Consider the following 45,590-nt stretch of genomic DNA (forward strand, 5'->3'; position numbering starts at 1 on the left):
CGGGAGATTCCTCAGGTGCTGGAATGGCCTAAGTTTATTTAATATAATTCGAGATCCTACAAAGATCGGCCTTTAAGAGAGTTAAAAAAGGAAGAAGAAATACTCCATAAAATTCCCTTTTCTTTTTGATCTATTGTCAAATCCTGGTATCTGATCTTTAGATATGTCCTGTTTGAAATATCTTATCTTCCCCTTGGTAGCATTTTTCCTAATCGCTCCAAATGATTACGAAGAAAGAGCATTTCAAAATTATCTACTCTACAAAAGGAATCATTCAGGAAGTTTTAGACTCCCTTCTCAAAAATCCAAACCAAGATTTTCTTCCAATACATTCTCTCAATTGGATCAAAACGAGGATTTTCATCAAAAAGATAAGAGTAAGAAAAATACCTCAAATTCTTTCGGATTAGATCGCCCGTTTTTTTCGTTTCTTTTCGTATTTATATTATTCTTCCTTCTTATTTCCGGGAAAAATTTTCTACAATTCGCAAGACCTCCCCCTGCTAAAACTCTTCCTCCACTCATAAACATCTGATTTCCCATTTTACATCGGGCGATCTCACACACACGCGGTAATCCGATCTAGTTCGGAAGCCATGTTTTTAATTTTAAGGATTAAAATTTGAAAGGGAAATTCCCTTCTATTAATAGAATATTCTTATATTCTAAATTATTTCTACTTCCATCCGGTTTAATGTACGCTCAGCAGGATATTTTCAATATTCCGGACCTAAAGATCACCGGAAAGGATAGGCAGTTCCTACAGGAACAACTCATATTTTATTCGAATAAAACGCAATTCGACACTACGTTTATGTACGGTTTGGGGGATAACGAAGAGATCGGGGTTTATGCGGGGAATTATTTCTTAAACAATCCGAACTCGGAAGTAAGAGCATATTCTATCCAAGATTCTTTACGCTCCAACCCGGAGGTAAATCCGAATTTACTTTTCATTTATCATAAAAAATTCGAACCTACCGAATCCATTTCTCTTAGTGTAGGGACTAAGTCCGGTTTAAGCACAGGGAATTCTCTGGCAGAATCAAATTTTGCCAGCTTTAATTTCGGAATGAGCTCCTATGAATTAAAAAGTTTGGGAGCTAAATTTTATCTGGGTGCATACGCGGGGAATTCTGCGTTCTTCGGTAGATACAGGCAGAAACTAGCTCCAAGTCCGGAACCGGGAATCCATCTCACAGGATTGATGTTCGGTCTAAGTGTGGAAATTATTCCGGATCGGATCGATTTTTTATGTGATAGTATCACTGGAGTAAATTCTCTCGGTGTTTCTGTCTGTGGTTTTTCCTATAATTTTAATCGGGATTATTCCATTTCTTTCGGCTACCAGATCCCGAATCCGGGAGGAAGTAATTTTAATCCCCACGCATTTCTCATCGAGATAAACGGATATTTTTAAAACGGACTAGATCCGAACTCACGCTCGTTCCGAATTTAGTAGTGTTTATTCCGAGACATTTTTTCGAAGACAGCTTCACTGTCCGAGTCTGCCCATTTGGCCTCTATATTTTCTTGATTTAGTTGATTCAATTTTTCTAAAGAATAAAAATACGCAAATTAATCCATACGGTTTGTTTGTTTTATTGAGAGTCGACAAAAAGAGTAACGGAAGTTAGACGACGGTGAAATACATGAAGCAGATCATCAAAAACGAGAAACAATTCGATTTTATTCTCAAAGTCGCCTTCGTAGTCACAGCCATCGCGCTCATCAGCATTCTGCTTTTAGGTTGTAATAACGCAAAGGCAGTCAATATAGATGCGAGCTCTTCCGCTTTAGGCGCACTTGCCTTCGATGGGAATATCGGGGTATTTGCGGGAAAGACAGGACCTTCTTCCATTCAAGTAAATATAACCGGGTATTCCAATCTTTCCGGAAAGGAAATGCAACTTACACTAACGAACACGGATACCTCCGAAACCCAACAATTGGCGATTTCGGAGAACGGGACTTTTGCATTCGAAGATGAACTGGATGCAGGAGCAAATTACACCGTGGATCTAGGCACTTATACAGGAGGACAGACCTGCACGTTAACCGGCTCTTCGGGAAAATCAGGCCAAACCGCTGCTTCAAAAATAGATTGTGAAAGGCATTTGGCGGTATTCGGGACCTGGTTTTCCAGCGGAACTCTTGTGATGAATTTATTTCATGTGAATCAGAAAACCCAAGCACTTGTAGGATCTCCTATATTTTTTAGTTCATTTGCAGGGCTGCCTTCAATCGATCTAATTTGGACCGGAAGCAAATATCTGGCCTTATGGACCGACACAGGAAAAACCATCCGTGGAAAATTTTTCAATATAGAATTCACCGCAATAGGTTCCGATTTTCCTGTGGCATCTGTAGTTTCTACGGCAAACTTTGCGTTAGTTAGTGCTTTGGCAGGTGTTTATAATCCGGATTCGGATGAATTTGCAGTCGTATTCTCTGAATTCGGTGATAGCGCTAGTTTTAATAATGCAGTTCGATACATTCGATTAAATTCGAACGGTGGAGTGATCGGCTCATTGACTCCGATAAAAGAAGTTTCCGTGGGAGTAGGAACCAAATTCGGGTATTTGGATATCGTTTGGGACGGCTCCAAATATATAACTGCATTCGAAGATCATGATAACGATACTGACGACGATCCGAATAATTATGTTAGTATCCATCGATTTACAGCCGGAGCTTCTTCAGTAGTAAACCGATTATTTTTAAATAAAGGAACTGGCTCAACGGGCACTACTTTTCCAGCGGGATCTGCTGGGACTTCTCATCCTAACTTCGTTCGTACTTCTTCGGATATTTTTCTTTTTTATAACCAAGCAAACTTGGATAGTTCTTCAGGATTTAGTCTTTCTTCTAGTTTGATGGAATGGAGAAATTTTTCAGGCCCCACAGTTCAACTAAAAAGAGAAACCGTTCCGGGATGTAATTCAAACATACTCGGAGGAACCCATACGTATGTTCCTTATGCAGGACATATAGGAAATCGAATATTATTAGGATATGATATACGATGCACTTCTAGCGGGTCTTTATTCTTTGATACGTATCATACTCCGATCAATTCTTCCACAGGAGCTGCGGGAACTACCGTAAACTATTCAGGAGCCACGATCGGATCGAATATTACTATGGGAAGTTCGGTCACTTGCAGAAGTTCCAGATGTTATACAAGCGCCGGAGCGTTAGGAGATGGAATTTACATTTTAGATCCGGGTTTTGACGGAAGCACACATACCTTCTTTAGTATCAAAAATTCCACTCCGGGAAACTCGGTAGATTTTCCAGTGCAAACTTACATTCAATAATTCGACACGCTGGATTTTTATACGCAATTTTTCTCCTAAATTGATCTTATATAAACATCAGGGTAAATCTCAATTTTATGAATGGGAACTATGAAGGATCTTCCTCTTGGAATTTTAGAATAACGAAATATTCTTTTTTCTTAAAATGGTTCTTCTTAGTTCCCATTTCTCTTTTACTTCTTTCCTGTTACAAGCCTCCTCAGGCTTCTACTCTTTTGGATTTTTTCGGATTAAAAACGGATATAGACGCTTTAAATACTCCGATCAAAGTTTTTGTCCAGGTCTCAGGTTTAAAATCCGGGACCTTAACTATTGGGAACCAACTCAGCGAGTCCCTAATCTTTAATTCTAACGGCACTCAACGGTTTCCCAGTTTAGTCAAACCGGGAAGCGATTATTCAGTTTCCGTAATGGGCCTAACTGGGGCTTCCCTACAACAAACTTGTAATATCAATAATCCGGAAGGTCCGGTCGTATTTCCATTCACTACGATCTATATTAGTTGCGGGACAGTTTTTTACGATCTTTCCGTTCAAGTAGTCGGATTAGATCCTTCGATCTCGGCAATCTCTCCTTTAACCGTTCAAAATGCAGGAGATAAACTAAATTTCAAATCGGATTCAACCAAAACATTCACGCATAAGGTAGGAGATTCAGCATCTTATTCTATTAGCTTGGTCTCCGTTCCAACAGGACATTCTTGTTTCTTCGTTCCGAACAATTCAGGATCGGGGAATATATCAGGAGGATCATTAACCGTACTATTAAATTGTACGTCGGTTTTGGAAATACAGCCCAAGTCTAAGTTACTTACCCCGGGAGGAAAAATTTCGATCAGGATCTCTTCTCATGCAGTAGACCCGGGATCCTGTTCTTTCAGTTCTATTACTCTGCCCGGAAAAGTGAATGCCGCACTTTTAACAAATCCTCCTACGATCAGCTATCCAGGTTCTCCGAATGATAATATCATCCAGATCACTGCAAATTCTCCCGATTTCTGGGGGCCTGCGGGAAATACATTTATTCGGTTGTTAGGATGTACCGCAAAAGGACTCGAGATCCAAAATGGAAATCCGATCCAATATGATTTTACTTCTACTGAGAATATCCGACTTGTAGATTCTTCCAGCGGGACAGATGTCCCTGGTTGTGGTCTTGGAACTGGAGCAAATGCATTCTGCGAAAGTATAGAAAGAGGGATTACGGAATGTAATTTATCCGGAACTATATGTTCCGTATTTGTTTCGGAAGGAAGTTATATCCCTAAAACTCCGATACTTCTCTCCGGAAATACTTCCTTATTTGGCGGATTTGCCGTTGGCTTTCCGGATCTAGATTCGGATCCGATAAATCATCCTACAAGAATACAAGATTCGTTTATCACGAGTTGTGGATCCAACTTTTTTGACTTCTGCAACGCGATCCTGATCTCCACTACAAGTTTAGATTCCACAAATAAAAACCTGACTGTGAGCGGATTTCAGATCCAATCTAACTTAGACGCTGATTATTCCGCAGGGATACAGATTACGGATTCCAGAACGAATCTGGGAAAAATATTCATTTCTCATAATATAGTAGCCGGAAACGAATCAAACGATACGGGAAGCGGAATTAGGGCCGGCCTCTTGATCAACCAGTCGGATAATATTGTAGTAACTGAAAATTGGCTACGCGGAGGTTCCGGTAGAAAATATTCGATCGGAACTATGATAGAAGGATCGGGTTCCGCTGCCCAACCGATCGTTCTTGCAAGAAATCTTTTGGACGGTTTAGTCAGCACGGATCCGAACGGATTTAGCGCAGGAGTCTGGATCGAGACAGGGAATTTCGACGCAGTTATTCTCACAGAAAACAAAATAAACGCGTATCAATATTTAAATCCTGGGTTTATTCCGGAAAACTCTTATGGGATCGCGTTCTCGGATGCAGTTGACTCTACTCTTATCATCAATAATGATATCTTTGTAGGAAATTCCCAAACAAGTTCCTTAGGAAAAGCAACAGGGATCTTTTTACAATCAGGAGTCGGGATCCATAGGATCTTAAATAACCAGATATTTTCGAATTCACAAATCGGGAATAGCGCAGGAATAAATTTTCTAACTCCACCTGATTCAAGCTCAATCATCAGAGGAAATAATTTCTATGTAAGTGTTCCTGTAGTAATCGGAATAGATCAGTATATATTCTGTTCAGGAGTTTTGAATCAGGACGATTGTGCCCATCCTATCGCAGGACAATTCGTAGGAGATTATACAAATAGTTACGGAGACAACCCTAAATTTGCAGGTACGAATCAGATCGATCAGATTTGGAATTATAATACTACGACAGGAACACCAAATTCCGCAAACTCACCTTGCACAGCATTATACGGTGGAATTGATCTGAATTCTATCGCACTCCCTATCACAGTGGCCCCATTTATAATCACTGATTTTTTACAAAATCCGAGAACGACGAATTCGACTCCATTTACTCCTTCTGGAGCAGGATCCATTTCCATCGGAGCCCTAGAAGCGGATGGGAATTGTCTTTGATCTGTCAGAAAATTTTCTAATAAAAACTAGAATGCGTTATTCTATCTTTGTAAAAACAAAATATTTCAAAAAAGTATAACGTTCGCTATATCAACTAACAATAGTTAGTTCCTTATTTTGTATCGCTTATTCCTCTCCTGACCGTTTCCGAGTCTTTAATGATTTCTTATGAGAATAACCTTTTCGAAGGTTGTTCTGAACGGAAAAGGGAAATATGTATACTCCAATTAACATTCTCCGTTCCGATCTTTTGCCCCTTAAGAGAATTCATCCAAGCCTCCCTTCGGCTCCCGATCTTTGGATTTTCTTACGGAATTGCCAGGTTCCTACGGGGGATTTTTTGACTTATACATATACAAACACCAATCGGCAAATATACGCTTACGCGTTTATGTCAGGCGGTTTTCTTTTTTAAAATATATAAACACTGTGTTAGGCGCCTCCTCAGGAGTTGCCTCGTAATTGGATTCGTTCAGACGAACTCTGAACTCGCTTTCAAATCCAGGGACATGAATGAAAGCAAATAGCGAAAACCAAAAGAAATTAAAGTAGGAAGAAAGATGAAACCATCTAATAACTTACAGATCATAATACTGAGCATTTTGATCTCGACTTCGGTTATAAACTGCAGTAGCGATAAAGGTTCAGACAATAGTGCTATAGTCGCGTTACTCGCGGCGAACCAGATCTCAAACCTCCCCCAACCCAATACGGATACAGTAAGTATGATCATAGGCACAGACTATTTCACTCTTACTGACAAACTGGATTGTAAGGAAGGAGTCGGAGGGATCGGATTTTTGACCGCTGACGCCGATCAGATGCCTACATTATTCATTCATAATGTAGACTTTTCCCTGAATTCAGGAGTCAGTGTAACTGGAGGAGCAGGCCCTTTTCATGTGGATATAGATACGGATCCTACGACCTATGCCCCTACCAATACTTGTCCTGCAAGTATTTTGGAAAATACCGTAACGATCTACGATCTACAGGTAGTGAATTGTGGAGTTTCCCCTTTTGGAGGCGGCGCTACGAATACGGTATCCTTTAGAGTTCGCTGCGTAAAAGACTAAAATGAAAGATCTAACGCTGGGATTTCCCGGCGTTAGAAATGAGTCGATTTTTCTATAATCAAATACAAGATATTTTAAGGCTTGCGGCTTTCTATTCTCCCCTTTCCATGGAATAGATGTCAGACATATCCATTTACGAACTAACAGTAACCCAATTCATCAAAAACCTAGAACATCTAAAAAAGTTTTTAGATAAGGCAGTACGTTTTAGCGAGTCCAAAAAGATCGATATAGAAGTCCTTTTAAATTCAAGACTTGCTCCGGATCAATATAACTTTATCCGCCAAGTGCAAAACGCTTGTGATACCGCGAAACTAAACGCTGCAAGACTGACAGGTAAACAACTTCCAAGTCACGAGGATAACGAAAAAACCCTGGCAGAAGTAATCACAAGAATAGACTCTGTTGTAGATATATTAAAAGGACTTTCTCCGGAAGACTACAAGGATGCTGCAGAAAAAAAGATCGCTTTGCCTCGTTGGGAAGGAAAACATCTGACCGGAAAAGAATACACTCTACATCATATCGTTCCGAATTTCTTTTTTCATATCGTAACAGCTTACGACATACTCAGACACAATGGAGTTGAATTAGGAAAAAGGGATTATCTGGGAGAATTTCCTTTTAGACAATAAGCCTATATATATCAGCTCTCGATAGAATCTATTTTTTTCAAAATCCCGGACTTTTCCGTCTGGGTTTTTGCTAAAGAATACGCCTTCTCTAAATGTAATTTGGACCTGCCCGGCTCCTTCTCTCTATAAAGTTCCGCTAAAAGTAGAAAATAGAAATGATTATTCTCTAATTTTAATTTCTCCGCTTCCAAAATTGCAATATCCGCTCCATTCGCCTTGTATAAAGCAAATGTACGGTTCAAGGCAACACTAGGAGAATAATTGATCATTAAAAGTTTATTATATAGATATAGTATATCCTCCCATTTCTCCTTACTATCTTCTTTAATACAATGCCAGTAAGCGATCTTCGCTTCCAAATGATAGGAACTGATCTCTGAACCTTCCGCAGAAAGACGTAAAAAATGCATTCCCTGTCCGATCAATTCCTTATTCCATAACTCTTCATTCTGGTCCTCATATAAGACCGCAAAACTCCCTTCGGTTTGCCTGGAATCGAATCGAGAAGAATGAAAACACATCAAGGCAAGAAGCGCATTCGTTTTCGGAAGATTTGTAAACCCATATTCCGATAAAAGGACTGCAAGACGCATCGCCTCCAAACAAAGATCCTTTCTTAAGATTTGATTTTCAGTTTTGGAATAGTATCCTTCATTAAATAATAAATAGATAATATGCAAAACGGTGTCCAATCTCCCCTCGATCTCATTTTCTAGAGGCATTTCCATTTTTATGTTTTCGGCCCGAAGTTTTTCCTTCGCTCTAAATAAACGTTTATTGATCGTTTCTTTATTGGATAAAAAAGCATCTGCGATCTCATCTATCCCAAAACCGCAAAGTATCCTAAGAGCAAGACCGATCTGAGCCTCACTCGCGATCACAGGATCGCATACCGCAAACAACATCCTAAGTTGGCTATCTTTGATATTATCCGAAGAAAAATCGAGTTCTACGATTTCCTTTCTTTCCTGCTCTGCGCTCAACTTAGGAATGATCTTAGTTTCTAAAATTTTATTCCTTCTAAAATGATGCAAAGTTTTACGTTTTGCTACCACGTACAACCAAGCACTCGGATTTTCTGGAACTCCATTCTTCTTCCAGTTTTCGGTGGCTAGTAAAAAAGTATCGCTTACTATATCTTCCGCGATCTCCATATTCCTGAGGCCGTAACCTTTACTGATCACGGCAACCATTTTGGAAAATTCCTGCTGGAAAAGTTTTTTGAAAGATTCCTGTGTTTGATCCATATAAAAAGCCCGCCTTACCTACAGTAAAACGGGCCGTCGATTTAAGAGATCACTTGTCGGATCTCCACACTTCCCCCTGCATCTATCGCAGGACAACCATGGGCCAAGGTAGTCGCGTCTTCCAAAGTATCGGATCTAACTATGATAAAACTTCCGAGCCTCTCTCTGATCTCTACAAACGGGCCGTCAGTGATCACTCCACCCTGCTTTAAAACTTTTCCGTCCAAAGCGAGACGAGGACCATTACTCGCAAGTTTTCCCTGAGCGGCGATGCCTCCCACCCAGTCCTGCCATTTTTTACCGATCGCCTGCATTTCTTCCGCAGGAGTGTTACTGTAATCATAACTAGGCTGGCGAAATAATAATAAGAATTCTTTCATGTTTATTTCCTTTTATTTAAATCGAATATTCAAAATTCTTGAATATCCATATTATCCTTTGGATTTTGCGGCGTACTGTCCGGGCTGATAAAAGCCTGGAGCTACCGGAAATGCAATATTCACACGATTATAACTGTTGATCGTAATAATCGCAAAGACCAGATCAATCAATTCTTGCTCGTCGAATTGTTTTCTCGCTTCCTCGTAAATATCATCGGACACATGATCTTTTGTGATCTGGGTCAATACCTCTGCGAGAGAAAGCGCCGCCTTCTCTCTTTCTGAATAAAAAGGTGCCTCTCTCCAAGCGTTTAAAAGATACAATCTTTGCTCGGATCCACCTTCATGACGAAAATCTTTGGAATGCATATCCAAACAATTCGCACAACCGTTGATCTGAGAGACCCTAAAATACAAAAGATGTAAAAGAGATTTTTCGATCGTAGTTTTTTCCAAGTAGATCGCGAGACTATACAAAGCTCTCATTCCAGCCTGGCCTTTTTCATGCACATTAATTCTATTTTCCATGATAATCCTCCTATAAAATCTATAAACTCAGATCCAACCGGTCTTCCACTGTCTGCGCGAAAGAAGTAAAAGACCAAGAATAATGGTCGGAGTGATTACATGACCGAAACCGCTCCCGGCAAATAGATGAGATAAAGAAGCACCGATCAAATTAAAACTGTAACCAGCATACGCCCATTCTTTTAAAGTTTCGAAACGATTCTGGAAGATCGCAAATCCTCCCAAAACTTTTGCCGCACCCAAGATCATACAAAGATAAACCGGATAACCAAGTTGAGTGATCCCATCTACATTCGGCCCCGCACCCGCAAGAAGCAAGATCCCAGCAAGCATCATGGTACTCACAAGCAAAGTTGTGACCGTCCAATAGATCCATTTGGAAACACGGATCCATTTCTCTTTCTTCTCTAATTCCGAACTTGTAAGCACGGAAGATTGTAGGTTCTTCGACATTTGATTCTCCATTGAGTCCCTCGACTCGTAAAAGAATGAGCATCGAGTTTTGAAAAATTGGACATGGTCGGAAGATTTTTTTTGGGCGCCCCCGCCTAAAGGCGGTCGGGCTCTCCGCTTCGGTCGCTTTGCGACGCCCGCATCGATCCCTGGCGCAGTGTTGGAGTTCTTACGAAATCCTCTGTGCACTCTGTGTGAACTAAATTACTCAAATGTTTCGCACAGAGAACACTGAGTTCACAGAGTCAGAAAGAATCAAAAAAGCTCTGAGCTAAAAATAGACCAAAGTCTAGTCACCTTTTCTTGCAAATTTCTACTTTTCCTAAACTTAGGTATTTACCTAAGTTTATTTCTATGATATAGTTAGGCAAATGCCTAAGCAAAGTCCAAGTTTAGACAACCTGTTTCACGCCCTAGGAGATCCTACAAGACGTTCGATTATGGAACGATTGAGTTTAGGACCGGCAACCGTAGGAGAATTGGCTGGGCCGTTCAAGATGGCATTGCCCTCTCTTATGCAACATCTAGGAGTCTTGGAGGATTGTTTTCTAGTTCATTCCGAAAAATCGGGGAGAGTTAGAACATATACGATCACACAAGAAACATTGGAACAGGGAGAGAAATGGTTCGCGAAACAAAAAAACGTATGGGAAACAAGACTAAATCAACTGGACGATTATTTGCTCGGCTTAAAGGAGAAACAAGATGAGCTCAATTAAATATTATACTCCGGACCCTAAAACGGATCTAGTATTAGAAAGGATCGTAGACGTACCAAGAGAGTTGGTTTGGCAAGCATGGACCACTCCCGCACATATTCTAAAATGGTTCACACCTGCTCCATGGAAAACGATCGATTGCGAAATAGATCTTCGTCCAGGAGGGATTTTCAGAACTACAATGTTATCTCCTGAAGGGCAAGAATTCCCGAACTCAGGATCCTTTTTAGAGATCGTTGAAAACGAAAGATTAGTATTCACAGATATTTTAGAACCAGGATTTAAACCAGCTGCAAGCGGAGGATTTTTTACCGCGATCCTCACTTTGGAAAAGCATGGAAATGGGACCAAGTATCATGTTCTTGCACGTCATAAAGACGAAGAGAACAAGAAAAAACATGAAGAGATGGGATTCATAGACGGTTGGAACGCTGCATTGAACCAACTCGTAGAACTCATGAAAGCAGTTCGATAAGTAAATCGTAAAAAGAAAGATCGACTAAGATCGGAGAATATAATTTTCGATTTTAGTTTATCCTTCTTATATATTCAATAGTTTTAATTTTTAAAAGTCAGCTCCTGAAATTTAGGAATTGCTGTCGAGATCGCCCTTTCAGTCTCAAACAAAACATTTTCTCTCCAGATCTCTGAAGAAGGAAAAAACAATTCTCTAAATTCTTTTGCGGAAACCGCTCGAACCTCTTCCGAAAAATATCCGTAATGAAAGCCTTGATTTTCTTCTCTTACCCTTCTCAAAGACTCTAAAGAACCGGATATAGATTGACTATTGATCGTCCCGAACTCAATTACCACCGCGTAGAATTTTTGATCTTTAGAAAGTCTTTTGTTCGTACAAGCAGTGAGATTCCCGTAAATCGCGTAGGCTTCTTTTTTATCTCCATGAAAATGGATCTCGTCCCCGGGAAATAGAGAACGATGTTTTTGTTTTTCCGATTCTTCCATTTTGTTTGCGATTAGATGCAATTTCCCTCTGGCTCCGATCCCTGTATGAAAATCGATGAGTAATACGGAAGAATATCCTTTTGCAACTTTATCTATCAGAGTTGAAATGAGAGTATGATTGATCTCTAAAGAATGTCCTCCGAAAAAGATCCCATCCGGATACTCATACTGGCCTTGAGCCACAGAAGAACTAAAACCAGAGGTCCCATGCTGGAGGATCTTAGAAAATACCTGAATCTTATAAAAAGTCTCTTTTCCAAAACTAGAAGAAACCTTTTCCTTCGGATTCAAAAAATCATATACCTTAGGATAGATCGGATTATTCCCCGCTAAAGATTTCGGGTTTGGATCGCAGTTCCGATTTAGATCCACATTATTCTCGCTTACCCTTCTGAAATGTTGGAAGCCATACGGATTCAAAGAATGTACGAATAAGAAACCTGTGTTTTCCAAAGAAAATTTAGGTAGGAGTTCCGACGCGATAAATCGGATCGCAGAAGTTCCTGCCGGAGCCTCCGTTCCATGGATCCCGCTCGTAAATATCACAAGACCCTTCTGAGATTTCTGTGCAGGAATATAGAGAGAATCTATACTCAGATCCTCTCCTAATTTGTTCGGGACAGAAATCGCCTCAGTTTGCACTCCACTATATTCTTTTTTGATCTTTTCAGAGATCATACGAAAAGAATTCCGACTCGATCCATAATCCTCCTTAAAATAGGAAAGTTTGGACTTTCCTAGATCAGGAAGATTTGAATCCGTTTCCGGATTTGAACAATCTACTAAGTATAATAGAAAAACGAAATATAGCATAAAACCCACTCTCATCCGAAACAAAACAGGGTTTGAAACTTTCGAGAAGGGTTTTAGGTTCATGATCACTCCGATTTTTTCTTCCATTTTAGCGCATATTCTTTCTTCCAACTCCTAAAACCGAATAGTCTCGCAGTAGGAGAGATCAGAAAAGAAAGGATCTTTTGGACTTCTACAGGAGGAGAAGCTAAATATGTATCCTCGTAATATCCAGTAACTAACATCGCCTGTAAGAAAAATGCAATATTATTTCTGGGAGTTTCTTTCTCCGTAAAAAATCCATGGATCTGTGTTAGAAAGAAAGCCCATTTTTCAGAAGGGTTCACTTTTACGATCGCATTCAATTCTTCTTCTCCATGATTGAATGGTTGATGAGGAGTTCCCTTCGGGACTGTAAAAGATTCTCCAGGACCCAATTCATATGTAACCCCTCCGGACATCACAGTTAATTTTCCTTTTTTCACTGTAAAGGTCTCATCATAATTAGGATGGATATGCGGTTTTGGGATCGCACCACCAGGTTGTAAAAATAACTCAGCTTCCGAATATTTCTTAGAATCCGTTTCTATAAAAATCACTTTTTCAGAAGCAAAAGGATTCAGGATCGTATCGGAAGGCTTAGGATATAATTCAGAAGGCGGTAGAGGCTCCGGAAATATATAATGATGAAGCAAAACTCCCGATAAAAGATATATCAAGAACCCGTAAGAAGTAAATTTCAAAAACCGTTTCATACTTTCTCCAAAATGAATTTAAGAAGAATTGGATCATTTCCGGATCAAAAACTCAATTACCAGGAGGTAATATTTCATTCTTTCATTTCGAATTTTTACAATAACTCAAAACGATCCTCTGGCAAAACGAGAAGGTAAAAGTTTAAAATTTTCTACAATGGATATCATTGTATTTTTAGTATTTTCGTCGGACGGGATCATATAATAACAACGGATGGATCCCAGATGGATATCGAAAGGATGCCCGATCACTGTTTCCAATACATCGAAAGAAAGTACACCTTGGTATTTTAAACGGATTTTCGGAAGTTCCTTTAGATCTTCTTTTTGGATTTCATTGGATCTTCTTGAAGATTGATCTATTACCAATTCTTCGAAGATCCTACAATTACTCATTCGATCCGCAAAGACCCCATAATCCAATAAGTAAGGCCCTAAACCATTCTCACTTAAGATAAGTTCGTTACGACTCATCCCTTCTACAACTGAAAACATTCCGTTCAATTCGGAGACAAGACAATTCATTCCTAAATTGGATACAATGATCTTTCCATTCGGATCCACTGCGCAGGCAGGATTCGGATCCTGATTTAAGATCATTTTTTTTAAGATTTCTTTGTCTACCCTCGGCTCTTTAGTTTCGGAAGGGATCTCGGAAGAAAAACCAGCAGCCACAAATAATACGTTTTGATAAGGAGAAGAGATCTCTAAGGCATCTGATAATTTACGAACGATCTCTTTCCCAGGTTTTGCCCTTCCAGATTCTAAAAAGCTAAGATGTTTTGTAGAAATCCCTGCATCCAAAGCCAGATCCAACTGGCTTTTCTTTTTACTATCCCTTAAAATCCTTAAAACCTGACCGAAGGAATTCGACATATGTTTCCCCATAAAGTTCTTCTTTCTTTTAGGATGGTTTTTAGTCGTATAGGATTGTAGTGTATTCCAATTGGAAGGAACGGAATAGACACTATGGTTTTCAGAATAAAAAACTTAGATTTTGGTGTTGACTTTCAGATAGTGCATACACACCATTAAAACAGAAAGTATGAAACATAAACTTTCCAGTCACGAACTTAAAAAAATCGGTCTTTCTTGCTTGAATGTAAGCTTAAGAAGGACCACTAGACTAGTGACTTCTTACTATGATTCTATCTTAAAACCGTCCGGTCTGAGGATCACTCAATTCACAATCCTAGTAAGTATAGCCCACGAGGAAGAATGTAGCATTACGGATCTTGCAAAACTTACGGACATAGATAGAACAACTTTGCAAAGAAGTTTAGAGATCTTAAAAAGAGAAGGACTCATCCGGATCGAAAAAAAAGAAACTGGAAATGTTCGAAATCTTTTCCTTACTAAAAAGGGAGAATCCAAATTAGAAGAGGCCGTTTTTCTTTGGGAAGAAGCTCAGAACTCTATCACCAAATCATTGGGAAAACCTAAATTCCAAGAGACCTTAAAAATACTCTCTGAAGTCCGCAAAATCCCGGTTTTAGAAACAGAAGAGACAGTCTAAATACTAAAGTTGAGTTAGAAATTAAGTTTTATACCGTATAGTGTATATACAACAAAAAAGGAGATCCAAATGGTAGTTTTAGTGGATGGGGCAAGGACCCCTTTCGGAAAATTCGGCGGAGGATTAAAAGATTATAGTTCTTCCGATCTTGCTGTGATCACTGCAAAAGAAACCATTCGAAAAACAGAGATAGATCCGAAAGAGATAGAGGAATCGATTTATGGAAATGTGATCCAGGACAATAAGGATTCCGCTTATTTAGCAAGACATATAGGACTTAGATCCGGACTTTCCCAATCCTCCAGCGCACTTACCGTAAATCGGCTCTGCGGTTCTGGGTTAGAAAGTATCCTTCTAGGAGCTCGTAAAATCGCATCCAAAGAAAATCAACTCATCCTTGCAGGTGGGACTGAATCTATGAGCAATGCTCCGTTTGTTCTAAAGGGAGCAAGATGGGGAAATAAATACGGAGATACGATCGCAGAAGACAGGCTCGCCCAAAGTTTAACGGATTGTTTTGTAGATCTGACCATGGGAATGACCGCAGAGAATATCTCTTCTCATTTCAAAATTTCAAGAGAAGACCAGGATACTTGGGCGGGAATTTCCCAAGTAAGAGCGGAAAAAGCAAGCCTAGAAGGAAGTTTTTCGGATGAGATGATAGTAGTCCAGACCGGAGGGAAAAAACCTGTTCTTTTAAATCGAGATGAACAGATCCGAGGAGCGGAATGTGTAGACCAATTAAAAAAACTTCCTACCGCTTTTTTGAAAGATGGGACCGTGACTGCAGGGAACGCCTCTGGGATCAATGACGGAGCAGCTTCCGTTTTACTTTCTTCGGAAGAGTTTGCAAAAAGATCGGGACTGAACCCTTTAGCAAAAATATTAGGTTATGCGAATGTAGGTTGTGATCCTAAAATGATGGGGCTCGGACCAGTATTTGCAGTTCCTAAAGCTCTCTCCAATGCTGGATTAAAACTGGAAGATATAGATCTTTTTGAGATCAATGAAGCCTATGCTTCTCAAACTTTGGCAGTGATCCGAGAACTCGGTTTAGATCCTGAAAAAACGAATGTGAATGGAGGAGCGATTGCGATCGGCCATCCTTTAGGAGCAAGTGGAACAAGGGTTACTCTTACTTTAGCCTATGAATTAAAACGTAGGAATCTAAGATATGGTGTCGCTTCTCTTTGTATAGGTGGAGGTCAGGGAATCGCGATCGTATTAGAAAATTATAATTTTAAAAAATGATTTTCTCTTCAAAATCGATAACATGCAACTTGTTCTTGCAAGCAATGAGTTCGGTTCTGTTATTTCGTTCCAGTTTAGTTTAGGACTCGTTTGACCTTCGGTCACCGACTCTCGCTTTGCGGTCGTTTTCTCGCTCCCTACGGGTCGCTGCGAAAGAGATAGTAGCGAAAATACTGCGATGCACCGTTTATGGTGCTTCGCAGATTGAAGCGGATAGCTCGTCCGCGAAGCGGGTTCGCCCATAAAACTTTAAGGGAAAAAGAGAACTCGCCTATTACTAGAATCCGTTACCCAAAGACCACAAGGAGCGGCTGCCACAGAAACAACAGAACCGGTATTTGTTGTAGTAGGAGTTGTGTTAGAGCCCGCAGTAAAATTGGGTTTACCTAGTACTCGATCCGCTCCTTTCCCCATGGTAAACGGAGGGGAAAAACGAACAGCCCTTCCGTTATTAGAATCCGCTACCCAAACTGCCCCATTTGACTGGATGCTAATTCCATTCGGGCCCATTAAGGCAAACTGACTTGTTCCTCCTGCCGAGCTAGTAAAATTAGGTTGGCCTAGAACCATGTTTGCTTGCATTCCATTTGTAAACGGTGGACTAAATCGAAGAATCCGGTTATTTGCAAACTCTGAAACCCAAAGATTTCCTGATTTATCCACTGCAACTGCTGTAGGGGAATTTATCCTAGTACTCGACGCAGCTCCACCTCCTGCAGTTGTAAAGTCATCCGCGCCGATTACCAAGTCTGCATCCATACTTGTAGTAAACGGAGGCGAGAAACGTAAGACTCGATTATTAAAATAATCTGCAACCCATACTTTATCGTCTGGGCCGACTGCGACACCGAAGGGGTTACTCATTGTGTTAATAGCCCTGGGGTTAGATGATCCGGTTCCGAGCATGATATCAAACGTGCTTGAGGAATTCATTCCAGCAGCAAAATGTAGAATCTTGTTCCCAGTTGAGGTAGTTCCGGAAACCACCCAGATCCCGCCACTTAGATCCATGGCGATATGCCTTGCAACCATTGGAGTAACAGCAAGTATAATGTCTGCACTCGCATTCGTCTCTAAAGGCGGAGGGAAATGCATGATCCTGGCATCAGTTGGAGATCCGTAAGAATCGGATACCCAAAGACCGCCTTGAAAGTCCAGTTGGAGTCCAAAAGTCGATCGGAATTGGTTGGGGGCTGTTCCAAAAGAACTGTTGTCCGTAAAATCCACTTGGCCTAGAACTATAGTTGCCGCCTCTCCGTTTTCAAAAATACCGCAGGAATTTCCGGCAACTTTAACTCCACAGGTGGAGCTTGTATCGTTTAAAAGGAATTTTAAGAGCTGGGTATTTAAAAAGGTATTACTTGAAGGATCACAAGGATTCTCGGTAGAAATGGCGCTACAGCTTATAAGTAGAGACACACTGATAGTATATAATAAATTATTAATATTTCGATTCAAGAGAGAAAATCCGAACATTCGATAAGTAATTTAGGCCAAATGTTTTCCATTGCAAAGCAATTTATTTACTGATCGAAGGAAAGTGAAATCCCTCGAACGAGTAGTTTTTTGAATTATATGTGCAATTTTTTTTAAGGAAAAAAGAGGACCCTATTATTTGGAGAGTCCACCACCCAGACACCGCAAGGATCTATTGCTATACCATTCGTATTGTTTGTTACTTTTGCAGATATCGCCATCGTAGTATTCTTAGAAATAAAATCGGGCTGACCCAAAACGTTATCCGCTGCCATTCCATTGGTAAAAGGAGGCGAATAACGCACGGCTCTTGTGTTTCCACCATCGGATACCCAAACTGCTCCATTTGCTGCAAAAGCAAATCCACGTGGGGACATTAAGTTTTGTTTGTTAGGAGTGCTCGGAGAAGTGCTAGTCACAAAATCAGGTTGCCCTAAAACCAGATCGGCATTCATTCCATTTGTAAATGGAGGCTTAAATTGCAAAACCCGATTATTGCCGCTATCCGCTACCCAAACATTCCCGGAAGGATCTACCCCTACTGCCATTGGAGCCCCCAATGTACTAATGGATGCGGGCCCACCTCCAGCGGAAAAGGTTGCCACACCAAGTACGAGATCCGCGTTCATTCCGGAAGAAAATGGAGGGGAATAATGCATAACTCTGCTGTTGAAATAATCTGAAACCCAGACCCCGTCATTCGCATCCACAGCAACTCCAAAAGGATTACTGAGAGTATTTTGACCAGAGCCAGATGTGCCTGTTCCAAGTCTGATATCAAAAGAAGTTCCGGAGTTCATTCCGGCAGGAAAATGCAAAACAGAATTTCCGTTTGTAGCAGTCGTTCCGGAGACTACCCAGATCCCTCCGGATAAATCCATAGCAATTGACCTAGCTTCCGCCATAGGGCCGGTTAGTATAATATCCGATTCCATATTCGTTTGCAAAGGCGCAGGAAAATGCATGACCCTGGTATTGGATCCATCAGATACCCATATCCCGCCTAGATGAGTATCAAGCGCCAGTCCTGCGGGCCCGAATCGATTAATTGCGTTTCCGCCGGAACTAGTTACAAAATCCGGTTGGCCCAGGACGATCTTTGCCGCCTCTCCCATCTTTAAAACTCCACATTCATTTGCCGCAATTCCGCAAGTGGAACTCGTATCATTCAAAAGGAATTTTAAAAGTTGGGTATTTAAAAATGCATTACTTGAGGGATCACATGGATTCTCAGTGGAAATCGCCCCACAATTTACAATTAGTAAAGCCGAGAAAATATATAATGAATTCTTAATATTTTTATACAAGGGAGAAATTCCATACATGTGATAAGTAATTTAGACGAAACGTTTTTTATTGAAAAGCAATTTATTTACAGATTATCGGAAATCAAAATCCCTATAACGAGTAGTCCTTTTAAATACTTTGTATAAAGAGTGATTAAGGGAAAAAGAGGACTCGATTATTGGATGAGTCAGATACCCAGAGCCCGCAGGGAGCAATTGCTACAGAAGTAGTATTTCCGATCTCCTTCGCATTAATGCCTGAATTCGTATTTGTAATAAAATCGGATTTACCTATTACATTATCCGCGGCCATTCCGTTTGTAAATGGAGGGGAAAAACGTAAGGCTCTTGAGTTGCTACTATCCGCTATCCAAACTCTACCCGCCAGATCAAAACTAATTCCGGTCGGACTACTAAAAGTAGAAGCATCTGTCCCAAAATTCGAAGTCACAAAATCAGGTTGCCCGAGCACCAGATCCGCATTCATTCCACTTATAAAGGGTGGAGAAAATCTAAGGATTCTATTATTTCCGCGATCCGAGACCCAAATTTTTCCGGATGGATCCGCTCTTACTTCCATAGGTCCATTCATCTGATTCGCAGAGAGGCCGATAGAAGCAGAAGTAAAGTTCGCTTGTCCTAAGACGAAATCCGCATTCATACTATTTGTAAAAGGAGGAGAAAAATGTACGATTCGATTCGCACCGTAGTCCGCAACCAATACTCCTCCGGAAGGATCTACCCCGACTCCGAACGGATTCGTAACCTGGTTTATGGAGGCGCCTAATGTTCCGGTCCCGAGCATGATATCATGAAGATCACCTGTACTCATTCCGGCAGGAAAATGTAAGACAGCATTCCCGGAAAGTGTGGAAGAAGTTACCCAAAGTCCTCCCGCTGCATCTGCAGCAATTGCTCTTGGCACTATGAATGTATCAGTAAGAATAATATCCGCACTTTGATAAGTTCTTTGAGGTACAGAAAAATGTAAGACTCTGGAAACATTCGTATCTGCAATCCAAAGTCCACCCTTGTTATCCACAGTAATTCCCCAAGCGCCTTGGTTTTGGTTATCTCCTGTTCCTGCAGTATTGCTTACAAAATCGGGTTGTCCGATTACGATATTTGCAGCTTCTCCCTTTTTTAAGATCCCACATTCAACTGCTGCTACCCCACAGGTGGAACTTGTATCGTTTAAAAGGAATTTTAGAAGTTGGGTATTTAAAAAAGTATTACTTGAGGGGTCACATGGGTTTTCTGTGGAAATTGCTCCACAATTTATCAAAAGTAGAACTGAGAAAATATATAAAAATTTCTTAATATTCTTGGATAAACTGAAAATTCCAGACATTCCTAGCTAATTTGGGTGGATTCCTTTCGGGTGCAAAGCAATTTATTAACTAAGAAAAGAAAACATATACCCATCGAACAAGTAGTCTTTTCGATTTAGATAGAACTTATTATAATCTCATCCAATAGTTTCCCAATCCGTTTATGGATCTCCAGTTCCCCGTATTCTCCGGCTGTAGTAATGACTACCATATCTAGCTCAGGAATAATATAGATCCTTTGCCCGCCGTTTCCAACCGCAGCCTTCCAAAGAATTGTTCTGTCTGGAAGTTTGGTCTTTCCGATCCACCATTGGTATCCGTATTCTAAGGTACTAGAATCTCCCGAGAAAAATTGGACCTCCGTGAGGATCTGAGATTTGGTAGATTCATTTACCCAAACTTTCGGAACGATTTGTTTTTTCTCCCAGGTTCCTTGGTTTAACAAAAGCCTTCCGATCTTCAACATATCTATAGGTTTTAAACGAAGTCCTCCGAAAGCAAGAGCCCTTCCATATTTATCTGTTGCCCATTCGTATTCTTTAATCTCCAAAGGATCTAAAATCCATTCTTTAGTTAACTCTGGTAATGTTTTGCCTGTTTTCCGAGTTAAAATTTCTGCGAGTACAGAAGTCCCTCCTCCATTATAATTAAATGATGTTCCGGGGGAAGTTACCGTAGGCCGATCGAAAACGTAACGGGTAAGATCTTCCTTCCAGTATAACCTTGCCTCATCATTATTAATAAACCAGACTCCCCATTCCTTCCAATCCAAACCACTCGCCATTGTAAGCAAATGGCCCCATGTTATGGATCGATTCGTTTCGGATCTTAGATCGGAGAGTTCGGGGAAAGAATCCAGGACTGGAGAAGAAAGTTCTGGGACGAGCTTCTTCTCTAATGCAATCCCATATAATAAGGAAACGATACTTTTACTTACGGAACGAACATCATGCAAACTATTTCGATCAAAATTAGTTTTTCCTGTAAATGGAAAACGAAAACCGTTCATGATCGTCAAAGGTTTGTCGGTCCCGTTTTGATATAGTTCTACGATCAGCTTTCCATTTTTTTCTATCAGAATTGAATGCAGATTGTTTATCTTAGGAACTGAATTTTGGAGAGTATCACATAACCTTTGGTAAGAAGATCCGATCTCATCCGGACTTGCGATTTTCCAATAGGAATGAGAAGCAGGCAAATCGCAGATCTTTTTAGAAGTTTGTATAGAAGAAGTCTGACATCCCGAAAGAAAGAAGATTAGAACTAGAAAAAAAGCCCCTGAGAAGTAGCGCATAGATACTCAATCACCCAAATAGAAATAAAACTCTATACTTGGACTAAAAAAGAATCGTTTTGGAGAAAGATTATCCTAAAAGTTTAATCCCGAATTTTTCCAATACATAATTACAAATTAGAAAAAGTGCGGCAGTTAGAATGATACAAACAAGAAGCGCAGACCAAAATCCGTATATGGAATATAATTTAGGAAATACTAAAAACATCGGTAGAGTCGGAATTACGAACCAAAACGTGTAATATGCGTGATTGGAAATTTTTTCGGAGCCTGCTTTCTCGAATTGTAACCAGATCAAAGTTAGGATTGTCACAATCGGTAAGGAAGCGATTAATGCCCCAATTCTATCATTTCTTTTTGCGATTTCGGAAATCAGAACGACGAGCCCCGCAGTCACTACGTATTTTAAGATAAGATAGAGCATACAAAAGTTCTCTTTATTTTTTGGATTTTCTGCTGATACCTAAAACAGAAATATCATCCTGTTTAACTGCCCCAGCCAAAAATTCATCCAATTTTCTTAATATTCTATCGATCCCTTCGTTCATCGGAACATTTCTCAGACCTCGGATGATTTCTTCCACTCTTTCCTCTCCGAATTCCTCCTTGGATGAATTCCATTGTTCAAAGAGCCCATCAGTAAATAGTATAATTTTAGATTCTGGAGTAAATATGATCTCATTGGAAGTATATTTCGTATTCGGGATCACTCCCATGATCCTTCCCGTTTTTTCCAGATTATGGATCTCGTTTCCTTGTAGAATATACTGAGGAACATGTCCTGCAGAAGAATATCGGACCAGATTTAGATTCGTATCTATATCTATCACGATACATGTAAAAAATTGATTCAGGTTCTTGAACGTGTGTAGGAACTCGTTATTTAAATGGAATAAGATCTCAGTTACACTATAGATCCCGCGCTTTAAGGATTCGTAAATCGCTTTGATCGCCATGGTGAGAAGTGCTGCTTGCACCCCATGCCCCGTCGCATCCGCCAAGAACACTCTGGTCAATCCGGGACGAAGTTCAGTGATATCAAAAAAATCTCCTCCCACTTCGGTCAAAGGGAGATATCTTACGGTAATTTCCAGATCTGGAGTAGTCCTATCTTCCTGGGAAATGATCCCTGATTGGATCTTTCTTGCAGTAGATAGATCGCTTTGGAGAAGACTTAAGTTATGCTCAAGCTCCACTGCAAGACTTTCTTTTTCTTTAATATTCGTTCTGATCTTATCTAATACTAAATTGTATCTTTCCGCGATCTGCCCCACTTCCGTAAACGGCTCTATAGAAAGATCCTGGCTCAAATCACCGGTCTGCTTCTGGTATTCCATCTCCAAAAATAGATCTATAAGTTCTGTAGTGGCACGGTGTTCGGTATAATTTAAACCCTGGTATTCGTTTTGTGGGGAAACTCTTAAACTATAAAAACGATGGATGATAAATAGAAGAGGATAACTCACTCCGAAAGACAAAGCAGCACAGGACAAAATCCCCAAAACTTGGATGAGTATCTGATCCTGTCTTCCTAAACCCGTTCCGAGCAGAGATAGATCTCCGAAAAATCCTACAGCTAATGTTCCCCAGATCCCACAAACCAAATGTACTGGGATCGCCCCGACTGCGTCGTCTAGTTTAAGTTTATCTAATAAAACTCCCGCTTCGAACATTAAAATTCCTGCAACGAGTCCAATGATCACGGATTCCATAGAATTCACCGCGTGACAAGGAGCAGTGATTGCTACGAGCCCGGCCAAGGTCCCGTTTAATGGCAGAGTCGCTTCTGCATATTTTAATCGGATCCAACCATAAATCAAACTCGACGCCATTCCGCCGGAAGCAGCAAACATCGTATTCGCGATGATCTTTGGAACATTAGAAGTGAAAGCAAGAGTGCTTCCCCCATTAAATCCAATCCAACCAAACCAAAGGATCAAAGTCCCGAGCATCGCTAAAGGAAGATTATGACCTGTGATCTTTCGAACACTTCCGTCCCTTCCGTATTTACCGGTTCTGTTGCCGATCAAGATCATTGCGGAAAGTCCAACCCAACCGCCCACGCTATGTACAGCGGTAGATCCTGCGAAATCCACAAATCCAATATTTGCAAGCCAACCTGTAGGATGATTCCAATCCAGAAGTTCCCTTCCCCAGACCCAATGGCCGAACACAGGATAGATCAAAGAAGAAATGATCGTAGTAACAATGATATAAGCGCCGAACTTCATTCTTTCTGCGACAGCACCCGAGACGATCGTCGCTGCAGTTCCGCAGAACATGAGTTGGAATAAAAAGAAGACGGGTATCTCTGGATTCGTTTCCGAAAATTCAGGGAAAAAATGATCTGAGCCAATCCAACCGTAAAAGCTCGTTCCGAACATTAACCCGAATCCCAAGGAATAGAATACGATCGTTGCGATCCCGAAATCGGTAATATTCTTGATGGCTACGTTGATAGAGTTTTTGGTCCGGGTCAGACCCGACTCAAGGCATAAGAATCCGGCTTGCATGAAAAATACAAGCCCGGAAGAAAGAATGATCCAAAGAATATCGAAATTCGTTTTAGGCATCGAATTCCTTATTACTAAAAATGATAAACGAATTGGCAAGAAGCATTTCTTCCAATTCTTTAATATACTAGTTTTTACAGATGTAGGATATACTCTGGCTCCCGATCCCAACGATCATGTAACCCATCTAGGTAGCTTACCGGAGCCTCGGCCCATTCCTTAGGGTCTAAATTATCCAAAGCACCTAGATTGATCGCAATAAGCTTGCCTCCAGCCTCCGGAAAGTCCCCTCCACCACCAATGCCCACCCCACAATGTTTACAGAACATTCCGTCTATCCGAGTGGAATAATGAGTTACTTCCTTTTCTCCTTCTAGATAACGAAAGTTTTGGGGAAGTACCGAAGCTCCCCAAAATCTTGCTTTAACGCAGTTAGTACAATTACATTTAAAAGTGCCCAGGGAGAGATCGATCCATGCCTCAAAACGGACCCTTTTGCACTTACAACTTCCTAAGTATTTTTTCAGAGCCATATAGAATGCCTATAAGAATTGGAGCTCTAAGTTCTCCAAGGTGCTGATCCAACCTTCTTTATGCCCTTCCATAGAACTATCGCTGGAAAGTTTTTCATGGGTAAGTAACACTTCGGTCCCTTCTCCCTTGTCCGAAAAAATCACGGTTACTAAAGTATCCTCTCTATCCGGGCCTTCCCATCCATGGGAAAAAACCAGTTTTTCATTCATAATAATTTCCTTATATTCTCCGCATGCGATATAAGTCTCTTCATCCCTAAGCATAGTAGTCCTATATTTCCCGCCAACCCTAAAATCCAATTCGATCTCACCGATTGTCAATTCTTTGGGACATCCCCATTTTTTCATCAATTCGGGTTGCACCCATGCTTCGAAAACTTTCTCTCTTTTTGCTTTTATGAATTTAGAGATCTGCAGTTTATAATCTGTAGCTTTCATTATTCTTCCCCTTCCAGTAAATTTTTGAGAGAATCCAATTGTTCTTCCCAGAACCTTCTATAGTATCCGATCCATTTATCCGCACTCATCATCGCTTTACTATTTAGGCTCAGATACGAAAACGAACCTTCTTTTCTACGATGGACTAACTTCGCTCTTTCTAAAACCTTGATATGTTTAGAAGCGGCTGCTAAAGACATCTCGAAAGGCTCCGCAATTTCGGTAATCACCCTTTCTTTTTTAGACAAACTTCTAAGCATTGCCCTCCTGGTCGGGTCAGACAAAGCTTGAAATATCAGATCCAGATCGTATACCTTAGATTCAACCATATGGTTAAATGATATCAAGCGAATACATACAGTCAACCATTTGGTTGAATGTTTATAGAAAAAAATCTAGACTAAAGTTTAGATAGAAGGATCTAGTCCGGGGCTTTTTCGAAGGGATTTAATATCCTTCATAGGGGGTTGACCGAATAATCTTTTGTATTCCCTACTAAATTGTGAAGGGCTCTCATATCCCACATCAAAGGCGGCACTCGCTGCATCCGCAGATCCGCTTAATATGAGCCTTCTTGCTTCCTGGAGCCTAAGTTGTTTCTGATATTGCAAAGGGCTCATAGTAGTGATCGTTTTAAACTTTTGATGAAGACCTGAAACGCTCATATTATGGATCTTGGCTAATTTTTCCACAGTGAAGGGGGTTGCGTAGTTATTCTTGATCCATTCGATTACCTTTCCGACCCCGTTTACTTTTTTATCAAAAATAACCGGTTGAAAGAATAAATGACCGTATTCACCTTTCATCAAACGAAAGATCATTTCCCTTTTTACTAATTCGGAAACAAAAAGGGATTCTTCCGGTTTATCCAAAAGTTTTAATAACTTAACGAATAATTCTAAAATATCAGGGTCCGTTTTTCCGACAAAAGCTGCAGAATTAAGCCCATTATCTCTAGGTTTTACATGGATCCCCGCTTCTGAAATTACATCAGCGATCTCCTTTTTAGTGAAATCAATTCGAAGACTGATAAACGGTTTTGATTTACTTGCAGTCATGACATGTCCTTGGGCAGGCATGTCGATCAAAGAAGCTACAAAATCTCCCGCATAGTATTGTATTTTCTCCTTTCCGAGATGGATCTTTTTTGCCCCTTGAACGATAAGACAGAAAGAAGGAGTCAGAACTCCAGGTACAAAAGAAGTAGGATTACTTCTACGAATAACGGATAAGAATGGAATGACCGTTTCAGTTCTCCCTTCTCCGAATTTTTCAGTAAGAGGAATGATCTGATCCAAAACTTTTTGATTCGTAGTAAGTATCGGATCCGAGGATCCTATTATTTTCTTTCTCATTTATCCCATTCCGAAATCTTATAAAACAAATATAAACTTAAGTAGATTTCCATGCGAAGGTGCAAAGATAAGAAGGTCTCTTCCTCTTTCTAAAAATATCTTCTTTTTACTTCGCTGCTTTGCATAAAAACGAATCTAAAAATCTAAATTTGACCCATAACATTCTACACCAGTTTGACAAATAATAAAATGTCGGAAAATGCAATAATATTGCCTAAAACTACAATATAGAAATTTTTTCAGTTTTTAAAGTTCATATCAATTATCTAACAAACCGGCTTTGGGCGCTCATTCTTAAGGAATCGGTCAGTTTTTAATTTTGTAGTTTTAGGCAATATTAATGTCCGAATGATCTATTTAAACTTTCTACTATAGATTATAATTCTTTAGTCAGGAGAATAAAAATGAATACAACACAAAACCCGATCCATTCAGGATTTGGAGCAGCCTCCACTGCAGAAGATGTTATTAAAGGTATAGACCTAAAAGGTAAGACAGCGATCGTTACTGGAGGATACTCAGGTATCGGTGTAGAAACTTCAAGGGTACTTCGTAAAGCAGGAGCAGAAGTAATCGTTCCGGTCCGAAATCGTGATAAAGCAAAAGAAACATTAAAGGGAATTGATGTAGAAATAGAAGAATTAAATTTAATGGATCCTAATTCGATCGAGTCTTTTGCGAAAAAATTTCTCTCTTCCGGTAGACCTCTTCATATATTGATCAATAGCGCAGGAATTATGGCGAATCCTTTAACAAGAGACCCAAGAGGATATGAGTCCCAATTCTCTACAAATCATCTTGGGCATTTCCTTCTCACTAGTAAGCTTTGGCCTGCACTTCTAAAAGCAAATGGATCTAGGGTCGTCTCTGTTTCTTCTAGAGGACATCGTTATTCTCCTATCGTTTTCGAAGATCCTAATTTTCAAAATAGAGAATATGATCCGATGCTTGCTTACGGACAATCCAAAACTGCGAACGTACTTTTTGCATTGGAATTGGACAAAAGAGGAAAAGCGGAAGGTGTTCGCTCTTTTTCTGTTCATCCGGGAGTAATTGTAGATACAGATTTAGGAATACATATCCCAAAAGAATCACTATTAAAAATGGGCGTAATAGATTCTCAGGGGAATTCGATCTTAGATCCTAGTCGCCAATTAAAAACTGTCGAGCAAGGAGCTTCTACTAGCATTTGGTGCGCTACAAGTCCGAAACTGAACGAAAAAGGAGGAGTTTATTGTGAAAACAATGATATTGCTTCGATCGTTTCGGACCTAAAACCGAAAGATCCTTTGATCGGAGCGGATGAAAAAGGAAATTATGGAGTATTCCCACACGCAGTAGATCCTGAAGCTGCCACTCGCCTTTGGGCCCTAAGTGAACAACTCGTTTTCCAAGGAAAAGGATCATGGCTCTGATCATTCTTATAAAAAAATCATTGTCATAGATGATCCAATCTTAAAATTCTTGCATGCGTTTTTGGATCTTCCTTGGAATATTAATCTTCAGTCTTTCTTTACAAACCAAATCCAAAGAAACTGAAGAAGATTGTTTAAAACTTAAAAATAAAGAGGAGCAAAAAAAATGCTCCTCTAAAGAATATCAAGCTGCAGACAAAGAATTAAACAAAGCTTATAAAAAGATCCGAGAAACACTCTCCGAATCTGAAAAAGAAGAATTAAAAAAACTGCAAATCATGTGGATTGGATATCGAGACGGAATTTGCGAAGGTCCAATGTATTCAATGGATGAAACCGGTGTAGATACGATCCTTTGCAAAACTGAGATCACAATTGATAGAACTCAATATTTTCATAAAGTATGGGAACATCCAAATCCACCAAAAGATGGGATCGGGTCTTATACGGATGGATTTGGAGGAAGTCTAAAACTTTCCCGAGAAAAGTCCAAAAAAGAGATACAATTCTCTTTCGAAGTAGTCAGAGGGCCTACAGCTCATATAGGAGAAGTGACCGGAAGCTGGACTCCAAATCAGGAAGGAAAATGGACCTGGGCTTCTACTCCAAATTGTAATTCCGAGGATCCGGATTGTTGCCTTCTCCAATTCGAAACTTTTCCCAATAGGATCGAAGTAGAGGAAATCTCCTGTTCAGCATATCATGGAGCAAGAGCATACTTTGGCGGAAGTTATAGATATTCAAAAAAATAATCGTTTTTCCGAGAGGGTCATTAAATTTCCTCCCGGAAAACATATTATAGAAATATAAAATTATTTAGATCACCAAGCTGCGATGATCGCCCCCATTACCGCCATTACAACCAGAGAACATCCGCATTCGAATAGCCAAAGTTTTACTCCCCTCCCCATCCAAATCACTTCCATAGAGGTAGAAGTAATTATAAATCCAAGCCATACCCAAAGTCCACAAATCACGCCCTTCCAAATCCCGGAGCCTCCCAAATAAGTGGAGGAAGAAGCAAAAAGATAAATTACCGCAAGAACGTAAGCAGTCACTACGTTAGCGAAAAGATTCCATAACATCTGAGGGACCATATCGCTGAACTTCTCATTTCCAGTAGGATGAATATTTGCCAATTTCATCCAAACCTTGCCGAATATAGGTCCATGAAATAAAAATCCCAGAATAAAAGCCGTGATCGCAGATACTAATACTGCGATCAAATTGATCGGTAACATATGAACTCCTACCATTTCTTACGGATCCTTTCAATCTGATAAGATCCGGGGAACGTTTTTAACATACTATTTAGTATGTTAAAAGAAAAAATCATCTCACCCCATTTATTTATTGAAAATTTTTTCAAAAATTATCGACTATGATGGTGCTCTCTGTATGAAAAGATCGAATAATCTCGAAAAGAAAACCCGTAATCTGGAAAATACCAGAAAACAGATCCTAAAGGTGGCTTTTGAAAATTTTTTCAAAAACGGTTTTCAAGCCACGAGTATGGATGATCTGGTCCATCATACAGCTCTTACGAAGGGAGCATTTTATCATCAATTCCAAAGTAAAAATGAACTAGGATATGCGGTAATAGATGAGGTCATAAAACCTCTTATATTAGAACGTTGGGTAACCCCTCTGGAAAATTACGAGAATCCGGTGATTGGGATCTTAGAATTGATGCAAAAGAATATAGGGAATACAAAACCGGAACTTCTAAAATATGGCTGTCCGTTAAACAATTTCACACAAGAGTTATCCGTGGTGAACAAAGGTTTTAAACTTAGGCTACAAACTGCCTTGGATCTTTGGGTATTGAATATTAATAAACAATTGATCCGAGCAAAACGATCCGGGTTTTTAAAAAAAGAAATTAATACGAAAGAAGCCGCTTTATTTGTAGTAATGTCTCACGAAGGTATTTACGGGTTTCTGAAAGGAACAGGAAATAAAAAACAATTCAATATACTTTATAAGGTAATGAAAACCTATCTAAAATCGATCTCAAATCCATTTTGATCTTTATTTAAGATCTAAAACCGCATCATCCACCATTTGATTTAATACACTTTTAAAATCGCCTACCTCAAGAGTGATCCTATTATTAGAAAGAGATACGATCCCATGCAACCTACTCCATAATTGCAAGAGTAAATAACCGGTATTCTTCTTCCCTTTACTCGATTTCTTTTTTCTAATTTTATCTATGATCCCTCCTGTTAGTTCTGCGATCTTGATCGCGGATTGATTTTGGAAATAAGCAAGTTCTTCGTGTTCTGTTCCTACATAATCTCGAAATCTAGGCAGATCCAAACTAAATAAAACATTATAATAATGAGAATTTTCCAGACCGAATCGAATATACGCATGAGCCATTGCATACAATTGTTTATACGGATCCTTATGAAGTAATGATGCCTCTTCCATTTTTTTATGCAGAATATAGAAGCCTCGGACTAAGACCTGCAGATAAAGTTCATCCTTATCCGAAAAATAATTATAGATTGTTTTTGCAGCGATTCCCAAACGACTTCCCAATTTACGCATACTAAAATTGGAAAATCCGATCTCATTGATCAAAGAGATCGATTCTTCGATTATTTTACTTTTGATCCGATCAATTTCCTCCGGCTTTGCTGGGGTCTTGGACATTCAAACCATTTTAGATTCTGTGGAAATTCGCTCAACCCGTATTAATCTATCGAATAAATCCAAGAATTATCAGTATTTCAGGAAGAGGATTAACTTGGAGAATTGCTTGACTATCCTAAAGTAGATCATTAGCTATATAAAAGTAACACCTGTTACCTTTATATAGACCCACAAAAATATTACAAGAATGGTGAAAAGCGTGCAATCTACTAAACTTTCTCAACTTCCCTCTCGTATCGCAATCGGAAGATCCGCGGAAATTTTTCCCTGGGGTGAAGGAAAGGTCGTGAAACTTTTTTTCTCTGATATTCCGAAGGAAGATATAGAATTCGAATATAAGAATACTCTGGAAGCGAATAAACTAGGCGTATGCTCGATGAGATGTTATGAAAAAATAGAGATCGAGAACCGTATCGGTATCGTCTTAGACTTTATAGAAGGAGTTTCTCTTACGAAATTGCCGGAACAAAATCCTATAAAATTATTCGAGGTTCCAAAAATACTAGCTGAATTACATTCCAAACTTCACAAAAAAGAGACAGGATCCCTTAGAGAGATCAAAAGTTACGCAAAAAGCACCCTGGCGCTTAAACCATTAAAATTCCTTAATGTAGAAGAGAGAAAAAAAGCGGAGAAACTCATTGATGCATTACCCGGCGGATCTTCTATCCTACATATGGACTTTCATCCTGAAAATATAGTCGTATCCAAAGATGAAAATATAGTGATCGACTGGAGAACTGCGGCCAAAGGAAATCGGGCCGCCGACGTAGCCTATACGGTTTTTCTTTTCAAAGACGCTGAATTATGGCCCGGAACACCAAAACTAAAACTATTATTTTATACGATCGTAAGAAGTATTATTCTCAGGGGATATCTAAAGAATTACATATCCCTTTCCGGAATTACATTGGAAGAAATTGATGCATGGAAACTTCCTATACTATTGCTACGAGCAGGAGTCTGGGATATAGATAGCGAAAGAGATTCTCTCCAAAAACAGATCCGCAAAATCCTATCCGGGACCAAATGAGTATAATCACACTTTCCAGATTTATTGAACATCATAAAGACGAAGAATTCGATTGCCTCATCATTGGAGGCGGGATCACAGGAGCCGCGCTTGCTTACGAAGCCTCGAGTAGAGGTTACTCTGTTGCGTTGGTAGAAAAAGATGATTTCGGAGGAGCTACCTCTGCCGCAACAGGCAAACTTATTCATGGCGGGCTTCGTTATCTAAAACAATTCGAGATCGGACTTGTAAGAGAATCCTTGCGAGAAAGAAGGATCTTATCGAATATTGCGCCGAACTTCATCTATCCTTATCCGATCATTCTTCCGAATACTGGATGGATCGAAAAGATCGGGCTATTCGTTTATGATCTTCTATCATTTGATCGAAATTTTGTTCGGGACAAAAGTAAACGTATTCCCGGATTTAAGATCCTCTCTCAAAAAGAAATAAAAGGATCCATACCTTCGAGCGAAGAGAAAAAGATCCGTAATGCAATCCTATATTACGATTGCCTTAGTATTAGTCCGGAAAGACTCACCCTTACTTTTATCAAATCCGCCGCTGTATATGGAGCGAAGGTTTCTAATTACACTGAAGTAAAAAATCTTACGATCCAAGAGAATAGAGTTTTAGGTGCAGAAGTTTTAGATAAACTCACAGGAAAGATCGTAAAACTTAGGGCGAAGGTAACAATAAATGCAACAGGTGCTTGGACCCAAAAACTGCTGAATACATCCAAAGAAACGGAGGGTCCTACTCCTAAAACAAGATCCGAAGGAATCTATCTAATCACTCGGAAACTTTCAGATCAAATGTTCCTGTATGTAGGAGGAAAAAGCCATTTTAGTTTTGCTCCTTGGAGAAACCATAGCTTGATCGGTCCCACTGATACTCCTTATCAAGGAGATGTTTCTGAATGGAAGATCAGTGCAGAAAGTGTGGAGAATTTTTTATCCGCAATCAATAGTACGGCGAACTTAAAGGAAAATCTTACTAAAAAGGACGTACTTTTTGTATACGGAGGACTTCGCCCTCTTGCGGAAACGAATTTAGAAGATACATATACTGCTTCCAGACGTTCAGAATTTCACGATCATGAAGAAGATAATATCAAAGGACTGATCACTGCTGCAGGTGGGAAATACACAACTAGCAGGGAATTCGCTCGGAACATTTTCGAGAACATTATCAAAAAAGTGAATAAACACCCTAAACCTAGTATTTCACATAAAAAATATTTGTATGCATGCGATATCCCAAACATCGAAGAATTCATAAGTAGGAAGAAAAGATCCAGGTCCGATATTGGAGAGAATACGATCGATTATTTGATCCGACATTACGGTTTAGAATATGAAACCATATTGGATTTGGCTTACAATTCTCCAGAACTTGGCATTCAAGCAAACGACGACGGAGAAATTTTCGCACAAGTAGTTTTCGCTATCCGAAACGAAATGGCCCTGACCCTAAAAGATATTTTCTTTAGACGTACAGGAATGGGTGCATTAGGTCATCCAGGTTGTAAGGTGATAGACCAAGTCGCTAAACTCGCCGCATCCGAACTTGGATGGACAAAAGATAAACTTTCCGAGGAACTCGCTTCTATAGAAGAAGCATTCAAAATTCCTTGAATTTAAGGATCAAAAGCCTCATTCATATCCGTCTTTTTGGCTCAAGCGTATACGGTAGGATTTCAGATCTTCTACCCTTGAATCGAATAAAAATCAAATCACACTCGTTATACGAAAAGTTTGTTTGCATACCAATTGTTATTCGAAACAAATTTATTTAGAACGTTTTCTCTTGACAGTTTCTGGAATTCTAAGATTCTATAATTAGGCGATTGTAGCACTTGCTACAATCTCATCCAAAGCCCCAGAAAAGGGTAAATAGAAATTCGAAACAAGTGAAGAGGTTTAAACAAATGCGTAAATTGATCCTAATTACTCTGGTAGCATTATTCTCCAGCGGATCCTTACTCGCTTCCGGAGGAGGCTCTTCCTCCAAACCATTGACTGGGACTTACCCAATCGTTCTTTCTCACGGCCTATTTGGTTGGGGAAACGATAGCACCGGTCTTATTAGTATTCTCTCATATTGGGGTGGAATGGATACCTATCTTCAATCCCAAGGTGCGACTGTATATGCTCCTGCAAAAAAAGCAGCTCAGTCCAACGAAGCAAGAGGAGCTGAATTGAAAGATAAAGTTTTGGTATATATGGCTGCAAACGGCTTTACCAAAGTGCATATCTTGGGACATTCACAAGGTGGATTGGATAGCAGATATGCAGTTTCAAATCTAGGACTCGGTTCCAAGGTTTCTACCTTAACTTCATTAAATACTCCTCATAGAGGTTCCCCTATTGCAGACATCATCAACGGAGTCTTGCCTGAGTGGATCAAACCTTTTGTTGCGACTATCTTGAATGTTTTCGTTCAATTAATTTGGGGAGACAAAGACCAGGATGTACTTTCTGCATTGGGATCCTTAACAAAAGCCGGAACTGAAAACTTCAATTCTCGTACTCCTGATAATCCGAGCGTGAAATATTTCTCTTACGGTTCTTATATCACTATCCCGGATCTGATCCAGCATCCTTTGATGGGGCTTACTCAACCTGCTTGTATCGTCGGAGGATTACTGAACGGACAAGGTGGGACTTGTGATGGACTCGTTCCTTATTCTTCTTTAAAATGGGGAACATTCAAGGGAGGACCTGACTATAGTATTTTTACTACTGGTGTGGATCATCTTCAATGTGCAAACACATTGAATTCCGGAAAATTCTGGTACGACGTAGAAGGATACTTCTTAAAAATAGTATCTAACGCTAAATCCAATCAGTAAGAACTACCCTTTCTTAAAATGAAAATCAAAAGCCGAGACGAATGTCTCGGCTTTTTTGTTTTGGTCTACATTCTATTAATATAAGAAAATTTTTCTTTAACGCATATTAAAACTATCGTAATGAAATTTAGAAAGATCGAATTTATAGTCCTTCAAACCTTCGATCAGATATTCTCTGAACTTTTTTGGACCGCAGAACCAAATGCTCAAATCGCCAAAATTTCTCATTTTTTCACGAAGAAGATCCAAGGATAAATATTCCCCCTGATCAGAATTCAAATGATACAAATTAACGGAATTATTCTTACATATCTTATCTAAAGAAGAAGGGAACTGAAGATCCAAACTCCCTCTGGTGCAGTACCAAAAATCGATCGGTTTAGAGGCACCTCCACGATTGGAAAAATATTCTAAACGAGCCATAAAAGGAGTAATTCCGATCCCACCTGCGATCCAAATTTGTTTTTCAGAATCGTCTTCAAATAAAAACTCTCCATACGGCCCTTCTATCCTTACGGATTGTCCTTTTTGGATTTTAGTTTTCAGCTCCTTTGTATAATCACCCAATCCTTTAATGGAAAAACGTAATGTATCAGAATTCTCCTCATAGGAAGATATCGTAAAAGGATGTGGCTCTTTATCATGCTCGAATTTTAAAAACGCGTATTGCCCGGCCTTGTAGGATAAAACCTTGTCTTGAGTTTTCAGACGAAGATCCAGTATCTCTCCCTGAATTGAAATAGAATCGATGATCCCTTTCATTCTTTTAGAATTTCCTATTTTCTGAAAAAGACCTATGACTGCGGCTACAGATCCGATACTCAAAAGGATCAGTAATAAATAGCCGCCAGGGCTCGATAACCAATGCTCTTTCATCTGAGCAGTACCTGCATGAAATGCCAATAAAAGGAATAAACCCGGAAATACTTTGTGAGTAACTCGAAAGAATCTATAAGGAATTTTATTAATTAAAGCAATACCGATCAATATGATCATCATATAGAATATTATTTCAGCGAATAGAACCCCTGCTTGGAAGAGAGAGATCTCTAATTCAGAAAATCCGGTCCCATCACTTAGATCTCCCGGATTCGGGATCCACTCCAGATCTACCAACCAATGCGCGCCTTCTTCTAAAAGCCAATGAGATATGATAAATACGAATGAAAAGATCCCCACCCATTTATGGATCTCGTACGCCTTATCCAAACCTCCCATTACCCGATTGACAGGTTCGAATCGAACCGAGATTAACATGGATAAAACCATAAGGGACATTGCACATGCCCCAGTGAGAAAAACTAACTGTTCTCTCAACTCCCAAACTGTAGGATTTTGGATCAGATGGATCGGCCCCGGCGATAAAGAAAATATCAAACAACCTAGGAAAACAGAAAATAGGACCCATTTTTTAGCGCTCATGGCTTAGTTAGACATTATCTTATGTAAGGAAGTCAACACATAGGAATGTTTAGAAAAGAAGAAAGTCCTGAAAATCGATAACAAATGTTATCAAAGCTATTCTGAAAAAATGATCTTATTTAGAACGTTTTATTTTTGAAAGTTTACTTTTGATCCTGCTCAAGTGCACCTTACTAATCCCCAAATAAGAAGCGATATAATGTTGAGGGACACGCTCTATGATCTGTGGTTTTTCCTTTATTAGATTTAGATAACGTTCTTCAGGAGTATCGCGAATAAAAGATAAAAAATGCCTCATATAATTAAAAGTCCTTTCGAATATCGCCCTTATAACTTTTTCTCTTAACTCGGGGATCTCAGTTACCTCGGAGAGGATCCGGTCCATATCTTTTTTATGGATATACCATATGACGCAGGGTTCTACTGTTTCGATAGAAACAAGACTCGGGATTTCTTTCAGGTAACTTTCTAAGGAGGAAAAACTTGAATTTTCGAAAAAAAATTGGAAAGTAATATCCTTTCCCCGATTATTAAACCATACCCTTACACATCCCTTCTCCACGAAAAAACCTTTTTTAGAGATGGCTCCTTCGTTTAAAAGAGATGTTTTCGCAGGGACTTCCATACGATGAAAACAAGAAACGTATTCCTCCCATTTGGGATCAGAGATCGGGATCTTATCCCTAAATTTTTCAAACATCTACAAACTATTCTGGACTATTTCAATATTCTAAAGAGCCGATCCGTTTTCTTAAGAGCTCTTTCTGTTCAAGTTTTCATTATATAAGGAAGGAAGAAAACCTGCTAATATTCCCATCTCTTCCAAACAATGCAATCTTAAATCTTCTGCAGTTGAGCGACGCATCGAAATGAAACGGATTATGGGTAAATTTGCAATAGAAACAAATTTGAATATACTCGTTTTTTTACCTCTTGCTGCAATATGACCCAACCAAAATCTAGAACGCATTTCTGCGCCTTCATTCGTCCTTCGAACTGAATGGCATAATAAGCCAAAATTTACAGGCAAATTTAGATCACCTACGAATGCACAGGCCATAAAACGATCCTTATGGATTGGATCGGAACCGAAAAAAGAAGAAGGATCCACAAAATTAATACGGAGTTTCATCAAAGCTGGACCTATATATTCATGTACTAGATGACTTGCACCCACTAAGACTCCCTTCTCTTTCGACTCCCAATCCATCCAAACATGAGCGCGAGGATGCCAACGTTTATAATCTTCCGTAGTTTTCAGATATTCCGTAAACCAAAGCCTTACCATATCCGGAGAAACTCCAGGCATTGGAATTCTGACCGATACTTGAAACGTTCCGTTTAGAAGTCTTTTAACACCTTCTTCAAAATCCCCATCAAGTAGATCTTCCAACTTGCGAGGTCTTGAGAAGAAGGACAATGCCAAGTTTAAAAACAAAAAAACTATAACTGCTACAATAATTCCAAAGGATCCCATAGATTGAAAATGGTGGAGAAACCAAAAATTGTCAATAAACTAGATCATGATCTAATTTAAAAAATTCAAGACATCCTCACTTATTCTGCCCAACCATTCTTCAAAATCCCAAAAAGAGTTTCGAGAGTCTTTCTTGGATGAGAGGAGTCAGCTGCTCTGTAGAATGCATCCAAAATGAAATGTGCGATGGACTTAGCCTCCACTTCTCCTAACTTCTTCCGAACTTCTTTTTGTAAAACTTTTGCCAATGAGTCCTCGTACCTCATCGTGATCTGCCTTTCATAAATAGAAAGTTCAGGCGTAGATTTTATAAAATTTCTAAATTCCCGAACAAGTTTACGATTTGCAGGATTAAAGGCCGGGTTCTCCAATCCGAAATCAAAGAGAGCATCCAAGATAGAAACGCCCTTCTTTCGAAGGCGAACCGAATTAACTAGCCTTTCTTCTCTTTCAATATCCTCATCGAAAACAAGAGATTCTTTGTTCGGAAAGTAGTTAAACAGGGTCGGCACAGAAACATTCGCGAGTTTGGCAATTTGGGCCGTAGTGACCGAGTGATACCCATGCTCCATAAAAAGCCCAGTTGCAAGGTCTGAGATTGCTTTGCGGGTTTGTTCCTTTTTTAATTCTCTTAGTCCCAAAACGAAAATTTTTCCTTTTTTATCCGATTTTTTACTTTTTATTTTTTAATTGACTTAAATATTTTAGTCAATTAAAAAATAGGAAAAACCTTCGGTTCAGAAGTAAAAAGGAGATCCACTATGAATCAAAAGAACCATACACCAATTGTTATCATCGGGGCCGGACTAGGCGGCCTAACTCTCGCGAGAGTCCTTCATGTTCACGGGATCAAATCGACTGTCTACGAAGCTGAAATTTCTTCGGGCGCTCGTAAACAAGGAGGAATGCTCGATATCCACGAATACAATGGACAACTTGCACTTAAGGAAGCTGGGTTATTCGATAAATTTCTGGAAATCATTAATGAAGGTGCCCAAGCATCTAGGATACTAGATAAAAACGGGAATATCTTATTAGATGAGCCTGATGATGGCACAGGCGCAAGGCCGGAAGTTTTAAGAGGAGACCTTCGTCAGATCCTATTGGATTCGCTTCCTAACGAAGTTGTTCAATGGGGGCATAAAGTCCAATCCGTGTCCTCATTAGGAGATGGACGGCATGAGGTTGTCTTTACAAACGGTTCTACAATAACGACCGATCTACTCGTAGGCGCAGACGGCGCTTGGTCGAAAGTTCGCCCTCTTCTTTCCGAAGAGAAACCGAAATATGTAGGAACAATGTTCATCGAAACATTCTTATTTGAAAGTGATATCCGTCATAAAGCGAGCGCAGAAGCCGTCGGAGATGGAGCAATGTATGCACTTGCACCTGGAAAAGGTATTGTAGCACATCGCGAACCGAATGGAACACTACATACATATGTTCAATTAAACAAGGAGAAAGATTGGTTTGATACGATCGACTTCAGCAATTCCAAAAAAGCGTTAGCTCATATTGCTAAAGAATTCGAAGGTTGGTCAGAAGAACTAACAGCACTGATCACAGAAGGAGATACGGATCCGGTCCTTCGCCCGATCCACACTCTTCCTATAGAACATAAATGGGAACGTGTTCCAGGAGTTACATTACTTGGAGATGCTGCACACTTGATGCCGCCTTCCGGTGAAGGGGCTAATCTTGCGATGTTAGACGGAGCTGAGCTCGGAAAGGCGATTATTGCTAACCCAAGTAATATAGAAGAGGCGCTAATTACTTTTGAAAAACAAATGTTTTCTCGTAGCGCTGCAGAGGCAATAGACTCGGAAGAGATCTTGGATCTATGCCTTGGAGAAAGTTCCCCTCAAAGCCTTGTTAACTTCTTTAACGGAGTGAATCTCGCAGTGTAAATTAAGAAACCCGCAAATAGCCTCTGTTTGCGGGTCGTAAAAAAGGATAGTTGTAACCGATAATTCAAGCCCTTGTGGGATAATTTATTGCATATCATTTCTATCTATCCGACCATTGGCCAGAATCGAGAATTTGATTATGCCTAACGTACGCCTTTATTTACGTATCTTATTCTTACTTGCAATCCTAAGCTTCCAAAATTGTGGAACGGTTCTGCTTCTCAATGCGCATCAATCTACAGGAGAAGACCATATCCTAGAATCCATAATAGGAAATATGACTGCAGGCCTGATTCATTATTGGCCCTTAAATGGAGACGCAAAGGATAAAGTTGGCTCACTACATTTAACAGCATTCGGAACAATAGGACCTACTCTTACTTTAGATCGTTACGGTTTACCAAACAGCGCATTCCATTATGACGGTATAGACTCCTGGCATAGTTCAGATCCCGGTGCAGGAGAACCAATCTTAACGGGAACAGCTTCTTTCACCTTCAGCGCTTGGGTGAAAGGAAAATTCATACCTACCCAAGGAGGTGGAATTATTATGGGCCAAGGAGATGGCTTAGGATTCCAGCTTATGAATGATGTATGCTTACAAGTCAGAGTATATACTACGAACCAAGGTACAGGCGTTGTCAGCAATGTCAGTCCTTGCGGGGTAATCGTTCAAGATGATGCCTGGTATCATATAACTTTCACATGGGATTTTCCCAACAATAGAGCTAATTTATATATTGGAAATGATCTAGTAACGTCGGCTGTATACAATCCGAATCTCCCTTGGACATCGGGCACCCCATTTACACTAGGCTACGGCACTATAGGCGGAGGATCTCAAGTAGTCACTATTGACGAAGTTAGAATCTACAATAGGATCGTTTCTCCGGCAGACATCGGCTTTTAGTTTCGGATCTTGATATAAGAGGAGGAGTGATTCGATTTCACTCTTCCTCCTTGTTATAGAGAGTTCAAAAAGTTCCTACAGTAAATCTTAAACCGCTTCTGATCTCAAAGAAGCGATATCGATCACGAAACGATATTTCACATCGCTCTTGAGCATTCTTTCATACGCCGCATTGATCTCTTGGATCTTAATTTCTTCAATATCCGAAACAATCCCGTGTTTACCGCAAAAATCTAACATCTCCTGAGTTTCCGCAATTCCTCCAATCGCAGAACCTGTTACGGATCTACGACCTAAAAGAAGTGGAACCGTATGTAAGAATGGTTCGATCGGTCCCAAAAGTCCGACTAACACAAGATTTCCGTCCAAACCGAGAGTCGGTAAATATGGATTCAAATCGTGAGCGGAAGGAACGGTATCTATAATCAATTCAAACTCTCCCCTCACCGATTCCATCTGCTTGCGATCTGTGGAAAGAATGATGCGGTCGGCACCTAACTTTTTTGCATCTTCCGACTTTCCTAAAGAACGAGTAAAAAGAGTTACCTCGGCTCCTAAAGCTTTTGCGAATTTTATAGCCATATGACCTAATCCACCAAGACCCGTAACCGCAACCTTACTTCCTTTACCTACTTTCCAATGACGTAAAGGAGACCAAGTAGTAATTCCTGCGCAAAGGAGAGGAGCTGCTGCTTTCAGATCCAAGCTATCAGGGATTTTTACCACAAAATCTTCCGAAACTATGATCTTCTCAGAGTAGCCACCTTGGGTAACCGTATGATCATGTCGATCCACTCCGTTGTATGTATAAGTGGGAAATTTTTCGCAATATTGCTCCAAACCTTTTTTACAAGCCTGGCAATCGCGGCAGGAATCTACCATACAACCTACACCTACATGATCTCCTACCTTAAAACGAGTCGTATTTGGCCCAATACCAATCACTTTACCGACAATCTCGTGGCCTGGAACCATAGGATAGGCAGAACCTCCCCAATCATTCCTAGCCTGGTGAAGATCAGAATGGCACACACCACAATAAAGTATTTCTATTACTATATCATTATTTCTTAAACTGCGACGTTCGAATTGAAATGGTGCGAGTGCTTGGGACGCGGATTGAGCGGCATAACCTAAAACCTTAATCGTCATCTTTTATTTACATACTCCCAAAAATTCAGTCGGACAAAATACATTTGCCCCAAAGAAGTTACTTATACAATAGCCCTTGAGATCCTACTTATCAATATCTGATCCTATTTATTCTTGCCTAATTCTATGAAAGAGCCGATTTTTTCGCCTTCAAATGTTTTGGAAAATTGAACAGAGACGTCCCTTTAACGATCTATCCTTTTCTGAAGATGTTCCGGATAACGTTCACCTTGAACTCTAAGTCTCGCTGCGCCGTCGTCTATTTCTTTCAAATCTACTTCAGTCAGAAGAATTTCAGCCGATCCATTATTCTCTTTCAATCTTTCCGATTTAGTTGTTCCAGGAATGGGAACCATCCAAGGTTTCTGAGCCAAGATCCAGGCAAGAGCGATCTGAGCGGGAGTCACATTTTTCTTTTGTGCAAGTTTTGAAAGAAGATCCACAAACGTTTGATTCGCGGATAAATTTTCTTTCTGAAAGCGAGGAACAATACTTCGAAAATCGCCTGTTTCGAATGTAGTGCCCGTTGGCATCTTACCTGTCAGAAAACCCTTTCCAAGAGGACTAAAAGGAACAAAGCCGATCCCAAGTTCTTCTAAAACAGGGAGTATTTGTTCTTCAGGTTCTCTCCACCAAAGAGAATACTCACTTTGTAAAGCTGCCACAGGTTGGACTGCATGGGCTTTCCGAATATTGCTCACACCTGCTTCTGAAAGGCCGAAATGTTTTACTTTCCCTTCCTGGATCAGATCACGGACCGTACCCGCGACTTCTTCAATCGGAACATTCCGATCCACTCTATGTTGATAAAAAAGATCGATGGCTTCTACATTCAGTCTTTTTAAAGAAGCATCACATACTTTTCTAATATTTTCCGGACGACTATCGGTCTCCGACCAAGCATCTTGTTTAAATCCAAACTTTGTCGCGATCACCACCTTATCTCGATAAGGCGCTAAAGCCTCCCCCACAATCTCTTCATTTATATAAGGCCCATAAACTTCTGCAGTATCGAAGAAAGTAATACCTTGTTCCACTGCATCCCGAATGATCCGAACCCCGTCCAGTCGTTCCAATTTTTGGGAATAACCGAAACTGATCCCCATACAGCCGAATCCAATTTCTGAAACTTCTAACCCGGCTTTACCTAAGATTCTTTTTTTCATCTTCCTTCTCCTTATCTTCCTGTCTGACCCTGGAGTAAGAAAACTTTAAGCCCGGTGGATAAGTTTCTCAATACACAAAGGTCTTTTTTATTGCCTAATCCTACGATTTCTCATTTCTCCACTGACTTTTATGTATTTAATTGCGATCCAATTTTAGAGCTTATAGATATTAATCTTCCTTTTTCTTGTCTAATTCTATAGAATATGAGAGAATTTAACATACTTCAGAATTCTAGGGTTATCTAAATCTATGAAGAAAAATAAGCCCACTCCTGTATCCGCAGAAAAACGTAAAAAACTCGCGGATCTTTTATACAATCTAGTTCCCGAAGAACAAATCCTTTCCTCGGATCTAAAAGGAGTGCGCCTCTTTCGTATCGATGAGCCTGCGCCTAAAGCACAAAAGGCATATGAACCTGGCATCATTATTCTGGCTCAAGGGCAAAAGAAAATTTTTCTAGGTTCGGACGTATATACCTACGACTCCGGGAATTATTTAGTCTTATCAGTGCCTCTTCCACTTGAATGCGAAACTCTTGCAAGCCCCGAGGAACCTATATTAGGAATTTATATTACAGTGGATCCTACATCCGTCGGGGAAATCATGTTAGAAATGGATGATGTTAGGTTAGATGAAGAAGAACTTCCAAAAGGAATTTACTCCGCTCCACTTAACGATCTCCTGACCGATGCCGCCATCCGCTTAACAGAAGCATTGCACAATCCTCAAGAAACTAAAATCCTAGGGCCTACCATCGTGAAGGAGATCATCTATCGTGTCTTGTGCAGAAAGGAAGGAGGAGCTCTTCAAGCTCTTGCTTATCGAAATCGAAAATTTTTTCAAATAGCCAGAGCTCTACACCGGATCCATGAATCTTTTGACAAGGATTTGGATGTTCGCTCTTTGGCCTTCGATGCCGGCATGAGTATTTCTACTTTTCATTCCAGCTTTAAAGCAGTAACCAATGCCTCGCCCATTCAATATATCAAGAATGTGCGCCTGCATAAGGCTAGGATACTCATGCTCCAAGAAGGACTCAACGCGTATAACGCGGCGATCCAAGTAGGATATGAAAGTCCTTCTCAATTCAGTAGAGAATATAAAAGATTTTTTGGGACTCCTCCCGGAAAAGATACTGCAAGTTTCCGAACAGAGCAAGAGGAGAAATCCGGAATGGATGCGGATAAGGTGATCGCAATATAAGGGATTGCGGAAATCGCCATCCAATACTGAAAAATTCGATCACCAAACCTTTTTTCTATATTAGATCCAAAAACAAAATCTTGATAGAACAAAATTGCCGAGTATTTAAAATACGGCCGGTCAACTTTTGAAGTTTGAACAAGGTGAATATTTTATGGCTTCGAATATTATTACAAGTACGGATTTTTTAGTTGGTAAACAAAACTTTAGAAAGACTGAATTCATAGCCGGTATTGATCCCGGCATCGAATTGGCAGATGGAGAGATCTTAATAAAAATCGATAGCTTCGGCTTTACAGCAAATAACGTAACGTATGCGGCAACCGGTGATTCGTTGAAGTATTGGCAATTTTTTCCGAGCTCATCTGAAGAATGGGGACGTATTCCTGTTTGGGGATTTGGAAATGTTTTCCGATCGAATCATAAATCTTTGTCGGAAGGAGATCGTATTTACGGTTATTTACCGATGTCTACATTTACTATTTTGAAACCGGATAGAATTAGTCCGGAAGGATTTTTCGACACTACCCCTCATAGACGTAATTTGCCCGCCGCATATAACTCTTATAATTTATGCTCCGGGGATCCAGCTTATGATCCCGCTTTCGAATCAGAACAGATGTTACTACGACCGCTTGCGATCACATCTTTTTTATTGGAAGATTTCTTATCTGATAAAAATCTATTCGGAGCCAAATCTGTCTTGGTATCCAGTGCATCTAGTAAAACCGCATTAGCATTCGCATTCTTTCTTTCCAAGAAAAAGCCAAAAGATTGTAAGATCATAGGATTAACTTCTGCGCGTAATATAGGATCCATTCGTTCTTTAGGATATTATGATGAGCTAATTTCTTATGAAGAAGTCGGTTCTCTTCCAAAAACGACTCCGACCATTTATGTGGACATGGCCGGAAACGGAAAATTGACGAGGGAGATACATACGTATTTCCAAGAAAATTTACTCTATAGCTGTGTCGTAGGGGTCACTCACTGGGAAGAACGTTCGGAAGAAGAAAATTTGCCCGGTCCAAAACCAAGCTTCTTCTTTGCACCTGCAAGGATCCGAAAGCGGACCGTGGACTGGGGCCGAGGCGGGGTAGAAACAAAGTTTGGTGAATCTTGGAAATTATTCCTGCCTTCTATATCAAAATGGATGAATATAAAAAAAGCATCCGGAAAAGAAGAAATCCTTTCTACTTATTTAGAAGTCCTGGAAGGAAAATCCGATCCGACAACTGGAAATATAATGATTTTTTAATGTGTCAGTAATGAAGAAGAGCCGAATAGAATCGGCTCTATAAAAAAACTCAATTGCAATCGGAAGTCGCAACTCGGTTAGTACCATCTATTGAAACAGCAACGAAACGACCATTCCCGTAGGCTACATTGACCCAGGTATTTGCCTGTGGTGCGGAATATCCGGTCCAATTGATCCCATCGGAAGAAGCCATGATTCTTTTTGTTCCGGAAAGAGCGACGGCAACAAATAAACCATTTCCATACGTTATATTATACCAATAGTTTGCTTCCGGTGCAGTTCTCGTGGTCCAGTTGGACCCATCGGAGGAAGTCATGATCTTACCAGATGTGGCAACGGCGGCATAGAGTCCGTTTCCAGCCGCGACCCCCCACCAACTAGTATTCTCCGATGCAGTCCGAAGTGTCCAAGTAATCGCATCCGGAGAGGTCATGACATGGCCCGTGCCATTCTGATTTACAGCAACAAAACGACCGTTTCCATAAGTAACATTGACCCAAGAGGCGCCACCATCGGACTGTATGGTTCGATCCGTCCAAGTAATCCCGTCAGGTGAACTCATTCCAGCACTAGGGGAAAGGGCAAAGAAGAGTCCATTTCCGTAGGCCAAACTTTGCCATGATAGATTGGAAGAGGCTGTTCTGGAAGTCCAAGTAATTCCGTCAGGAGAAGTCATGACTTGGTTTGTGCCATTCTCCGATACCGCAACAAAGAGACCATTGGCAAAGACGACGGATTTCCATGCATT

Annotated in this window: 46 protein-coding genes; 20 read left to right on the forward strand and 26 right to left on the reverse strand. The window is 40.1% G+C overall.

All coding sequences use genetic code 11. The features are described from left to right. Window positions 1-163 precede the first annotated feature (163 nt). The 6 genes from EHQ64_RS08865 (at window position 164) to EHQ64_RS08890 (ending at window position 7,574) form a co-directional block, all read left to right on the forward strand. Complete coding sequence (locus EHQ64_RS08865; RefSeq protein WP_135649131.1) at window positions 164-535, forward strand: hypothetical protein; 372 nt, start codon at window positions 164-166, stop codon at window positions 533-535. Between the two features lie 87 nt (window positions 536-622). Continuing rightward, the gene (locus tag EHQ64_RS08870; RefSeq protein WP_135649132.1) at window positions 623-1,420 is read left to right on the forward strand and encodes a hypothetical protein; all 798 of its coding nucleotides are present in this window, start codon (window positions 623-625) and stop codon (window positions 1,418-1,420) included. A gap of 232 nt (window positions 1,421-1,652) precedes the next feature. Further along, a complete protein-coding gene (locus EHQ64_RS08875) occupies window positions 1,653-3,320 on the forward strand; it encodes a hypothetical protein (protein WP_135649133.1) in 1,668 nt (555 codons plus the stop codon). Window positions 3,321-3,397: 77 nt separating this feature from the next. Further along, window positions 3,398-5,863 carry a hypothetical protein gene (locus tag EHQ64_RS08880; protein ID WP_246048663.1) on the forward strand — a complete coding sequence of 822 codons (2,466 nt, stop codon included), beginning with the start codon at window positions 3,398-3,400 and terminating at the stop codon, window positions 5,861-5,863. Window positions 5,864-6,423: 560 nt separating this feature from the next. Next, a complete protein-coding gene (locus tag EHQ64_RS08885) occupies window positions 6,424-6,939 on the forward strand; it encodes a hypothetical protein (protein WP_135649134.1) in 516 nt (171 codons plus the stop codon). A gap of 116 nt (window positions 6,940-7,055) precedes the next feature. Beyond that, on the forward strand, window positions 7,056-7,574 hold the full coding sequence (locus EHQ64_RS08890) for a DUF1993 domain-containing protein (RefSeq protein ID WP_135649135.1): 519 nt from the start codon (window positions 7,056-7,058) through the stop codon (window positions 7,572-7,574). A gap of 11 nt (window positions 7,575-7,585) precedes the next feature. Here EHQ64_RS08890 and EHQ64_RS08895 read toward each other — a convergent pair whose 3' ends face one another. From EHQ64_RS08895 to EHQ64_RS08910, 4 genes are read right to left on the reverse strand one after another with little or no spacing between them, the layout of a single operon-like run. Continuing rightward, window positions 7,586-8,821, reverse strand: a complete 1,236-nt coding sequence (locus EHQ64_RS08895; RefSeq protein ID WP_135649136.1) for an RNA polymerase sigma factor — start codon at window positions 8,819-8,821, stop codon at window positions 7,586-7,588. 41 nt (window positions 8,822-8,862) lie between these two features. Further along, the gene (locus EHQ64_RS08900) at window positions 8,863-9,201 is read right to left on the reverse strand and encodes a YciI family protein (RefSeq protein ID WP_135649137.1); all 339 of its coding nucleotides are present in this window, start codon (window positions 9,199-9,201) and stop codon (window positions 8,863-8,865) included. 51 nt (window positions 9,202-9,252) lie between these two features. After that, window positions 9,253-9,729 (reverse strand): carboxymuconolactone decarboxylase family protein, encoded by a 477-nt coding sequence (locus EHQ64_RS08905; RefSeq protein ID WP_135649138.1) that lies wholly within the window; start codon window positions 9,727-9,729, stop codon window positions 9,253-9,255. 27 nt (window positions 9,730-9,756) lie between these two features. Next, complete coding sequence (locus EHQ64_RS08910) at window positions 9,757-10,182, reverse strand: DoxX family protein (protein ID WP_135649139.1); 426 nt, start codon at window positions 10,180-10,182, stop codon at window positions 9,757-9,759. 371 nt (window positions 10,183-10,553) lie between these two features. On the opposite strand from EHQ64_RS08910, the gene EHQ64_RS08915 reads away from it, so the two are divergent. Both EHQ64_RS08915 and EHQ64_RS08920 read left to right on the forward strand, forming a co-directional pair. After that, window positions 10,554-10,901 carry an ArsR/SmtB family transcription factor gene (locus EHQ64_RS08915; protein ID WP_135649140.1) on the forward strand — a complete coding sequence of 116 codons (348 nt, stop codon included), beginning with the start codon at window positions 10,554-10,556 and terminating at the stop codon, window positions 10,899-10,901. Then, window positions 10,888-11,376, forward strand: a complete 489-nt coding sequence (locus EHQ64_RS08920) for an SRPBCC family protein (RefSeq protein ID WP_135649141.1) — start codon at window positions 10,888-10,890, stop codon at window positions 11,374-11,376. Before EHQ64_RS08915 ends, EHQ64_RS08920 begins: the two co-directional genes overlap by 14 nt. Before the next feature lie 83 nt (window positions 11,377-11,459). Here EHQ64_RS08920 and EHQ64_RS08925 read toward each other — a convergent pair whose 3' ends face one another. From EHQ64_RS08925 to EHQ64_RS08935, 3 genes are all read right to left on the reverse strand, one after another. Beyond that, window positions 11,460-12,764: a M14 family metallopeptidase gene (locus tag EHQ64_RS08925; protein WP_135649142.1), complete on the reverse strand. Its 1,305-nt coding sequence runs from the start codon at window positions 12,762-12,764 to the stop codon at window positions 11,460-11,462. Next, window positions 12,743-13,411 carry a cupin domain-containing protein gene (locus EHQ64_RS08930; protein ID WP_135649143.1) on the reverse strand — a complete coding sequence of 223 codons (669 nt, stop codon included), beginning with the start codon at window positions 13,409-13,411 and terminating at the stop codon, window positions 12,743-12,745. Before EHQ64_RS08930 ends, EHQ64_RS08925 begins: the two co-directional genes overlap by 22 nt. A 105-nt stretch (window positions 13,412-13,516) precedes the next feature. Further along, window positions 13,517-14,287 carry a helix-turn-helix domain-containing protein gene (locus tag EHQ64_RS08935; RefSeq protein WP_135649144.1) on the reverse strand — a complete coding sequence of 257 codons (771 nt, stop codon included), beginning with the start codon at window positions 14,285-14,287 and terminating at the stop codon, window positions 13,517-13,519. Window positions 14,288-14,456: 169 nt separating this feature from the next. Here EHQ64_RS08935 and EHQ64_RS08940 point away from each other — a divergent pair, with 169 nt between their 5' ends. Then, window positions 14,457-14,927, forward strand: a complete 471-nt coding sequence (locus EHQ64_RS08940) for a MarR family winged helix-turn-helix transcriptional regulator (RefSeq protein WP_135649145.1) — start codon at window positions 14,457-14,459, stop codon at window positions 14,925-14,927. 63 nt (window positions 14,928-14,990) lie between these two features. Further along, the gene (locus EHQ64_RS08945; protein WP_167882379.1) at window positions 14,991-16,178 is read left to right on the forward strand and encodes a thiolase family protein; all 1,188 of its coding nucleotides are present in this window, start codon (window positions 14,991-14,993) and stop codon (window positions 16,176-16,178) included. A 249-nt stretch (window positions 16,179-16,427) separates the two neighbouring features. On the opposite strand, the gene EHQ64_RS08950 is transcribed toward EHQ64_RS08945, so the two are convergent. From EHQ64_RS08950 to EHQ64_RS08995, 10 genes are all read right to left on the reverse strand, one after another. After that, complete coding sequence (locus EHQ64_RS08950; RefSeq protein ID WP_246048664.1) at window positions 16,428-17,636, reverse strand: NHL repeat-containing protein; 1,209 nt, start codon at window positions 17,634-17,636, stop codon at window positions 16,428-16,430. A gap of 131 nt (window positions 17,637-17,767) precedes the next feature. Continuing rightward, window positions 17,768-18,769: an NHL repeat-containing protein gene (locus EHQ64_RS08955; protein WP_246048665.1), complete on the reverse strand. Its 1,002-nt coding sequence runs from the start codon at window positions 18,767-18,769 to the stop codon at window positions 17,768-17,770. Between the two features lie 325 nt (window positions 18,770-19,094). Then, complete coding sequence (locus EHQ64_RS08960) at window positions 19,095-20,291, reverse strand: NHL repeat-containing protein (RefSeq protein ID WP_135649149.1); 1,197 nt, start codon at window positions 20,289-20,291, stop codon at window positions 19,095-19,097. 95 nt (window positions 20,292-20,386) lie between these two features. Next, entirely contained in the window at window positions 20,387-21,565 is a 1,179-nt protein-coding gene (locus EHQ64_RS08965) for a serine hydrolase domain-containing protein (RefSeq protein ID WP_135649150.1), read from the reverse strand. A gap of 70 nt (window positions 21,566-21,635) precedes the next feature. After that, window positions 21,636-21,989 (reverse strand): DUF3147 family protein, encoded by a 354-nt coding sequence (locus tag EHQ64_RS08970; protein ID WP_135649151.1) that lies wholly within the window; start codon window positions 21,987-21,989, stop codon window positions 21,636-21,638. 13 nt (window positions 21,990-22,002) lie between these two features. Then, window positions 22,003-24,138, reverse strand: coding sequence for an ammonium transporter (gene amt, locus EHQ64_RS08975; RefSeq protein WP_135649152.1), 2,136 nt, complete (start codon window positions 24,136-24,138; stop codon window positions 22,003-22,005). A gap of 74 nt (window positions 24,139-24,212) precedes the next feature. Beyond that, entirely contained in the window at window positions 24,213-24,611 is a 399-nt protein-coding gene (locus EHQ64_RS08980; protein WP_210410834.1) for a GFA family protein, read from the reverse strand. Between the two features lie 9 nt (window positions 24,612-24,620). Then, window positions 24,621-25,049, reverse strand: coding sequence for an SRPBCC family protein (locus tag EHQ64_RS08985; RefSeq protein WP_135649153.1), 429 nt, complete (start codon window positions 25,047-25,049; stop codon window positions 24,621-24,623). Beyond that, on the reverse strand, window positions 25,049-25,378 hold the full coding sequence (locus EHQ64_RS08990) for an ArsR/SmtB family transcription factor (protein ID WP_135649154.1): 330 nt from the start codon (window positions 25,376-25,378) through the stop codon (window positions 25,049-25,051). Before EHQ64_RS08990 ends, EHQ64_RS08985 begins: the two co-directional genes overlap by 1 nt. 78 nt (window positions 25,379-25,456) lie before the next feature. Next, window positions 25,457-26,404, reverse strand: a complete 948-nt coding sequence (locus EHQ64_RS08995) for an AraC family transcriptional regulator (protein ID WP_135649155.1) — start codon at window positions 26,402-26,404, stop codon at window positions 25,457-25,459. Between the two features lie 404 nt (window positions 26,405-26,808). Between EHQ64_RS08995 and EHQ64_RS09000 the strand changes: the two genes are divergently transcribed. Next, entirely contained in the window at window positions 26,809-27,819 is a 1,011-nt protein-coding gene (locus EHQ64_RS09000) for an oxidoreductase (RefSeq protein WP_135649156.1), read from the forward strand. A gap of 53 nt (window positions 27,820-27,872) precedes the next feature. Then, window positions 27,873-28,571, forward strand: coding sequence for a lysozyme inhibitor LprI family protein (locus tag EHQ64_RS09005; protein ID WP_135649157.1), 699 nt, complete (start codon window positions 27,873-27,875; stop codon window positions 28,569-28,571). A gap of 69 nt (window positions 28,572-28,640) precedes the next feature. Here EHQ64_RS09005 and EHQ64_RS09010 read toward each other — a convergent pair whose 3' ends face one another. Beyond that, window positions 28,641-29,075 (reverse strand): DUF1761 domain-containing protein, encoded by a 435-nt coding sequence (locus EHQ64_RS09010; protein ID WP_246048666.1) that lies wholly within the window; start codon window positions 29,073-29,075, stop codon window positions 28,641-28,643. 142 nt (window positions 29,076-29,217) lie between these two features. Here EHQ64_RS09010 and EHQ64_RS09015 point away from each other — a divergent pair, with 142 nt between their 5' ends. Further along, the gene (locus EHQ64_RS09015) at window positions 29,218-29,847 is read left to right on the forward strand and encodes a TetR/AcrR family transcriptional regulator (RefSeq protein WP_135649158.1); all 630 of its coding nucleotides are present in this window, start codon (window positions 29,218-29,220) and stop codon (window positions 29,845-29,847) included. Window positions 29,848-29,850: 3 nt separating this feature from the next. On the opposite strand, the gene EHQ64_RS09020 is transcribed toward EHQ64_RS09015, so the two are convergent. Next, entirely contained in the window at window positions 29,851-30,480 is a 630-nt protein-coding gene (locus EHQ64_RS09020) for a TetR/AcrR family transcriptional regulator (protein ID WP_135649159.1), read from the reverse strand. Window positions 30,481-30,679: 199 nt separating this feature from the next. Here EHQ64_RS09020 and EHQ64_RS09025 point away from each other — a divergent pair, with 199 nt between their 5' ends. From EHQ64_RS09025 to EHQ64_RS09035, 3 genes are all read left to right on the forward strand, one after another. Then, the gene (locus EHQ64_RS09025; RefSeq protein WP_342775347.1) at window positions 30,680-31,513 is read left to right on the forward strand and encodes an aminoglycoside phosphotransferase family protein; all 834 of its coding nucleotides are present in this window, start codon (window positions 30,680-30,682) and stop codon (window positions 31,511-31,513) included. Continuing rightward, window positions 31,510-33,129 (forward strand): glycerol-3-phosphate dehydrogenase/oxidase, encoded by a 1,620-nt coding sequence (locus EHQ64_RS09030; RefSeq protein ID WP_135649161.1) that lies wholly within the window; start codon window positions 31,510-31,512, stop codon window positions 33,127-33,129. Before EHQ64_RS09025 ends, EHQ64_RS09030 begins: the two co-directional genes overlap by 4 nt. 293 nt (window positions 33,130-33,422) lie before the next feature. Continuing rightward, a complete protein-coding gene (locus EHQ64_RS09035; RefSeq protein ID WP_135649162.1) occupies window positions 33,423-34,346 on the forward strand; it encodes a lipase family alpha/beta hydrolase in 924 nt (307 codons plus the stop codon). 96 nt (window positions 34,347-34,442) lie between these two features. Here EHQ64_RS09035 and EHQ64_RS09040 read toward each other — a convergent pair whose 3' ends face one another. From EHQ64_RS09040 to EHQ64_RS09055, 4 genes are all read right to left on the reverse strand, one after another. After that, the gene (locus EHQ64_RS09040; protein WP_135649163.1) at window positions 34,443-35,768 is read right to left on the reverse strand and encodes a ferredoxin reductase family protein; all 1,326 of its coding nucleotides are present in this window, start codon (window positions 35,766-35,768) and stop codon (window positions 34,443-34,445) included. 115 nt (window positions 35,769-35,883) lie between these two features. Then, entirely contained in the window at window positions 35,884-36,468 is a 585-nt protein-coding gene (locus EHQ64_RS09045; protein WP_135649164.1) for a Crp/Fnr family transcriptional regulator, read from the reverse strand. 51 nt (window positions 36,469-36,519) lie between these two features. Beyond that, a complete protein-coding gene (locus tag EHQ64_RS09050; protein ID WP_135649165.1) occupies window positions 36,520-37,206 on the reverse strand; it encodes a DAPG hydrolase family protein in 687 nt (228 codons plus the stop codon). 119 nt (window positions 37,207-37,325) lie between these two features. After that, window positions 37,326-37,886: a TetR/AcrR family transcriptional regulator gene (locus EHQ64_RS09055; protein ID WP_167882377.1), complete on the reverse strand. Its 561-nt coding sequence runs from the start codon at window positions 37,884-37,886 to the stop codon at window positions 37,326-37,328. A gap of 120 nt (window positions 37,887-38,006) precedes the next feature. Here EHQ64_RS09055 and EHQ64_RS09060 point away from each other — a divergent pair, with 120 nt between their 5' ends. Both EHQ64_RS09060 and EHQ64_RS09065 read left to right on the forward strand, forming a co-directional pair. Next, on the forward strand, window positions 38,007-39,152 hold the full coding sequence (locus EHQ64_RS09060) for an FAD-dependent oxidoreductase (protein ID WP_135649166.1): 1,146 nt from the start codon (window positions 38,007-38,009) through the stop codon (window positions 39,150-39,152). 139 nt (window positions 39,153-39,291) lie between these two features. Beyond that, a complete protein-coding gene (locus EHQ64_RS09065; RefSeq protein WP_135649167.1) occupies window positions 39,292-40,062 on the forward strand; it encodes a LamG domain-containing protein in 771 nt (256 codons plus the stop codon). Window positions 40,063-40,149: 87 nt separating this feature from the next. On the opposite strand, the gene EHQ64_RS09070 is transcribed toward EHQ64_RS09065, so the two are convergent. Together EHQ64_RS09070 and EHQ64_RS09075 are read right to left on the reverse strand one after the other, a co-directional pair. Further along, window positions 40,150-41,214, reverse strand: coding sequence for an NAD(P)-dependent alcohol dehydrogenase (locus EHQ64_RS09070; protein WP_135649168.1), 1,065 nt, complete (start codon window positions 41,212-41,214; stop codon window positions 40,150-40,152). Between the two features lie 185 nt (window positions 41,215-41,399). Further along, window positions 41,400-42,380, reverse strand: a complete 981-nt coding sequence (locus tag EHQ64_RS09075; RefSeq protein ID WP_135649169.1) for an aldo/keto reductase — start codon at window positions 42,378-42,380, stop codon at window positions 41,400-41,402. A 250-nt stretch (window positions 42,381-42,630) separates the two neighbouring features. Here EHQ64_RS09075 and EHQ64_RS09080 point away from each other — a divergent pair, with 250 nt between their 5' ends. Both EHQ64_RS09080 and EHQ64_RS09085 read left to right on the forward strand, forming a co-directional pair. Next, the gene (locus EHQ64_RS09080; protein WP_135649170.1) at window positions 42,631-43,584 is read left to right on the forward strand and encodes an AraC family transcriptional regulator; all 954 of its coding nucleotides are present in this window, start codon (window positions 42,631-42,633) and stop codon (window positions 43,582-43,584) included. A gap of 154 nt (window positions 43,585-43,738) precedes the next feature. Beyond that, the gene (locus EHQ64_RS09085) at window positions 43,739-44,842 is read left to right on the forward strand and encodes a DUF2855 family protein (protein WP_135649171.1); all 1,104 of its coding nucleotides are present in this window, start codon (window positions 43,739-43,741) and stop codon (window positions 44,840-44,842) included. A gap of 49 nt (window positions 44,843-44,891) precedes the next feature. Here the strand turns inward: EHQ64_RS09085 and EHQ64_RS20200 are convergent. Further along, window positions 44,892-45,590: DUF6242 domain-containing protein (locus tag EHQ64_RS20200; protein WP_167882378.1), on the reverse strand; the 699-nt coding region annotated here is incomplete at its 5' end.

Origin of the sequence: Leptospira sarikeiensis, assembly GCF_004769615.1 — a bacterium.
Lineage (GTDB): Bacteria > Spirochaetota > Leptospiria > Leptospirales > Leptospiraceae > Leptospira_B > Leptospira_B sarikeiensis.

Excerpts from the sequence above, each read along its gene's own strand:
- EHQ64_RS08865 (WP_135649131.1), top strand. The coding sequence starts at position 164 with ATGTCCTGTTTGAAATATCTTATCTTCCCCTTGGTAGCATTTTTCCTA.
- EHQ64_RS08875 (WP_135649133.1), top strand. The coding sequence starts at position 1,653 with ATGAAGCAGATCATCAAAAACGAGAAACAATTCGATTTTATTCTCAAA.
- EHQ64_RS08880 (WP_246048663.1), top strand. The coding sequence starts at position 3,398 with ATGAATGGGAACTATGAAGGATCTTCCTCTTGGAATTTTAGAATAACG.
- EHQ64_RS08885 (WP_135649134.1), top strand. The coding sequence starts at position 6,424 with ATGAAACCATCTAATAACTTACAGATCATAATACTGAGCATTTTGATC.
- EHQ64_RS08890 (WP_135649135.1), top strand. The coding sequence starts at position 7,056 with ATGTCAGACATATCCATTTACGAACTAACAGTAACCCAATTCATCAAA.
- EHQ64_RS08895 (WP_135649136.1), bottom strand. The coding sequence starts at position 8,821 with ATGGATCAAACACAGGAATCTTTCAAAAAACTTTTCCAGCAGGAATTT.
- EHQ64_RS08900 (WP_135649137.1), bottom strand. The coding sequence starts at position 9,201 with ATGAAAGAATTCTTATTATTATTTCGCCAGCCTAGTTATGATTACAGT.
- EHQ64_RS08905 (WP_135649138.1), bottom strand. The coding sequence starts at position 9,729 with ATGGAAAATAGAATTAATGTGCATGAAAAAGGCCAGGCTGGAATGAGA.
- EHQ64_RS08910 (WP_135649139.1), bottom strand. The coding sequence starts at position 10,182 with ATGTCGAAGAACCTACAATCTTCCGTGCTTACAAGTTCGGAATTAGAG.
- EHQ64_RS08915 (WP_135649140.1), top strand. The coding sequence starts at position 10,554 with ATGCCTAAGCAAAGTCCAAGTTTAGACAACCTGTTTCACGCCCTAGGA.
- EHQ64_RS08920 (WP_135649141.1), top strand. The coding sequence starts at position 10,888 with ATGAGCTCAATTAAATATTATACTCCGGACCCTAAAACGGATCTAGTA.
- EHQ64_RS08925 (WP_135649142.1), bottom strand. The coding sequence starts at position 12,764 with ATGGAAGAAAAAATCGGAGTGATCATGAACCTAAAACCCTTCTCGAAA.
- EHQ64_RS08930 (WP_135649143.1), bottom strand. The coding sequence starts at position 13,411 with ATGAAACGGTTTTTGAAATTTACTTCTTACGGGTTCTTGATATATCTT.
- EHQ64_RS08935 (WP_135649144.1), bottom strand. The coding sequence starts at position 14,287 with ATGTCGAATTCCTTCGGTCAGGTTTTAAGGATTTTAAGGGATAGTAAA.
- EHQ64_RS08940 (WP_135649145.1), top strand. The coding sequence starts at position 14,457 with ATGAAACATAAACTTTCCAGTCACGAACTTAAAAAAATCGGTCTTTCT.
- EHQ64_RS08955 (WP_246048665.1), bottom strand. The coding sequence starts at position 18,769 with ATGGGAGAGGCGGCAAAGATCGTCCTGGGCCAACCGGATTTTGTAACT.
- EHQ64_RS08960 (WP_135649149.1), bottom strand. The coding sequence starts at position 20,291 with ATGTCTGGAATTTTCAGTTTATCCAAGAATATTAAGAAATTTTTATAT.
- EHQ64_RS08965 (WP_135649150.1), bottom strand. The coding sequence starts at position 21,565 with ATGCGCTACTTCTCAGGGGCTTTTTTTCTAGTTCTAATCTTCTTTCTT.
- EHQ64_RS08970 (WP_135649151.1), bottom strand. The coding sequence starts at position 21,989 with ATGCTCTATCTTATCTTAAAATACGTAGTGACTGCGGGGCTCGTCGTT.
- amt (WP_135649152.1), bottom strand. The coding sequence starts at position 24,138 with ATGCCTAAAACGAATTTCGATATTCTTTGGATCATTCTTTCTTCCGGG.
- EHQ64_RS08980 (WP_210410834.1), bottom strand. The coding sequence starts at position 24,611 with ATGGCTCTGAAAAAATACTTAGGAAGTTGTAAGTGCAAAAGGGTCCGT.
- EHQ64_RS08985 (WP_135649153.1), bottom strand. The coding sequence starts at position 25,049 with ATGAAAGCTACAGATTATAAACTGCAGATCTCTAAATTCATAAAAGCA.
- EHQ64_RS08990 (WP_135649154.1), bottom strand. The coding sequence starts at position 25,378 with ATGGTTGAATCTAAGGTATACGATCTGGATCTGATATTTCAAGCTTTG.
- EHQ64_RS08995 (WP_135649155.1), bottom strand. The coding sequence starts at position 26,404 with ATGAGAAAGAAAATAATAGGATCCTCGGATCCGATACTTACTACGAAT.
- EHQ64_RS09000 (WP_135649156.1), top strand. The coding sequence starts at position 26,809 with ATGAATACAACACAAAACCCGATCCATTCAGGATTTGGAGCAGCCTCC.
- EHQ64_RS09005 (WP_135649157.1), top strand. The coding sequence starts at position 27,873 with ATGCGTTTTTGGATCTTCCTTGGAATATTAATCTTCAGTCTTTCTTTA.
- EHQ64_RS09010 (WP_246048666.1), bottom strand. The coding sequence starts at position 29,075 with ATGGTAGGAGTTCATATGTTACCGATCAATTTGATCGCAGTATTAGTA.
- EHQ64_RS09015 (WP_135649158.1), top strand. The coding sequence starts at position 29,218 with ATGAAAAGATCGAATAATCTCGAAAAGAAAACCCGTAATCTGGAAAAT.
- EHQ64_RS09020 (WP_135649159.1), bottom strand. The coding sequence starts at position 30,480 with ATGTCCAAGACCCCAGCAAAGCCGGAGGAAATTGATCGGATCAAAAGT.
- EHQ64_RS09030 (WP_135649161.1), top strand. The coding sequence starts at position 31,510 with ATGAGTATAATCACACTTTCCAGATTTATTGAACATCATAAAGACGAA.
- EHQ64_RS09035 (WP_135649162.1), top strand. The coding sequence starts at position 33,423 with ATGCGTAAATTGATCCTAATTACTCTGGTAGCATTATTCTCCAGCGGA.
- EHQ64_RS09040 (WP_135649163.1), bottom strand. The coding sequence starts at position 35,768 with ATGAGCGCTAAAAAATGGGTCCTATTTTCTGTTTTCCTAGGTTGTTTG.
- EHQ64_RS09045 (WP_135649164.1), bottom strand. The coding sequence starts at position 36,468 with ATGTTTGAAAAATTTAGGGATAAGATCCCGATCTCTGATCCCAAATGG.
- EHQ64_RS09060 (WP_135649166.1), top strand. The coding sequence starts at position 38,007 with ATGAATCAAAAGAACCATACACCAATTGTTATCATCGGGGCCGGACTA.
- EHQ64_RS09065 (WP_135649167.1), top strand. The coding sequence starts at position 39,292 with ATGCCTAACGTACGCCTTTATTTACGTATCTTATTCTTACTTGCAATC.
- EHQ64_RS09070 (WP_135649168.1), bottom strand. The coding sequence starts at position 41,214 with ATGACGATTAAGGTTTTAGGTTATGCCGCTCAATCCGCGTCCCAAGCA.
- EHQ64_RS09075 (WP_135649169.1), bottom strand. The coding sequence starts at position 42,380 with ATGAAAAAAAGAATCTTAGGTAAAGCCGGGTTAGAAGTTTCAGAAATT.
- EHQ64_RS09080 (WP_135649170.1), top strand. The coding sequence starts at position 42,631 with ATGAAGAAAAATAAGCCCACTCCTGTATCCGCAGAAAAACGTAAAAAA.
- EHQ64_RS09085 (WP_135649171.1), top strand. The coding sequence starts at position 43,739 with ATGGCTTCGAATATTATTACAAGTACGGATTTTTTAGTTGGTAAACAA.